Genomic DNA, 57,671 nt, shown 5'->3' with positions numbered 1-57,671 from the left:
CACGACGCGAGCCAGGCATATTTTCTTCATCGCGGCGATAGGCACAGACGACTTGCTCTGCACCTTGACGGATACTGGTCCGATTACAGTCCATAGCCGTATCACCGCCGCCCAATACCACCACTTTTTTGCCTTTTAGGTCGATATATTCGTCAGCATCTTTTTCCCAGCCGTTACAACGATTGACATTGGCAATCAGGTAATCTAATGCATCATAGACGCCGTCCAGCTCCTCACCAGCAAAGCCGCCGCGCATATAAGTGTACGTGCCCATACCCATAAATACTGCATCATAATCACTTAACAGCTCATCGATGCTGATATCAACTCCGATTTCTGTCTCGAGGCGAAACTCAATACCCATACCTTCAAAGATGACGCGGCGATTGCGCATGACGTCTTTTTCCATTTTAAATTCTGGAATACCAAAGGTCAGTAAGCCGCCAATCTCAGGACGTTTGTCAAAGACGACTGGTTTGACACCATTTCTCACCAAAATATCTGCGCAACCAAGACCTGCCGGTCCTGCACCGATGATGGCAACTTTTTTATCTGTCCAAACGACATCGGACATATCAGGCCGCCAGCCAAGCGCAAAGGCCGTATCATTAATGTATTTTTCGACATTGCCAATGGTCACAGCGCCAAAGCCATCATTCAGCGTACAAGCGCCTTCACATAGGCGGTCTTGTGGGCAGACACGTCCGCAGACCTCAGGTAAAGTATTGGTACGGTGACACAGCTCTGCTGCCTGAAATATTTGGCCTTCGGTCGCCAGTTTCAGCCAATTAGGAATGTAGTTGTGTACCGGGCATTTCCATTCACAGTAGGGATTGCCGCACTCAAGACAACGATGCGACTGCTGCGCCACCGCCTCACTCTCAAACGGTTTATAAATCTCAACAAACTCTGTCGAGCGCATCGCAATGTCTTTTTTGTTCGGCTCAAGCCGTGGTACTTCTAAAAATTGAAAACTATTATCTAAGCGTTTTGCCATAATGACTTACTCTTCTATATGGGGCTCTTCTATAGTGGGTAATGACAGTTGACGTATGCCGTCTACAGTAGGTCGATAAACCTATTTTTACTGTCACTTACCTGCCTACAATATTAGCGCAGTAAGAGGTAATCTCTTAAATTTTTACTTAAATCTTGGCGAATCAATAAACAGTAAGTTATTGTGGATCAGCCGTTGTAGTCTTAAGCAATGTTGCAATGTTGGCCGCTTTAGGCTTCACCAAATATACCTTACGAACATAATGCTCAAAGTCGGCCAATATTGTCTGACCCCAAGCGCTGCCTGTTTTATCTACATGGGTTTCAATCACTTGTTGCAAGTAAATGCGATGCTCTTCGGTTTGCTCGCTCGAGATACGGTTTAAGTCAATCAGCTCATGGTTACAACGATCAAAGAAGTCGCCATCCATATCAAGTACATAAGCAAAACCGCCCGTCATACCTGCACCGAAGTTAAGTCCCGTGCGTCCAAGAACTGTGATAATACCGCCTGTCATATATTCACAGCAATGATCACCTGTGCCTTCAATGACAGCATGAGCGCCAGAGTTACGTACTCCAAAACGCTCGCCTGCTGTCCCTGCTGCATAGAGCTTGCCACCTGTCGCACCGTACAGACAAGTATTACCGATAATAGCAGTCTCTTGGGCGCTAAAGCTTGAGTCTTTTGGCGGATAAATCACAATCTCACCGCCTGCCATGCCTTTGCCGACGTAATCGTTGGCATCACCTTCAAGCTCAATATGCAAGCCGCCTGCATTCCACACACCCAAGCTTTGTCCTGCAGTGCCTGTTAGGTGCAGCTTAATAGGCATGTCACTCATGCCAAGATTGCCCCATACTTGCGCAATCTCACCGGAGATACGCGCGCCAATAGAGCGATCACAATTACCGACATAGTAGCTATAATCACCGCCGCTACCTTTACGGATACTCAGCAGCATATCACTGATCATCTGCTCAGCCAGTAAGCCTTTATCAAACGGCTCATTACGCTCAACCTGGCAGGTTTGCGCTTTACCGCTACTGGCAGGATGGCTAAATAGTAATGGTGTTAAATCTAAGTGACGCTGCTTATCGGTATTGCCCTCTAATACGTCAAGCAGATCTGTACGCCCGACCAACTCTTCCATACTGCGTACGCCAAGAACGGCAAGCCATTCGCGTGTTTCAGTCGCCACAAATTTGAAGAAATTGATAAGCATCTCAGCTTCACCAATAAAGTGCTCGTCACGTAACTTAGCTTTTTGCGTGGCAACGCCTGTCGGACAGTTATTAAGATGACAAATACGCAAGTATTTACAACCAACCGCAATCATCGGTGTGGTACCAAAACCAAAGCTTTCGGCTCCAAGAATAGCGGCTTTTACCACATCAAGGCCCGTTTTGAGACCGCCATCAGTTTGCACGCGCACTTTATCGCGTAGACCATTAACGCGTAGCGACTGATGCGTCTCAGCCAGACCCAGCTCCCACGGCGAGCCTGCATGATGAATAGAGGACAGTGGTGAGGCTGCGGTACCACCGTCATAACCTGAGATGGTAATCAAATCAGCGTAAGCTTTTGCCACGCCCGTCGCGATAGTACCAACGCCTGGACGCGAGACCAATTTGACTGATACCAAGGCATCTGGATTAACTTGTTTTAAATCAAAAATAAGCTGGGCAAGATCTTCAATAGAGTAAATATCGTGATGCGGCGGCGGTGAGATGAGTGTCACCCCAGGCACAGAGTAACGCAGGCGGGCAATCAAGGCATTGACTTTTCCGCCTGGCAGCTGACCACCTTCGCCCGGTTTGGCACCTTGCGCGACTTTGATCTGCATGACTTCTGCTGAGCGCAAGTATGCAGGCGTAACGCCAAAACGCCCAGAAGCCACTTGCTTGATTTTTGAGTTGCGCAGCGTGCCATAACGTACTGGATCTTCACCGCCCTCCCCTGAGTTTGAACGGCCACCGATAGTATTCATCGCCATGGCAATTGATTCATGCGCTTCAGGCGATAGTGCGCCAAGCGACATTCCAGCCGAGTCAAAACGCGTCAAAATCTTTGCAGTATCTTCAACCTCATTAATATCGATGCTGTTATCCGTCTTTAGTTGCAACAAATCACGTAAGGTTGCAACCGGACGACTATTGACCAGGTCAGCATACTGACGATAATTGTCGTAGTCACCAGTACGCACTGCTGTATGTAAGCTGTTGATTACGTCAGGATTAAAGGCGTGGTACTCTTTATTAAAGACGAATTTGAGCAAACCGCCTTGATCAAGTGGCGCACGACGTTTAAAGGCATTGGCCGCTAACTGCGCTTGGTCCGCTGCCAGATCGGCAAAGGTAGCGCCTTTAATGCGACTTTGCACGCCTTTAAAGCATAAGCTCACTACCTCTTCTGAGAGCCCAACGGCTTCAAATAATTGTGCACCGCGATACGAAACGATGGTTGAGATACCCATTTTTGATAGGATTTTAAGTAAGCCTTTATCCAAGCCTTTACGAAAATTTACCCGTGCTTGAATCGGATCGCCAAGCAGCTCACCAGTTGCGACCAAATCATCAATGACGTCATAAGCTAAGTATGGATAAATGCAGGTCGCACCAAAGCCAATTAATACCGCCACTTGATGCGAATCACGTGCCAGACCGGTCTCGACGATTAAGTTGGCATCAGTACGGATACCTTGGGCAATCAGATAATGATGCACCGCACCTGTCACCATGATGGCATTGGCAGGTACCTTGTCGGCGACGATATTTTTATCCGACAACACAATCAATGTATGACCAGCACGGATAGCGCGTGCCACTTCTTCACAAATAGCGTTGATAGCCCCAGACAGCTCTAACGTACGATCATAGTTTAGATCAATACGTGCCATTTTAAACGCTGGATCATCTAAGGTTTCAAGCTGCTGCATTTTGCTGGCTGATAATACTGGCGACGATAAGATAATACGATGCGCGTCTTTTTCTGATGGTGCAAATACGTTGGTTTGAGCACCGAGACAAGTTTGCAGCGACATGACGATTGACTCACGCAAAGGATCAATCGGCGGGTTGGTCACCTGCGCGAACTGCTGACGAAAAAAGTCCCCAACGTGGCGAATTTGCTGCGACAGTACAGCCATTGGCGTATCATCACCCATCGAACCCACAGGCTCCTGACCATTTTCGGCATTGGGACGAATGATTTCAGTACGCTCTTCATTGGTAATGTGATACATCTTTTGCAGTGCTTTTAATGTATCACCGCGACACGCCTGCGCTGCTATCTCTTCTTCTAAGCGCTCATCATCACGAATACGTGTTGCTTCTTCACGCAGCCATTTGCGGTATGGATGCGCTTTTTTGAGTAAAGTGGCAATGGCTTTAGTATCTAAAATTTGACCAGTTAACGTATCAATAACCAGCATCTGACCAGGACCTACGCGACCTTTTGCTAGCACATCTTTGGGATCATAGTCCCAAACACCCACTTCAGAGGCAACCGTGATATAGCCGTTTTTGGTCGTGACCCAGCGTGACGGGCGCAAACCATTACGATCAAGCATACATACCGCGTAGCGTCCGTCTTGGATCACCAGACCCGCTGGCCCATCCCATGCTTCCATATGCTGCGAATAAAACTCATAAAACGCGCGCAAATCCATGTCCATGCTATCGACATTTTGCCAAGCAGGTGGCACAAGTATCGACATGGCATGAAACAGACTCATACCGCCAGACATCAACACCTCAAGCATATTGTCCAAGCTCGATGAGTCTGAGCCTGTGCGATTGACCAATGGCGCTAACTCATTTAAGTCTGGCAATTTTTCTGATTTTAACTTTGGTGTACGTGCCTCTGACCAGTTGCGGTTACCTGTAATGGTATTAAGCTCACCATTGTGAGCCAAATAGCGGAATGGCTGCGCAAGTGGCCAGCGCGGTAAGGTATTGGTTGAAAAACGCTGGTGGAATACCACGATATGGGACGCCAAACGCTCATCTTGTAAGTCCAAAAAGAACGCTGGCAAATCTGATGGCATCACCAACCCTTTATAGATAATCGTCTGAGAGCTCAATGAGCACACATAAAATAGCTCATCGTCCACCAGACGTTGCTCCGCTTTTTTGCGCGCCACAAACAGCTTACGATTAAAGTCATCTGCCGCCAAATCATCAGGCGCATTGACAAACACTTGCTTAAAATCAGGTAAGGTCTCACGGCCAATCTCACCGACGATACTTAAATCAAGTGGCACATTACGCCAGCCAGCAACATCTAAGCCTTGTGCAGTAATCTCTTCAGAAAGTATTTGCTGGCTATGCTGAGCTTTATCATTATCTACATTGACAAAGACCATGCCGACAGCAAAATTGTCACTGAGCACAAGCTGCTGCTCGGTGGCGATCTTTTGAAAGAACTCAGTGGGCGTTGCTAATAGTAGACCGCAACCGTCACCAGTTCTACCATCGGCAGCAACACCGCCGCGATGGGTCATACAACTTAAGCTATGAATAGCGGTCTTGACCAGATCATGGCTGGCTTGACCCTCAATATGAGCTATCAAACCAAAACCACAGTTATCAGAGAAATCATCTGGCGTGGCCAAATGCGTATGGGAGGAAATCATTGACATGGCTAGTCCTTTTGTGTGAACGGGCAGCATATGTATCCAATGCAGAACATAGGCTAAATACCGTAGGCAGAACGGGTTAATGATAAATACTCATATTTCCGGATAAATAAATGATGCGATTAACAATGGGTTTTAGCGCTTTGAAAGTGACAAAATACTCATCACTGTCACATTTATTTAAATACAGGCTATTAAATAGACGGCTGCTAAGCATTAATAGGAGCAAGATAAGAGCGTCGATAAAATGCTAAGCGTTAAAGTATTAGCACGTTGTTCTTTGCTTTGCAGCTATTTATAGCTTTTAGTTATAAGCATCAATATGACACATATATCGATCAACAACTGACTGGTTGAAAGCCTGATGACACGGTTTTCAATTGAGTTTGAATATCAGACACTTTACATTCAAGCGCCTTAACAACCCTAGGAAGGAGGAGGATAAGAGAAGTTGTACTACCATTTTTTATAAACTTAATACAAATGGTCAGCCACTACGCTTGAAGCAACGACATTACCATAACAGCTTGCTACAACGGCATAAAATAGAAGCTAACCAAAATAGATGCTTTACAGTAACTCTACAGAGCGTCACCCATATTCATATTAGTTAATGATTATAGAAAAATCTAGTCTTTTTTATTAATTAATTTAATTATGGTATTAAGAGTCATTTCAAACTTTTAGTATTGAAGCACATAACCAGTCATATTAAAAAACTTATAAATTACTGCTGAGTTATTTTTTATCCGCTATACATTTTTGCTATCTTAAAATGAATTATATCCATTATTGGTCTATTATTGATAATTAATATCTAAAACGCAGCGACTTACCAAGCCGACCAATAAATCGTTTATCAAATCGCCATAAAAAAGCCTGCAAAACTTGCGTCTTGCAGACATATCGAATGGTGATAAAAGCACCATGGATCATCTTATAAAGTGCTAGTCAGTTTTCTCTTCTATCAGCTCTTTAATACTATCATTGTTGTTTTTAGCGGCTCCCGCGTTGTTATTCTTAGCTGGTTCAACATTAGGGCTTTTAACGGTTTCGTTATTGACGCTCTTATTACCAGATCCTGAACTGGTATTGTTTTTCTCACTGCTATTTGCCGCACTTGGTGGTTTTGGCGTAGGAACCACTGGTAAGCTTTTGGTTTCTGATTCAGGGTTACGTGTATCGTCTTCGTTTTTAGGAGCAGGTGTTGAATTACCCCCCCCACCTTCGGTAATCACGGTACGCTCTTCGTTAACTGCCAAAGTTGCAGAAGTATCCTCTGATTGACGAATACTTTCAGCCGTACTGTTATTGGTCGCCTGACTCCCAGCTCCGTTGCTGCCTGAGTTTTCATCCGTCTCTCTAACCGGTACTTCACGTTCAGTTGGCTGCAACCTAACAGATCTTGAACGTCTCGTGCTCAGATCTTTAATAGGTCCAGGACGCTCATAATTATCGACGATACCGACATAGCGGCTGATTTCTTCTGGCAAGACACGTACATCAGCTGGCAAACCAAAATCAACCAACTTAGCCGCTCCTACTGCTTCTTGCGGACTACTCATCAGTCCATAAATCAACATATAGCGCAGTTGATTGTTGTCATCGCGGTAACGAAAGTACGAGAACTTTTTACGATCATCACGACCTTCTAGATAACTGGTAACAACTTCGTTTTCTGCCACATTCATGACTTGTACGGTCCATTTGCCTTTATTAGCTAACAAATACCGCTTGTCTTTAAACTCATCGGGATAGTTGCGCAAATCACGAATGGTATCTTCAAAGTTAATCGGTTGTACGTCGTTGTCAAGCTCATGCAACGCTTCAACAGATAAGGGTTGTTTGAGCTCAGTGCTGAGTGTTTCTTGCGCGGCTATGGGCGCGTTTTCAATTTTGGCACCGATCGCAGGAGTTTGACTGAACATCCAAAGCAGTGCTGTCAAGACCCCTAAAAGCAAAGTCATCATCAGCCATATCAAAGCCTGCCTGCGATATGACGTGTTTTTTGGACGAGTCTTTGAGCTCGATGAGACCATGGGTGTTTCCTTGGAAAAATAGGATAAAGCATGTTGATAAAACTATATTGACTCAGATACTTAACAACTTACGCTATAGTGATAAGTGTAGTCTACGACAAGACATCGTTAAGTAGCTGCGTATCAAAATCATCTGTTAACACAGCTTGTCCTATTGATTTTAACAAAATTAGACGAATTTGTCCGCCTTTCACCTTTTTGTCATGGCCCATAAGCTCTAAAGCAGTATCAACATTGATAGGTGGAGGGGCAATTGGTAAGTTAGCAAGCATCAATACGCGCTTGATCCGCGCCACATCAGCTTCACTTAGCCAGCCCATCATTTGTGATAGTTGAGCCGCTTGTACCATGCCCGCAGCAACCGCCTCACCATGGAGCCAACTACCGTAACCTTCGTGAGTCTCAATCACATGGCCAAAAGTATGCCCAAAATTGAGCAACGCTCGCATACCAGCCTCTCTTTCATCTTGCGCTACTACGGCCGCTTTGTACTCACAACAGCGCTTTACAGCCGCTCCAAGTACTGCCAGATCCAGCTTCATCATGGCGGGTAGATTTACCTCAAGCCATTCTAAAAACTCGATATCCATAATTAACGCATATTTGATGACTTCAGCGAGCCCTGCCGATAGCTCTCGCGCAGGCAAAGTTTTGAGAGTACTCATATCAGCCAGCACCATTTGTGGCTGCCAAAAAGCCCCAATCATGTTTTTACCTTGCGCATGATTGATACCAGTTTTGCCGCCAACGCTTGAGTCTACTTGCGACAATAAGGTGGTCGGGATTTGAATAAAATCCACGCCGCGCATAAAACTTGCCGCTGCAAACCCAGTCATATCACCGATGACGCCGCCCCCAAGAGCAACTAAGGTTACATCACGATTAAAATGCTGAGCCATCAAGACATCATAAATTTGATTGATACTATCTTGGTTTTTATACTGCTCACCATCAGGAAGTATGCAAACTGCGACGGTAAACGATACCGCTAACTGTTCTTGTAACTGCTGCAAATATAAAGGCGCAACGGTATCATTAGTCACAATCAATACTTGCTGACCACTAATATAAGGCGCAATGCTTGTGGCTATATCGCACTGCTCGGTAATAGCTATCGGATAATCATGGCTTTGAGTATGAACTATCAATTCTGCGTTAAATAGTGGCGCTGCCATAAAAGTTCCTGTATTTAATATGTCCATTTTCAGCTCATTACCAGATGGTATAAAGCACTCCTAACCTATAGGCGGCTTTGCCAATGAAGCCGTCTATACTTTGGTCTCTGCTTGGCTGCCAGCTGTTACCTACTCTTTTGGTGTTGTTGACTCTAAATCTGTACTTACAGACACCAAAAAAGCCTTCAGTTGCTGTAACAACTGATTGACCATATGACGGGGATAAGTATGACCAGTAGGCAATACAATATGTGCCACTTGTCGATATAATGGATCGCGAATGCTATATAAATCTTGTAGTATTTTTCTGGGGTTGGGTTGTTGTAATAATGGACGCGACTTATCTTTAGCAGTGCGTGCCATTTGTACATCTACAGGCGCATTTAGATAAACCACAATGCCGCGCTGATGCAAAAACTTTCGATTGTCAGCGCCCATGACCGCACCGCCACCTGTTGCAAGAACGATATGCTGACGCTGAGTCAACTCATCGATCGCTCGTGTCTCACGCGTCCGAAATCCTACTTCGCCTTCTTTGGCAAATATCCAAGCAATATCAGCACCTGTTTGTGACTCGATATACCAGTCACTGTCCACAAACTCTCGTCCTAGCTGCTTAGCTAGCAACCGGCCAATAGTGGTTTTCCCCGCTCCCATCGGCCCAACTAAGAATACCGATGGCAATTCCTCCAACATAGCACTCACTCAGATAAATCAACCATCATACAACGTCATCGTTATTCTGGCTAGTAATGAGCTGGGTTTATTATCAGTAAAATTAGATTTTATTAAATTATAGACCATAAAAAAGCAAGCACTTAGGCTTGCTCTTTATAGCTTATGATTTGTAAACAAAATAACCTTAATCCAAACGGCTAATACCATCATTGATAAGCTTTGGAGTGACAAAAATAAGCAGCTCTTCTTTTGCGTTGCTACGGACGTCTTTACGGAATGCGCGACCAATATAAGGCAAGTCTCCTAAGAATGGAACTTTATCCACGCCATTAGAGACACGGTTTTTAAAGACACCACCAAGTACGACGGTTTGTCCATCTTCTACAATCACATTAGTAGAGATAGAGTCTTCTGCAATAGCAACCTGATTATTGATGATCGTTGGCGTGCCATTAGTAATCATTAACTGTAAGCCAATCTTACCATCAGGCGTAATATTTGGCGTAGCTTCTAAGCTCAGCGCTGCTTCTTTAAAGCTGGTAGATGTTGCCCCACTAGCTGACGCTTCTTGATAAGGGATTTGGGTACCAGATGAAACCTTGGCGGTTTGTTTATCAGCAGTTAAGATTTTAGGAGTAGAAATAACCTCACCGCGGTTATCTGCTTGCAATGCTGATAGCTCTAAATCTAGCATAACATCGGACATAGCCAGTAAGCCAAAAGCAATACTTCCTGCAGGATTTGCCACCCCCAAATCAACGTTTAGATTATCAGGGCGACTGATATCATATGAAGGGTAAGAGACGGTCTGACCATTGACTGTCGTTGTCTCAACATCAAAGTCTTTAAGATCCCATAAAGTTTGGTTGCTACCACCGACCAGTAGGTTACGGTTATTGGCTGCACCATTAGATAAAATCCCCCAACGTACACCAATCTCTTTACTAAAGCTATCAGAGGCGCTAACAATGCGCGCTTCAATCATAACTTGACGTACCGGAATATCAATTTTACTAATAAGTCGGTGAATATTTTCAATACTATCAGCTACATCTTTGACGATTAATGTATTGGTACGTTCATCAATCGTTACCGTACCGCGATTAGACAGCAGACTATTGCTATCTTCTACGCGACTACTGGTTGTGCTACTGTTAGACGGACCGCTTCCTTGAGAGATAAGGTTGAACACATCTTGCGCTTTGGCGTAGCTTAAACGTATATACTCAGTGCGTAACGGTGCATAAGATTCGACAGCTTGTTGAGCTTCAAGCTCTTGTGCCTCTTGCGCTGCCAGTTCAATAGACGGCGCGATTAATATGACATTACCATTCTCACGCTTATCTAAATTTTTACTTTTTAGAATAATATCGAGGGCTTGATCCCAAGGTACGTTGATGAGACGAAGTGTAATACTGCCACTAACTGAGTCACTAGCAACAATATTCATATCAGTAAACTGCGCTAGAATATCTAGTACGCTACGGATTTCTACGTCTTGAAACTCCATAGATAGTGCTTCGCCACTATAGACCTTTTCTTCAAGCGTTGGTTCACGCAATAACTCAGGTTTGCTAATACTGGTATTTAGCTGATTCCCTGATTGATACGCTTGATACTCATAATCACCAGTCATGTTAATCGTAATAACGCCACTTTGCCCTTGGTTTTTGGTATCAACGCTATCTACAAGACCACTATTGATGTTTAAACGACGCAATAAATTCCGAGGTACTGTGCTACCAGTCATACGTACCACCAACTTGTTACCTTGGCGCTGTACATCAACTGGTATGGCTTCATTAGCAAGCACAATACTAACGTTACCACCACCACTACTGCCTGCCTCAAAATTCAATGCACTCAGACCATCATAACTATATTGCTTGCTAACTTGTGATGAAGCCAGCCTCGGGTCTAATAGTGGGTTGACACGAACAACCATAGTATCAGTAGGCGCTTGTACCTTAATGGCGTCTGAGCCGGTAACTACAGGGGTGATTCCAGCACTACTGGTTTCGACAATAGGTGTCACAATCGCTGTCGTGGCAAGCGCATTGTCATCAACCATGGTAGTATTTGGTTTTGTTAAAGCTTGAGAGGCTGTAGCAATAGGTACAGTAGCTATAGTTGGATTATTGGGCACTACACGATTTGGATCAGTAATAGTAAGGAGTAAGTCATTGCCATCAACAGCAGTCGTATAGTCGCCGCTCTGCTTTAATCCCACAATCAAACGTGTGGTACTATCATTGCTCAACGTTGTGACATCATTGACCATACCAATATTGTAATTGCTAAATCTGCTGGCTAGACCATTTTGCACCTGTTCGAAGTCTAAAACTAAGCGACTAGGATCATCAAGCTGATAAGCTGCAGGCAGTACTGGCGCACCGTTGAATCCTAGACGCAGTTGAGTTACCGCAGGTGCCGTCTGTACCACAGAGACGTTGTTGATACGCTCCACTGCATAAGCTGTACTACTAATGGCAATCATACTGATTGCCAACGCAGGTATTGCAAAGGCAGAAGACATACGGTTACTCATCGCCATTACCCTATTATTGCGTACTGTCATTACTTATTCCTCAAAAAATCTGCCAACTTAATTTATAGGTGAGACCAACGACTGAGGTCTTTCAATGAACCCGGCGCGGCTATCTGGCACAATTTCAATCAAATTAATCTGGGTCGGCGTGATTTCAACAATACGACCGTCGTTTAGTCCAAGATAGTCACCTACTTTAACGTTAGCAACCGAACCATCTGGACGTTGGACCAATGCATACTGTTGACCTTCAGGAGATATCAATACACCACGAAAGGTAAGCTGCGCAATGTCGTACTGTTCAAGTGGCTGTTTGATTCGCGTAATATCAGGGCGCACACCATCCGTCGGCATGTTTGGTCCTTGTACATTAATGAGACTTGGTGGCAGGAACGGGCTACGCACTAAGCTTGCACTATATACAAAATCTTCTACTAGCTCTGCTTTTGGTGGTGGCTCGATTGGCTGCGAAGGTGAGTTACGAATCTCACTCATCGCCTGCCCCGCCATTCCGATACGATCAGTACAGCCAGTCATCCATATAGCTGCAATACTTAATGTAAACAGGGCTGGGATTTTTCTAATATCCATACTAGTTGGCCCCCGCAGTATTGTCAGTAGCTGGCGTTGTTACTTCATCTACCACTTCTTTTGAGCGATAAGTTTTGGTTTGTAGCACTAAATTTAGCTCAGGTATGGCCTCTAGTGTCGGCTGCGGATTACTGACTTCAAAATCGTGCATGGTAATAATGCGTGGCAAAGCTGCAAGACCGCTAATAAAGCTACCAAACTGATGGTATTCACCCAAAGCTGCAATGCGAATCGGCTGCTCAATAAAAAACTCGTTTTCTATTTCAGGCTCTACAGAAATATCTTGAAAGCGTATATTGCTACCGACACCCGTCATATTGATACCTTCTACCAGCTCCGACACACGGGTATCTTTGGGTAACTGGTCGAGTAAAGTATTGAATTCAGTTTCCATCTGAATTACTTGAGCTTTGTAAGCTTCTAAATGGCGTGCACGTGACTCTTTTTGACGATAGCTGTCAAGCAATGTTTGTTGCTCACTTTCAGCAGCAGTGATCTCATCGATTTTGCTACTGATAGGCAGCGCCCAAGCTAGGGCTGCAATAAAAGCAACGATAAATACCAGTACCGTCACCTTAACGGGTATTGGCCAACTGCCATAGTTTTCTGTATCTAAAGACTCAAAGCTACGACGAAAGTCATTAAAATTAAATTGCTTCTTGCTGCTTACTGCCGTTTTTTTAGTCTTGATTAGTGTTTTTTTACGGATAAGCTTCACAACTCACCTCCAGACTCTGCGCCCTCATCATTGTTGGTGCTTTCTGACTGAACTTGCGTTGTAACAACAAACTGCACATAGCTGTCTTCGGGGTATATAGGACGAGGTCTCTCACCAGAGTTGTCAGTTTCGTTTAATGCAATCGCTGGCTGATAGGCAGTAATATTTTGCTGAATATTGCGTACAGCAGAGTTATCCATCCACTCACTGCCATCTAGATTACGAATCAAGCTTGATACCACATTTGGATTGTCTGCCAGTCCCGTTAAAGTAAGAAGCTCCCCTTCGCGTTTTAAGTTATTTAAGTACAGAGCAGAAGGTATGGCCTTGGCGATATCATCCCATAAACGAACTGGTACTGGACGTCGCCCTTGTAAGTCTTGAATCACTTGCATACGTGAAATAATATCTTCTCGGCGCTGCTCCAAGCTGTCGATTTCGGTTAATACCGTATCCAAACGTGCATTCTCTTGTTCTATAAGAGTATTGGCATCACGTTGTTCTTCAAGCTCGTTATTAAAATAACTCCAAGCTGCAAATGCAGACAGTAATGCTAGCAAAGTCACTGCGACTACTAAGGTAATAAACTCTTTGTTACTACGTTCGCGTTCTTCTTGCCGCCATGGCAATAGATTGATACGAGCCATTAGTCAAAGCTCCTTAACGCAAGGCCACAGGCAGCTAGCAAGCTTGGGGCATCAGCCTCTAATTGCTCATTGTCTATATAGGGATCTATGGTCATATTGATAAAAGGATTGGCAACAGTCACTGGCACATCAAGCTTTTGCTGTACCATGCTCCATAAACCTGGAATAGAGCTGCTACCGCCTGCAAGTACTACATGATCAATACTATTGTATTGGCTAGAAGAAAAATAAAACTGTAAAGAGCGTGTGATTTGCTGGATAGTACTTTCTATAAAAGGCGTCAGAATTTCTGAATAATAATCATCAGGTAGAGCACGCTCACGTTTGTTAACTGTGGCTTCTTCAAACGACAAACCGTAGCGATCTTGAATGGCTTCTGTTAATTGTGACCCGCCAAACAATTGCTCACGGCTATAGACAAACTCACCATTTTTTGCGATGTATAAGGTAGTCTGATTATGTCCGATATCGACCAATGCGACCAATTCTGGCATATTGGGTAAGTTATCTGCCATCAATCCAAACGCCCGCTCTATCGCGTGCGACTCAATATCCATAATATTGGTTTTTAGACCGCCGAAGGTTAGCGCATCAACACGTTGATCAACGTTTTCTGATCGCGACGCAGCAAGTAGAACTTGTACCAAGTTGTCGTCAACCAATGAAGGACCTAGTACTTCAAAGTCTAGATTGACTTCTTCTAGTGGGTAAGGAATATATTGATCAGCGTCCAAACGTATTTGAGCTTCACGTTCGATATCGCTCAGCCCCCTATCCATATCAATAATCTTGGTAATAACTGCCGAGCCTGTAACAGCGGTAGCCCCACTGCTACCTGTTATCTGACAACGTTTTACCAAGCGAGCAATAGCATCACCAACCGCCTCAGTATCTACAATAAGCTTATCAACGACTGTGCCGGGTAACAGCCCCTCAATTCCATATGACTTAAGGTGAAATATTCCTTGCTGACGCCGTATATCAACTAGCTTTACGGAGGTGGCACAGATATCTATTCCGACTAAATGTCGTTTTTTAGAAGTAAGTAGCCTCACAGACGCTTTACCTTATATATAGTTACGTTCTGATAGTTATCAGTAATAATTTACTACAATACTTTACTTAACAGACATATTCAAGTATTTAAAGATTCAGTTTGGATAAATTACACTTTTAGGATGACCTGTCTGTTTTGTTCACTGTATAATGGGATATTTGTTGCAAATTTTATTTGATAAGCCTAATTATGACCAAAAGAAACGCTACTGCTCGCCTCGTTCATTTTTTGGTGGGGATTGTTATTGCCTGTCTAGCACTTGCAGTTATCCTTGCATTAACTGTGCCAATTGGCTTCTACGGTATGGCTATGTATTTGTCGCCAACCTTACCCAGCACACAAGAAATAAAAACAGCCAGCCTTGAGATGCCCCTGCAGATATATAGCAGCGACGACAAGCTTATTGGCCAATACGGCAATCGCTTATCATTGCCAGTTACCTTTAAAGAAATTCCTAAAGATTTGACCAATGCATTCTTAGCTGCAGAAGACTCTTCGTTCTTTCAACATAGTGGTATTAGTATTAAGGGTCTTGGTCGCGCTGTTACCGAAGCGGTCACTGATGATGAAGGTCAGACAGGTGGATCTACTATTACCATGCAGGTCGCCAAAAATTATTTTTTGAGTCCTGAGCGTACTTTAAACAGAAAATTAACCGAACTGTTTTTAGCGCGTAAAATGGAAGATGAGCTGAGTAAAAACGATATTTTGACACTATATGTCAACAAGATTTATCTTGGAGAAGGGGCTTACGGTATTCGTGCAGCAGCCAAAAAATACTATAGCAAGTCGCTAGAAAACCTGACCATTGCTGAAATGGCTATGCTAGCAGGCCTACCTAAAGCACCCTCAAAGTATAACCCGGTTGCCAACCCTGACCGTGCACTTACCCGCCGTAACTGGATCATTGGGCGCATGCATGAGCTTGGTTATATCAGTGATGCTGAGCATAGTGAAGCAATAAACGCCCCTATTGGTCTAAAACTTTATCAAGAAAAGCTTGATGTCAATATGCCTTACTTGGCAGAGATGACTCGGTATGCTTTAGTTAATCGTTATGGTGAACAAGTTATTAATGGAGGTTGGCGCGTTCGCCTTACTGTTGATAGTAAATCACAGCAAGCGGCTGAAGCAGCTGTATCAAAAGGTCTAATAGCCTATGATCATCGCCATGGCTGGCGCGGCGCAGAAGCGAATGATGAACCTTTAGAGGACTTTCGACGTTATGGCGGAATGTACCCAGCTAAAGTCACCAAAGTTAACTCACGTAGCTTTGAAGCATTAATGCCATCTGGTGAAAACGTTACGGTCAACTGGTCGGGCATGAGCTGGGCACGTAAATATTTTTCAGCGGATCGTTTTGGTTATTACCCAAGTAACGCTCAACAAATTGTAAATAAAAATGATATTATTCGCCTCATGCCAACCAATAGCGGTGGTTGGAAACTGGCACAAATACCAGAAGTACAAGGCAGTTTGGTTTCATTAAATCCTGATACAGGAGCTGTTGAAGCTTTAGTTGGCGGTTTTGATTTTAATCACAGTAAGTTTAATCGTGCACTGCAGGGCTGGCGTCAACCAGGTTCAACGATTAAGCCATTGGTCTATACAGCTGCTCTAGAAAAAGGCTATCGCTCAGATAGTATTGTCTCAGATCGTCCTATCCAAGTAGGTGAATGGAAACCAAAAAACTCTGACCAACGTTTTTTAGGTGACATTACTTTACGCCGAGGTCTATATCTATCACGCAACTTAGTCTCTATTCGTTTGCTACAAGCTATTGGCATCTCGGATGCGCGTAATTTGCTAGATCAGTTTGGACTGGACAAAGAAAAGCTACCAACCACCCTATCACTAGCGCTTGGTACTGGACAGGCGACACCGTTACAAATGGCCACTGCGTATGCCACTTTCGCCAATGGCGGCCATCGTATTCAACCTTATTTTATTGAACAAATCTACAATTATGACAATAAGTTATTGTTTCAAGCAAATCCGCAACAAGCTTGCGCACTGTGCTTTAATGCACAAGTTGAAAGTCTTAATGCCAAACTGATTGAAGAGTATAACCAGTCAACTGAAGATGAAAATACGGAGATTGAATCTAGCGATGAATCAATAACTGGTGAGGATTTGGAAGAAGAAACCAAACAAGCAGACGATGCTAATAACTTAAGTGTCTATGACGCCAGTCCTCAAGCAGATCGTCTAAAGGCACCTGCAGTACAATACTTACATGCAAGCCAAGCTCCACGCATCTTAAAGCCAAGGGTTGCTTTTGAGATGGCTGATATTTTGCGCGATGTCGTACAACGCGGTACAGCGGTACGTGCAAAAGCTCTAGGTCGTAGCGATATCGGTGGTAAAACTGGTACTACTAATGAAGCCAAAGATGCCTGGTTTGCAGGTTTTCATCCAACCAGTGCGACTGTGGTTTGGATAGGCTTTGATCAACCATCCACACTTGGGCGCCGTGAATATGGAGGCGTAGCAGCGTTACCAGTATGGATGGACTTTATGAGAGAGCAATTAAAAGACCAGCCGTATCAATGGGTTTCGGTTAATAACCGTGCAAAATCAAAAAAGCAGCAACAGCGTATCTTAGAGATGACTGATAGTGGCATCGTCGATCCTGATGAAGAAAACGATTACGTTAGTAATATTGCCAAACCAGTGACACCTAAGCCGCAGCAGCGTAAAGCTCCCGAACCTAATGAGGAAAACAACGAGGATAATGACAGCGTTCCCCAAAACCCACTGTCAGTAACGCCAGCAGAGCGCATGCCCCCTATGCCAGAATAAATTGGTTGTACTTCTCGCTAATAACGACAGCACTAAAGAGCTTGTCCAACATCTGTTGAACAAGCTCTTTAGAATTAAAAATCTAAATATTAAACCCTTTTAGAAAGCCTGCCAATAGTTCAACTTGCAAAGGCTTATTATCTTAGTTTTGATAATATACGCTAAAACTCTACCATACCTGCACGCAGTTGCTCGATCAGTTCTAAAAACTGTTGCCGCCATTCACGTATAGTTGCCTCATCGGGTAGCCACTGATTCGATAATGTGACTACATTCACTATGAGATCACTTGGCTGTCGCTGCGAGTCATTGGCGTCTTTGATAGTAACTTGATCAGGTAATACTGCATACAAGCAACGTTGATAAGCGCGCTCTACATTTGCCAAAAACCCTTGCTGCTGCAATTGCTTTAGACGCTGTACCTCTGGTGATATTTGAGTGCGCTCTTTGAGTGCTTGTTCAATACTTTCTAGAGTTGGTGCTGTCATATCCAAACTATAAAATTGTGCAAGCTCTTGCATAAATGCTAAAAACGTACCGTATAAGTGAAAAATAGCAGTCTCACAATGGGCTTGATACAACTGTTTGTCACTGCTATCGCCCGCTGCCTGACAAGCTAGACGACAAAAATACAGCTTTTGATTGGTTCGATCAGCTTGGTATTTGGCAACGCGCCCTTTACCTGCCATAAGATTATCCTCATAAATAATAAAATAGAAGCGCCTCACAAAGTCGCTTTTAGCAGTGTACTATTTTATTGGTTAATACCACTATTAGTTTTTATTTTTTGCCCATAAAAAAGCCAGCAACATGGCTGGCTTTTTTACGTTGATTATAAAGATATATCAAGCATTTATAATTAAGATTGGCTATCTTGATTAAGCTCTTGTGCAAAGGCTTCGTCAAAACTAGCAAAGTCTTTACTATCACTAACAGGCATATCAAATGCGGCATTGATATCATTGTCCTGCAGCGCTTGTTCTGCTTTCTCTTTACGTGTTTTATGATACGCAAGACCCGTACCTGCAGGAATCAGACGACCAACAACCACGTTTTCTTTTAGACCACGTAACTCATCTACTTTACCAGTGACGGCAGCAGCAGTTAGTACACGAGTGGTCTCCTGGAACGACGCCGCTGAGATGAAGCTTTCAGTCGCAAGACTTGCTTTAGTAATACCAAGCAGTTGGCGCTCATACTGTACTGGGAATTTACCTTCAGTTTCTAGCTTCGCGTTCAACGCTATAAGATCCGCGTATTCAGCTTGATCACCTTTGAAGTGGCTTGAATCCCCGCCATCAGTAATCTCAACTTTACGTAGCATTTGGCGAATAATAACTTCGATATGCTTATCGTTAATCTTCACACCTTGCAAGCGGTAAACATCTTGTACTTCGTTAACGATATAGTTAGCAAGAGCCGTTTGGCCTTTTAAACGTAAGATATCGTGTGGGTTTTGTGGACCGTCAGCGATGATCTCACCACGTGCTACTGTCTCATTTTCAAAGACGTTGATTTGACGCCATTTAGGGATAAGCTCTTCATGTACCTCACCGTCTTCATTGGTAATAATAAAACGGTTTTTACCTTTGGTCTCTTTACCAAAGCTAACCACACCTGTCATCTCTGCCATGATGGCATGATCTTTCGGACGGCGAGCTTCAAACAAGTCAGCCACACGAGGTAGACCACCGGTAATATCTTTGGTACCTGAAGTCGCTTGTGGTACGCGACCTAAGATCGAACCCGCTGCAACTTTTTCACCATCGCTGACACGGATAATGGTTTCAGCAGGTAAGAAGTAAACCACTTCTTTACCTTCATCAGTATTCAAAATGATGGCAGGACGTAAATCTTTTGCCGTACTTGAACGATCACGAGTAGCTAGAATCTCAAAAGAGCTCATACCTGTGGCATCATCGATTTTTACTGTCGCTGTACTGCCATCAATGATGTCACTGAAGCGTGCTGTACCCGCAAATTCTGTAATAATTGGATGCGTATGTGGATCCCATTTAGCGATCGTCTGACCACCTTCAACTTGCTCTTCGTTTTTAACCAATACGCTTGAGCCATAAGGTACTTTATAACGCTCACGCTCACGACCTAAGTCATCAGTAATAGCGATTTCAGCTGAACGAGATACGATAACTAAGTGACCGTCAGTATGTTCAACGGTTTTCATGTTTACGAAATGCGCTTGACCAGCATTACGTACAGAGATGCTGTTATCTACCGATGCTGAACTTGCGGCCCCACCCACGTGGAAAGTACGCATAGTCAACTGAGTACCAGGCTCACCGATAGACTGCGCTGCCATGACACCCACTGACTCACCGATATTAACTTTATGACCGCGAGCAAGATCACGACCATAACACTGCGAACAAACACCATGAGCGACATCACAAGTAATTACTGAGCGTACCCAAATATCGTCAATTGCGTTTTCGTCAAGAATATTGACCCACTGCTCATCGATCAAAGTACCAGCTGGAACCAATACTTTTGTTTCATCATTGTTATACGTAACATCACGTGCTGTCACACGACCTAATACGAGATCGCCAAGTTTTTCGATGATCTCACCACCTTGAATATGTGGGGTCATGAGCAGACCTTGCTCAGTACCACAGTCATCAGTAGTAATAACCAAATCCTGCGCAACATCGACCAAACGACGAGTCAGATAACCTGAGTTAGCTGTTTTTAGTGCAGTATCTGCTAGACCCTTACGCGCACCATGCGTTGAGATAAAGTACTGAAGTACGGTCAAGCCTTCACGGAAGTTTGCTTTAATTGGCGTCTCGATGATTGAACCATCTGGTTTTGCCATCAAACCACGCATACCAGCAAGCTGACGAATCTGGGCTGCACTACCACGAGCACCTGAATCTGACATGATGTAGATTGAGTTGAAAGATTTTTGCTCTTCTTCCTCGCCCTGAGCATTCATGACTTTATCAGTGGCTAGGTTATCCATCATCGCTTTGGCGACTTTGTCATTAGTACGTGACCAAATATCAACCACTTTGTTATAACGCTCACCAGCAGTCACAAAGCCTTGCTCAAACTGATCTTCAATCTCGCGTACTTCTGCCTCAGCTGTTTCAATGATCTGCTTTTTACTTGGTGGAATGACCATATCATCCAAACCAATCGATACGCCAGATAGGGTCGCTTGCGCAAAACCTAAATACATTAATTGGTCAGCGAACATAACGCTGTCTTTTACACCCATCTTACGATAGCAAGAGTTAATCAGACGCGAGATGTTTTTCTTAGTCATCTCCTGATTGCACTCTTCAAATGTCATACCTTTTGGCATGATATTCCAAATCAGCAAACGACCAGCAACTGTGTCCTTTAAGCTTGTCTCTTTAGTATGATTACCTTCTTCATCAACATGCGTTTCAGTCACACGCACTTTGATTTTTGCGTTCACGTGCAAGTCGTTTGAACCAATCGCACGTAAGGCTTCATTGACAGTGGCAAAAACCATGCCTTCGCCTTTGGCGTTCACTGACGAGCGACTGATGTAATATAAACCAAGTACTACGTCTTGCGACGGTACAATGATAGGATCACCGTTTGCAGGTGACAAGATGTTGTTGGTCGACATCATTAGCGCACGTGATTCAAGCTGTGCTTCTAGCGTTAATGGCACGTGTACTGCCATTTGATCACCATCAAAGTCAGCGTTAAACGCGGTACAGACTAGCGGGTGCAGCTGAATAGCTTTACCTTCAATAAGTACCGGCTCGAACGCTTGTAGACCCAAACGGTGAAGCGTTGGCGCACGGTTTAGTAGTACTGGATGCTCACGGATTACCATGGCCAGCATATCCCAAACTTGTGGCTCTTCACGCTCGACCATCTTTTTGGCTGCTTTAATCGTGGTCGCCATGCCGTGTGACAATAATTTTGAGTAAGTAAATGGCTTGAATAGCTCAAGTGCCATTTTCTTAGGCAAACCACACTGATGCAGACGTAACGTTGGACCTACTACGATAACCGAACGACCAGAGTAATCGACACGCTTACCTAGCAAGTTTTGACGGAAACGACCTTGCTTACCTTTGATCATATCAGCCAAAGATTTTAATGGACGCTTATTACTACCAGTAATAGCACGACCGCGGCGACCGTTATCAAGTAGTGCATCAACTGACTCTTGTAGCATACGCTTTTCGTTACGTACGATAATATCAGGTGCACTTAACTCTAACAGACGCTTTAGACGGTTATTACGGTTAATAACGCGGCGATACAAATCATTTAGATCTGAAGTCGCAAAACGTCCACCTTCTAGTGGTACTAGCGGGCGCAAATCTGGTGGTAGTACTGGTAAGATATTCATTACCATCCACTCAGGCTTGTTATTAGAATCACGGAATGCTTCTAATAATTTAAGACGTTTAGACATCTTTTTAAGTTTAGTCTCAGAGCCTGTCTGTGGAATAGCTTCACGTAGCTCATCAATCTCTAGATCTAGATCAATGTCTTTTAACAAGTCTTGTACTGCTTCAGCACCCATCTTGGCGACAAACTCATCACCAAACTCTTCCAAGGCTTTATAGTAGTCTTCATCATCAAGCAGCTGATATTTCTCTAAGCTAGTTAGACCAGGCTCGGTTACGATGTAGCTTTCAAAATACAATACGCGCTCGATGTCACGTAGCGTCATGTCTAATAATAGACCAATACGGCTTGGTAATGATTTTAAGAACCAAATATGCGCGACTGGACTCGCTAGGTCAATATGACCCATACGATCACGACGGACTTTAGCAGTAGTGACTTCAACACCACATTTCTCACAGATAACGCCTTGGAACTTACGACGTTTGTACTTACCACATAGGCATTCAAAATCTTTTACTGGACCAAAAATTTTGGCACAGAACAGACCGTCACGCTCAGGCTTAAACGTACGATAGTTAATGGTTTCAGGCTTTTTAACTTCACCATGCGACCATGATTTAATAACATCAGGCGACGCTAAGGTAATTTGAATACTATCAAACTCACGATTACCGCTAGCGGTAGGGCTTTGCATAATATCGAGTAAATCTTTCAAGTTGCTTCTCCGTTATCTTTATAATCATCTAGCCGCGTTATACAACGTAAGGCGGATAAGATGAATGAAGGCAATGAATAGGGTTGAGATAAATGACTAAAAGCAGCAACAATGTGACGCGCTGCTTTTAGTGTGACACCTAAGGTTAAAATCGATAAAGCTTTTAAACTTAGTGGGTCTCTTTTAACTCAATATTAAGACCTAGTGATTTGATTTCTTTGGTTAGTACGTTAAACGATTCAGGCATACCTGGATCCATATACTGTTCACCATCAACGATGTTTTTATACATGCGTGTACGGCCTTCAACATCATCTGACTTCACTGTTAGCATCTCTTGTAGCGTATAAGTCGCGCCATATGCTTCTAGTGCCCATACTTCCATCTCACCGAAGCGCTGACCACCAAACTGAGCTTTACCACCTAATGGCTGCTGAGTCACTAGTGAGTAAGAACCCGTTGAACGCGCATGCATTTTGTCGTCAACCAAGTGGTTAAGTTTGAGCATATACATATAACCGACTGTCACTTTACGATCAAACTTCTGACCAGTACGACCATCATATAGCGTTTGCTGACCATCTCTTGACAAACCAGCAAGCTCAAGTAAATCTTTGACTTGATGCTCGTGTGCACCGTCAAATACTGCTGTACCCATCGGTACACCTTCACGCAAATTACCTGCTAGTGTCATGATATCTTCATCAGATAAGCTATCAAGATCAACACCTTCGCCACCGACCTTATTATAGATTTGGTCTAAGAAATCACGTAACTCAGCTATGGCTGCTTGTGCTTTAAGCATACCGTCGATTTTATCACCTAAGCCTTTCGCTGCCATACCTAAGTGTGTTTCTAGTACCTGGCCGATGTTCATACGCGATGGTACACCAAGTGGGTTCAAGACGATATCAACGGTATTGCCGTGCTCATCATAAGGCATATCTTCAACTGGCATGATGCGCGATACCACACCTTTGTTACCATGACGACCAGCCATCTTATCACCAGGCTGAATACGGCGTTTAACTGCTAAATATACTTTAACAATTTTCTGTACGCCATGTTGTAGATCATCACCTGCAGTTAGTTTGCGTTTTTTCTCTGCAAACTTCACATCGATGTCTTTTTGCTTATCAACTAAGTAATCAGCAATTTGTGTTAAGCGCTCAGAGATTTCTTCTTCAACTGGCTGAATATCAAGCAAAGTCTCAAGGCTCATATCTTTCATATCAGCCAATGCCATCACCGTACCAGCCTTTAGACCAGCACCGCCGCTGACTTTTTGGCCATCTAATAGATTACCAATACGACCACGAGCGGCTTCTTCAAAAATACGCAGCTCTTCTTTTAAATCTTTACGGTAGCTATCTAGCTGCGATTTTTCAATTGCTCTTGCACGGGCATCTTTTTCAACGCCATCGCGGGTAAAGACCTGGACATCGATGACAGTCCCTTTGCTTGATGTTGGGACACGTAGTGACGTGTCTTTTACATCAGCTGCTTTTTCACCAAAAATGGCCCGTAGTAGCTTTTCTTCTGGTGTGAGCTGCGTCTCGCCTTTTGGCGTGACTTTACCAACTAGGATGTCGCCTGCGTCAACTTCAGCACCGATATAGACAATACCTGCTTCATCCAAACTTGATAAAGCGGCCTCACCTACGTTTGGAATATCAGCAGTAATCTCTTCTGTTCCAAGCTTGGTATCACGTGCCACACAAGTCAATTCTTGAATATGAATGGTGGTGAAACGATCTTCTTTTACCACTTTTTCAGATAGTAAGATTGAATCCTCAAAGTTATAACCATTCCACGGCATAAAGGCGATACGGATGTTTTGGCCCAAGGCCAACTCACCAAGATCTGTTGACGGACCATCAGCCAAGATATCACCCAAAGCGATCTCATCGCCTTGATTGACAATGATGCGCTGGTTGATACAAGTGTTTTGGTTTGAGCGCGTGTATTTGATTAAGTTATAGATATCGATACCCGCTTCACCAGCGACCATTTCATCTTCATTGACACGTACTACGATACGCGAAGCATCCACATCTTCGATTACACCGCCACGCTTAGCAATAACACAAACACCAGAATCACGTGCAACATGACGCTCCATACCAGTACCAACGAGTGGTTTATCAGCACGTAGCGTAGGTACCGCCTGACGCTGCATGTTTGACCCCATCAAAGCACGGTTGGCATCATCATGTTCTAGGAACGGAATCAAACCAGCAGCGACCGATACGACCTGACTTGGCGACACATCCATATGCGTCACTTTTTCTGGCGGCATACGCACAAATTCGCCATAGCTACGTACACTGACCATCTCATCAGACAATGCACCATCTTCAGTCATTGGCGAGTCAGCTTGAGCAATCACTGTACCGACTTCTTCGATAGCTGATAGGTATTCAATTTGATCGGTTACCTTACCATCTACCACACGGCGATAAGGCGTCTCTAAGAAGCCAAAGCTATTGGTTTTAGCAAAAGTTGCTAATGAGTTGATCAAACCAATGTTTGGACCCTCTGGTGTCTCAATCGGACAAACACGACCATAATGCGTATCATGTACGTCACGTACTTCAAACCCTGCGCGCTCACGGGTCAGACCACCTGGACCTAATGCTGATACACGGCGTTTATGAGTCACTTCCGACAATGGATTGTTTTGATCCATAAACTGTGATAACTGGCTTGAACCGAAGAACTCTTTAACCGCAGCTGCTACAGGTTTTGAGTTGATCAAATCTTGTGGTGACAAGTTATCAGACTCAGCTGAGCTCAAACGCTCTTTAACTGCACGCTCAACACGAACCAAACCAACACGGAATTGGTTCTCTGCCATCTCGCCCACTGAGCGAATACGGCGGTTACCTAAATGGTCGATATCATCAACTTCACCGCGACCATTACGGATCTCAATCAGCTCTTTTAGAACGTTTACGATATCATCGTTGGTTAAAACACTACGAGCGCGCTGAGTGTCAGCATCGTCAGTATCTTCAAACTCCAACCCAAGGCGGCGGTTAAACTTCATACGACCGACGTTTGATAGGTCATAACGATCAGCATTAAAGAACATGCTCTCAAACAGTTTTTCAGCAGTCTCAACTGTTGGTGGCTCACCTGGACGCATCACTTTATAGATCTCGATAAGTGCTTCTTCACGAGTCGAGGTACTATCAGCACGTAGGGTATCTGCGATATAGCTGCCTTGATCGATATCATTGGTAAACAAGATACTGATTTCTTTAACATCAGTAGCGCTCAATTTAACCAATAATTCATGATCGATTGGTGTGTTAGCATGAGCAATCACTTCATCATCAATGATAATATCTTCAGCTAAGATACGCTCATACAAGTATTCATCAGGTACAGCAATTTTGGTCATACCCGCTTCTTCAAGTTGACGAATACGGCGAGCGTTAATGCGTTTACCCTGCTCTACTAGCACATCACCTTCAGGCGATACAATATCGAACTGTGCCATTTCACCGCGTAGGCGATCAGCAACCAGATCAATCTCGAACTGATCTTCACCTTTATAGACTTTTACTTTTTCAAAGAATATATCTAAGATTTCACTCGTACTTAAGCCTAATGCACGTAGAATAATAGAAGCGAGTAGCTTACGACGACGATCAATACGTGCGTAAACTAAATCTTTTGCATCGAACTCAAAGTCAAGCCACGAACCACGATAAGGAATAATACGGGCGTTATAGAGTACTTTACCACTTGAATGTGACTTACCTTTATCATGGTCGAAGAATACACCAGGTGAACGATGTAACTGAGATACGATAACTCGTTCAGTACCGTTAATAATAAAAGTACCATTGTCTGTCATTAAAGGCATCTCGCCCATATAGACGCTTTGCTCACGAATATCTTTGATAGCCGCTTTGCTATCTTTATCTTTGCTGTCTTTATCCTTGATGATTAGACGGATCTTGACACGCATTGGTGCTGCGAAGGTTGAACCACGTAAAATACATTCACGCTCATCAAACTCAGGCGTACCTAAGTAATACTCAACGAATTGTAACTCTGCATTACCAGAGTGACTTTCGATAGGGAAAATAGAGGAAAACGCAGCTTGCAAACCTGTATTCTCACGAGCTTTTGGCTTTTTATGCTCTTGCAAAAATTGCTCGTAAGAATCTACTTGGATAGACAGTAAGTATGGAATGTCCATCACAGTGGGCAATTCAGCAAAACTTTTGCGAATACGCTTTTTTTCAGTATAAGAATATGCCATCGAGAGTCCTTACAGTAGACGTGAAAACAAATGAAAAGCGAGGCCAACTTGCATAAATACTATGCAGACTTAGCGACGTAAACAATAATAAAATAAAACTCTTACTAAAACTGTTCTCTATAGATTGATACTTCTAACAGAGCAGTTGTTTAACCTAATTAAAACATAGCTATTATGACGAAAAATAATGTAATAGATTCAACACATTAACACGAGTATGTGGGCGCTTTTACATAAGATTTCAATAGCTAATCTTATAGATATGCCAGCATTTATCTTTAAGCTATATTGAACATATATGACATGAAACGTCTCGTCGTTACTACTTACCGTCTACAAGCCACCTACCGGTAGTAAACCATGCTAGACTATTTAGAATTAAAATTAGGATTAATATAAATACTAGTGATAAAAGGAAAGTATACATGCACAAAAAAATGCCAAACGTCCAACGACATTTAGCTTACGTTAACTAACTTCAAAAACTGGCGTGTTTGCGTACATGTATATCGTGTGTCCTTTTGATAGGTATCCACCGCATTAATGCGTACGTATATTGGCAGACACAAAAGGTCAAGCTACGAATTATAATAAAAAAAAGCTGATGATGCAAGGCATCACCAGCTTTTTTTCGTAACGCATTGAACTTATTTTAGTTCAACAGTAGCGCCAGCTTCTTCAAGTTTCTTTTTCAACTCTTCAGCTTCATCTTTAGATGCGCCTTCTTTAATTGGAGCTGGAGCACTCTCAACCAAATCTTTCGCTTCTTTTAGACCAAGGCCAGTCGCTTCGCGAACGGCTTTAATTACGCCAACTTTCTTCTCGCCAAAGCTAGCAAGAACAACGTCAAATTCGTCTTTTTCTTCAGCAGCAGCGCCACCTTCAGCAGCAGCAGCAGGTGCAGCAGCAGCTACAGCAGCAGTTACGCCGAATTTTTCTTCCATGTCGCTGATCAATTCAACGATATCCATTACTGACATTTCAGCGATTGCGTTTAACACATCTTCTTTAGATAGTGCCATGAGAACTCTCCGTTATCTGATAAAAATTAATTGATTTTAATATCGATCTGACTGTCTGCCAAATTTCAAAATAGGAATGGCAATAAAATACAATCAGCGATGTCAAAGTTACGTTAAAACAAGCAATTAAGCAGCTTCTTTTGCGTCTTTGATTGCCGCTACAGTGCGAACGAACTTGCCAGGAACAGCGTTCATAGTCTGGACAAGCTTGGTCACTGGTGCGTTCATAGTAGCCATCAAGATAGAGATTGCTTCGTCGCGAGTTGGTAGCTTCGATACGCGCTCTAGCTCTTCTGGACCATAAACCTCACCACCGACTGATACCAATTTGGTCTCTAAAGCTTTGTTTTCTTTGCTAAAGTCGAAAACGACTCTGGCAGCAGAACCCAAGTCTTCCATAGAGAAAGCCAAAAGTAGTGGACCAGTCATACGGTCTGACATGCTCTCAAACTTAGTGCCTTCAAACGCACGTTTTGCTAGGGTATTTTTTACCACTTTTAAAACGACGCCTTTTTCACGAGCTTGTTCACGTAGCTGAGTAAGCTTCGCAACACCAATACCGTGATATTCGGCAGCTACTGCTGAGTAAGCATTAGCAGCAACTTCAGACACTTCAGCCACAACTTGTTGTTTTTGTTCTAGCGTTAATGCCATAAGTTGACTCCTTTAATCTTATCAATCCGCTCATCTTTTAGTTAAAAACGATCAGCTAAGACTGACTTGATACGACACGTTATTCATAACTTCTAAAAATAGAGTTTATTCATAACGACTGATTACGGCACCGTTATCAGAATGACATCAAGTAATAGGTTGCCCTATCGGCTCTTATCAACAACTGGGTGGGTCACCGTCTGCGTAGGACAACTAAGATTTTCATCTGTCGTCGATTAACAAAAACAGCTTATCAGTTACAATAATGATTTAAAAATCAGTAATGAGTACTTTTAAACTGCTCTCTACCTACGGTCTTAGACAGCATAGCAACTGCTACGCTGACCTAATTCTTTAAAATAATTGATACTAATTATTCAAACTTATGAAATAGTACTTATTTAGCAACGCGGTAAGGAACAGGGTCAATCGTAAGCCCTGGGCCCATAGTGCTAGATAAAGTAATTTTCTTAATGAAAGTACCTTTAGATGTAGCAGGTTTAGCACGTTTTAGATCAGATAGTAAAGCTTGAGCATTTTGAATAACTTGCTCAGCAGTAAAACCAACCTGACCAATAGTCGTATGGATAATACCTGCTTTATCAACACGGTACTGTGCTTGACCTGCTTTCGCGTTTGTCACTGCTTCAGCAACGTTTGGCGTTACCGTACCGACTTTTGGGTTAGGCATCAGACCACGTGGACCTAGAATAGTACCTAATTGACCAACAACACGCATAGCATCTGGAGCAGCGATAACAACATCAAAATCCATGTTACCGGCTTTAATGTCTTCTGCTAGGTCTTCAAACCCTACAACGTCTGCACCCGCTTCTTTGGCAGCTTCAGCAGCAGCGCCTTGAGCAAATACGGCAACGCGTTTGGTTTTACCAGTACCTGCAGGTAGGTTAGTCGCACCACGTACCACTTGATCAGATTTACGAGGATCAACGCCTAGGTTTACTGCGATATCAATAGATTCTTTGAATTTTAGCGCTGGCAAATCATTCAAGATTTGTACCGCTTCTTCGATAGTATATTGTTTTTCGTTATCGATACGGCTTTGAATTTCTTTTTGACGTTTGGTTAACTTAGACATTATACACCCTCCACGGTAATACCCATTGAACGAGCGGTACCAGCAATGGTACGAACCGCAGCGTCAAGTCCAGCAGCAGTCAAGTCTGCATTTTTAGTCTTAACGATCTCTTCTAGCTGCGCGCGATCAACTTTACCGACTTTAGCAGTATTAGGTGTACCTGAGCCTTTAGCAATACCAGCAGCTTTACGTAGTAAAAACGCAGCTGGTGGTGACTTCATAATGAAAGTAAAAGACTTGTCGTTGTATACTGTAATTTCAGTTGGAATCGGCAAACCTGGCTCTTGGTTTGAGGTTGCCGCGTTAAACTCTTTACAGAACGCCATGATGTTCACACCTTTTTGACCCAGAGCTGGACCAATTGGTGGTGAAGGATTTGCTTTACCTGCAGGCACTTGCAGTTTGATGTAACCATCAATCTTCTTAGCCATGTTTCTCTCCTAAATGGGTAATAGCGCTCAATCAATACCAAGTATTATGAAAGTAACGAGATAGTGATTAAAGCTCCCCGGTTTGTTTATGTTTAGTCTAGTTTTTCAACTTTACTAAACTCAAGCTCAACCTGAGTGGGTCGATTAAATACGTTTACTGTTAGCTGTAACTTAGACTTTTCGTAATCTACTTTTTCTACCAAGCCTTTGAAATCAGTAAATGGTCCGTCGATGACCAATAACTCTTCACCTGGCTCAAATAAAGTTTTTGGACGTGGATTGGTTTCAGTTTGGTTCAAACGATTCAAAATACGATCGGCTTCTACTTGCGTAATCGGTGCAGGCGTCTCAGGCGTACCACCAACAAAGCCCATAATACGTGGACATTCTTTGACGATATGCCAAGTATTGTCATTCATTTCCATTTGAATCAGTACATATCCTGGAAAAAACTTACGCTCACTTTTGCGTTTTTTTCCATCTTTCATCTCGACGACTTCTTCGGTAGGAACCAATACGTCACCGAAGTTCTCTGCGAAATCACTACGATTGATACGCTCGATTAATGAGCGTTGTACTTGTTTTTCATATCCTGAAAACGCTTGGACAATATACCAACGCATATCACGCTCCTAATCGCTATGAGTAAAAGTTTGGGTCAAAAGAAACTAATACGCTCTTATTAACCGATAAAAATACCAACAAACCAATTGAAAAAGTTATCCAATAACCAAATAAAAAACCCAACAATCGCAATCACGACAATCACTTGCCATGTGTATTGAAAGGTCTCGTCTTTACCTGGCCATGTGACACGGCGCAATTCAACTACCGCATCTTTTAACAGTATTTTAAATGCACGTCCCTGATGAGTTAATATCAAACATACTAACGCAAATACGACAAGCGCGACAATAATTCCAATACGGACCCAAACGTCATTAGCAGGCTGCCAATAACCAGGTAAGTATTGGTTGACTAAAGTCGCACCAATTAATGCTGCTGCAGCAAGAAGCCACAAAATCAAATCTTTGACAGAGCCTGTCTTAGCAACTTCAACAGCTGTTGTTTTATTACCTGCTGAAACATGCTTACCTTTAGTCAGCATTCCGCTAGCCGTCGCCTTGGCATCAGATAACTTAGTCTCGAGGTTATCTTGATTGTTGCTCATAAAGAACTCGCTTCGGAGATGGTGAGGTATAACAAAGATGTGATAAGAAGATGGCAGGCGATGTAGGACTCGAACCTACAACCCTCGGTTTTGGAGACCGATGCTCTACCAATTGAGCCAATCGCCTATGGGTGTTAAGGCTGATAATTATACAAGATTTTTATTAGAATGCAAGTTCTAAGATGAATTTTTATTATTTTAATTCAAGAAATAAGCACTTATCTATAAAACAGCTGTATAAAATATTGAAATCAAGACCTTATAACGAAATAAATTTATTAATTTACTATGAATTAAATTGTTTTTTAATATTGATAGGAACCATTCAGTGATTATCTTTCTATTATTGGGTGTAACAACTATAACAATACAGGATTTAATAATAAAAAAGCCACCCTATAAAGGATGGCTTTTCACTACTCAACACTCTGTGTCAGCTTGCGCTGAGATCAGTAGCGCTTAGTTTTTAACGTTAGCGACCACACCCGCACCTACTGTACGGCCACCTTCACGGATAGCGAAACGTAGGCCTTTGTCCATAGCGATTGGGTGGATAAGCTCAACACTCATCTCAACGTTGTCACCAGGCATAACCATCTCAGTACCGTCTTGTAATTGGATTGCGCCAGTTACGTCAGTGGTACGGAAGTAGAACTGTGGACGATAGCCGTTTAGGAATGGTGTGTGACGACCACCCTCTTCTTTTGACAGTACGTATACTTCAGCGTCAAAGTTGGTGTGCGGGGTGATTGAACCTGGCTTGGCTAGTACTTGGCCACGTTGTACGTCTTCACGCTTGGTACCACGTAGTAGTACGCCACAGTTTTCACCAGCACGACCTTCGTCTAGTAGTTTGCGGAACATCTCAACACCAGTACAGGTGGTTTTTTGTGTGTCACGAATACCAACGATTTCGATCTCGTCACCAACTTTTACGATGCCTGATTCGACACGGCCAGTTACGACGGTACCACGACCTGAGATTGAGAATACGTCTTCGATTGGCATTAGGAATGCTTTGTCGACGTCACGCTCAGGCTCAGGGATGTAGGTGTCTAGGGTTTCTAGTAGTTCTACAACTGCTGGTTCGCCGTATTTGCCGTCGTCGCCTTTTAGGGCTTGGGTGGCACTACCTTTCATAATTGGGGTGTCGTCACCTGGGAAGTCGTAGTCGTTTAGTAGTTCACGTACTTCCATTTCAACAAGCTCTAGTAGCTCTTCGTCGTCAACAAGGTCGCATTTGTTCATGAATACGATGATGTACGGTACGCCAACCTGACGTGATAGCAAGATGTGCTCACGAGTCTGTGGCATTGGGCCGTCAGTGGCTGATACAACTAGGATTGCGCCGTCCATTTGAGCGGCACCAGTGATCATGTTTTTAACGTAATCAGCGTGACCTGGGCAATCAACGTGGGCGTAGTGACGAGTTTCGGTGTCATATTCTACGTGTGAGGTGTTGATGGTAATGCCACGTGCTTTTTCTTCTGGCGCTGAGTCAATGGCTGCGTAGTCTTTGGCTTCGCCGCCTGAGGTTTTTGCTGCTACGGTTGCGATAGCGGCAGTTAGGGTTGTTTTACCATGGTCAACGTGTCCGATGGTGCCGACGTTGACGTGTGGCTTGTTGCGTTCAAACTTGGCCTTTGCCATGGGTATTTCCTCTTTATTTGGGCTTAATTACTTTACTAAAGTATTTAAATAGTATTAATACAGTAGTTAAATAATACTAAGCACATTAAGATAAATGTTAAAAGGTTGCACATTCAATGTGCAGATATTATAAGAAAATTACAACCAATAACAAGTCTTTTAACAAGTTATTGGCATATTCTCTACTGGCAATACAAAGATTCGCTTTATATTGCCATATTTGATGGCTTTTTACTTACTCGTCGTCATCTTTAGAGTTGAATTTAGAGATGATTTCAGTAGCCACTGATTTTGGAATTTCAGCATATTTTTGGAATTCCATTGAGTACGTAGCACGGCCTTGCGACATTGAACGCATCTGAGTGGCGTAGCCAAACATTTCTGCTAATGGTACTTCAGCACGAATTTGTTTAGTACCACCAGGTAAGTCTTCCATACCTTGTACCATACCACGACGACGGTTAAGATCGCCCATGATATCGCCCATATAATCTTCAGGCGTCTCAACTTCAACTTTCATGACTGGCTCTAGTAGCGCAGGATTTGCCGCCATAAAGCCTTTTCTAAAGGCCATTGAACCTGCCATCTTGAATGATAACTCATCCGAGTCAACGTCATGGTAAGAACCGTCATACAAAGTTGCTTTTACGCCAACTACTGGGTAACCAGCAAGTACGCCATTTTTCATACGTTCTTGGATACCTTTATCGACAGCACCATGATACTCTTTTGGTACCACACCACCGACTACTTCTTCAGCAAATTCGTATTCAACTTCACCTGCTGGATCAAGTGGCTCAAGACGTAACCAAACGTGACCAAACTTACCGCGACCACCTGTCTGACGTACAAACTTGCCTTCTTGTTCGACAGTTTCACGAATCGTTTCGCGATAAGCAACTTGCGGTGCACCAATGTTGGCTTCAACATTGAATTCACGCTTCATACGGTCGACCAAGATCTCTAAGTGAAGCTCACCCATACCACTGATGATAGTCTGACCAGACTCTTCGTCAGTATGTACACGGAATGACGGATCTTCTTTTGCCAGGCGGCCTAGAGCGATTGACATTTTCTCTTGGTCAGCTTTAGTCTTTGGCTCAACAGCTAGAGAGATAACTGGATCTGGGAATTCCATACGTTCAAGCGTAATAACGTTTTGCTCATCACATAATGTGTCACCGGTACCGACGTCTTTCATACCGACTAGAGCGGCGATATCACCAGAGCGGATCTCTTGTAGCTCTTCTTGCGAGTTGGCATGCATCTCAACGATACGGCCGATACGCTCACGCTTCATCTTAACTGGGTTATAAACACTGCTACCCTGCTGCATAACGCCAGAATAAACACGAACGAAAGTTAAGTTACCAACGAACTTATCATTCATGATCTTAAACGCTAGCGCAGCAAACGGCTGATCATCAGACGCTTCACGGAAGCCTTCAGATTCTTCTTTGTCATCAAGAATACCGCGGATTGCTGGTACATCATGCGGCGCTGGCATATAGCGAATAACCGCGTCTAGCATTTTTTGGACGCCTTTGTTTTTAAAGGCAGTACCACAAAGCATTGGGATGATTTCGTTAGCGATAGTACGCTCACGAATAGCGTTGTGAATCTCATCTTCAGACAGCTCACCGTCTTCTAGGTATTTATTCATAAGTTCTTCAGAAGCTTCAGCGGCAGTCTCAACCAACATCTCGCGATATTCTTCTGCTTTAGCTTGCAGCTCGCTTGGAATCTCACGCTCTTCAAACTTCATACCTTGAGATGCGACATCCCAATAGATAGCTTTCATAGTGATAAGATCGATAACACCTTCAAAATCTTCTTCTTTACCGATTGGAATAACGACCGGTACTGGGTTACCACCAAGACGAGTTTTCACTTGTTCTACAGCACGATAAAAATCAGCACCAACACGGTCCATCTTATTGACGAACGCTAGACGTGGTACTTTGTACTTGTTTGCCTGACGCCATACAGTTTCAGACTGTGGCTGAACGCCGCCTACTGCACAGTAAACCATGCAAGCGCCATCAAGAACACGCATAGAACGCTCAACTTCGATAGTGAAGTCAACGTGACCTGGGGTGTCAATGATGTTGATACGGTGTTCATCAAACTGGTTGTCCATACCCTTCCAGAAACAAGTCGTTGCAGCCGAGGTAATAGTGATACCACGCTCCTGCTCTTGCTCCATCCAGTCCATCGTTGCGCCGCCATCATGTACTTCGCCGAGTTGATGGTTTCTACCAGTATAAAATAAAATACGCTCAGTAGTGGTGGTCTTACCAGCATCAATGTGCGCTGAGATACCAATATTGCGATAGCGCTTTAGGGGAGTTTTACGAGCCATAGTATTTTCCTAGGAAAAGTCGTGTATGTATTAATATAGGGTGGTGCTCTACCTCAGAAGTTCAATGAAAACAGTCTCTTAACAGAAATAATCGGCTTTCATGCAGTTCACTTTTATATCGTGCTCAAAGCGATGTCAATTCTATGTAGATAAAAGAGATCATGTGACAAACAAAAGGGTATTAAATTTGAAATACTAGATCTTAAGGATTAACTCTCATTTAGTATCAAAAGATAGCCGCCATCTGGATGGTTATATCTTAACTGCGTTGTGAAAGGCAGTTAAGTACATCACTATAGTGATGGCGGTAATCAATAGAATAAACAAAGTAAAAACGAATACTTAACCACTATAAATGGTTGAAAAAGCATCAACAACTTAGAAGCGGTAGTGTGAGAACGCTTTGTTGGCATCAGCCATACGGTGAACTTCATCACGCTTCTTCATAGCATTGCCTTTACCTTCTGAGGCATCGCTTAGCTCACCGGCAAGGCGTAAAGCCATAGATTTTTCAGAACGCTTAGCAGCGGCTTCCGCTAACCAACGCATAGCCAAGGCAGTACGACGGGAGGGGCGTACTTCCATTGGTACTTGGTAGGTTGCACCACCAACACGGCGAGCTTTTACTTCGACCATTGGGCGAACGTTTTCTAGCACTTCTTCGAAGAAAGATACTGGATCTTCGATGTTACGCTTTTCGCTTACCGTCTCAAGAGCACCATATACGATACGCTCAGCAGTAGATTTTTTACCATCGTTCATCACGTGGTTGATGAATTTGGCGATAGTTTGGCTACCAAACTTAGGATCCGGTAGGATCTCACGGGTAGCTACGACGCGACGTCTTGGCATAATAAATTTCCTTGTCTTCAGGAGTGTCTGACATTCACAACATGGCACCATTCAATATTATAGGTGGTATATTAAGTTGTCAGTCAGCCTTACTGCATGGCGGTATGTTATGACATTCTATTATTAGTTTTACTAATAAAGCGGTTAACACCAAGCCCATGCACAGTTAATGGGTGATACGATTAAGCGCAGCTAATATTAAGCTTTAGGCTTCTTCGCACCGTATTTAGAACGACCTTGCTTACGGTCTTTAACGCCTGCACAGTCTAATGCACCGCGAACAGTGTGATAACGTACACCTGGCAGATCTTTTACACGACCACCACGGATAAGTACAACACTATGCTCTTGTAAGTTGTGACCTTCACCACCGATATAGCTTGATACTTCATAACCTGAAGTCAAACGTACACGGCAAACTTTACGCATTGCTGAGTTAGGTTTTTTTGGCGTAGTAGTATATACACGAGTACATACACCACGGCGTTGTGGGCACGCTTGTAACGCAGGAACTTTTGATTTTTCCTTGATGGTTTTGCGACCCTTACGAATCAATTGGTTAGTTGTTGCCATAAGGCATCCTTCTCCCGTTTGGTATAAAACAAAAAAATGGGCAAACCCGCCATCCTTTCCATAAACATGAAAAATCTGGGGCACCCATTTTTAGGACAGTGTATTATAAAGATATGTTACTGCTATTTCAACTACTTATAGGTAAATCTACTTTACAATATCTAAAATATATGTATCAAGTATACTCTAATGTTAGTTAAATAATTCACACAGCACCATATACATAAATAAAAAGCTTACTACCTACTCCTAAAAGAGTATTAAGGGTTGGCTTGTTATCGTGTATATGGTGTTACTAACTCACTTTTCAAGATAGCTCTTAGTATATTTATTATATCTTGCTTGGCATAATACCAGTCAATGTTATGCTCATCTACTTAGTATCTGCTTTGTTCTCATCGTTAACAGCTTTAACATCTGCTTTTTTATCGTTTTTAGTCGACTCATCGGACTCTTCTTGTACAGAATCATTACTAGACTCTTCTGACTTACTTTCTTTATCTGAGTCTTCATCTTGATCGCTTGCCATTTGTTTGACTTTTTCTTCACTACTGCTATCGTCAGTAATAGAGCGATTGGCAAGTTTTGGTTCTGGAGCAAAAGTCGCTTGAGCAACACCAAGCACTTCATCAATCAAACGACTATTGTAATGCATACCAACAGCCACTGCCGACACTGGTAACAAACGACGTATCCATGTTAAATCAACTTGATCTAAATCAAACCCTACTTGTCCAGCGATATTATCTATTTGCTCTGCATAAAAATTGACATTTTGATTTTTGAGTCCAAGGTTTTGTAGTTCGCTATGTAAACCACGACTTTGAGCATTATCAAGTAGCCCTTTTCCTACTCCGATACCTGCTAATAGAGCTTGTTTTTCTTGCATTTTACTCAAATCTGCACTGGCAAGTAGCTCGTAAGCCATTTTTATACCTTGCTTGCCAGTTAGCGGTTGGTCATACACAGCGGCCAACTGATAGACAGAGCGTAATGACACTAATAATAACCATAAGGTATCAGCCAATAATCCTGGTAATCCTGCCAGACCCGTTAGACCACCCAAAGTCGCCAACGCTCTATTTTGATTGGCAATATCAGTCGCTAGCGCATAACGCTCTTCGTTATCTAATGTATTGATATCAGCAAAACGATGTTCATTAGGCAGATCTAATTGACTCCAGCTAGCTGCTAGCTTTGCGACCTGAACGAAAGAGTTGTCTAATGCAGATTTAAACAAACTGTTGGGAATAACTTTCTTGGCATACTTACCATATGTGGCAAAACGTGCACCTAGTAATTGCTGTGTCGTTTTTAGAGTTTGCTCCCGAAACAGATCTTGTTGGTAGTCTTCATCTCCTAGATTTACAGCCTTATATTGACGAGGTTTACTTGTTTTAGCATTAGCACTATCAATGAGTGATCCCATACGTTCAAGATTATTACGAGTAAAATGACCAATAGTGTTGATACCTTGAGAGAGAGTGCTACGCTTTGCCATTGTTATGTCCTTAATATGGTAATTAAACAACCTAAAAATTGATTCGGTATATCTATACTATATGTAGCTATATATTAAATATATTAACATACTAATAATTGTCGATAAAAATAACAACGATACGTATTTGTATCAGTGCTTAGGACGTCATTTTATCTATATATAAGATTCTATGTCAGTGTGAACAATGTTATTAATATCGCAAAGTTTGTATCTAGAAGTGTGGTTTATTTATATACACATTCGTCATCTAGAATACATATAAGTAGGTTTTTAGCTCATCTACCGCTTCTGAGAATGCTATAATAAAGCATATTGTGTCTATAGCCTTGCCTTAAAGGCTTTCTTGCATTGACTGTAAAAACGAGCAGTGTTTACTGCTATTTTGTACCTAAGTAAAGTTTTTGCGTCGCTGATACGTTATTATAATATTAACGTATTAACCTGCAAATATAGATATGGTTCAATCGTAGTTATAGATATTAATTAGTCATTTTTAGATATATATCGATAATAATTCATTATTATAAGGAATGGAATATGCGCCGAGTTGTGATTACTGGAGCAGGGATTGTCTCTTGTATCGGACATGATTTAGACGCCGTCACATCTGCTCTTAGACAAGGACAATCTGGCATTACGTTTGATGAAACTTACGCTGAACATGGCTTTAAGTCACAAGTCAGTGGTAGCATCGATAAGACTGCATTAGATACTTCTGGTATTGATCGTAAGTTAAAACGCTTTTTTAGCGATGCAAGCCTTTATGCGTATGTAAGCGCATTAGCGGCAATCAAACAGTCTGGCTTATCCCTTGAGACCATCAACCATAATCCGCGTGTTGGTGTGGTCGCAGGCTCGGGCGGTGCATCGACAGGAGACGTCGTCAGTGCTGTAGACTCTATGCGTGACAAAGGTCTACGCGGGGTCGGAGCAATGGCTGTACCGAAGACTATGAGTAGTTCGGTATCAGCTGCGCTTGCAACTGGACTAAAAATCCAAGGCATTTCTTACTCTATCTCTTCTGCTTGTGCGACGTCGACTCACTGTATCGGACATGCAGCCGAGCTTATTCAATTGGGTAAGGCAGACGTAATACTCGCTGGTGGTAGTGAGGCTGAAGACTGGACCCAGTCCTGTATGTTTGATGCAATGGGTGCAATGAGCACTCAGTATAATGACACACCCAAACAATCTTCACGTGCTTACGATAAAGATCGTGATGGCTTTGTGATCGCTGGCGGCGGTGCAATGGTAGTGGTTGAGAGTCTTGAACATGCGCAAGCGCGCGGTGCAAATATTTTGGCTGAGATCGTCGGCTATGGTGCCAGCTCTGATGGGGCAGAAATGGTTGCTCCAAGTGGTGAGGGCGCGGTACGTTGTATGCAGCAAGCGTTGGATCAAGCAGAATTAGAGCGTGTTGACTATATCAATACCCACGGGACCAGCACACCGCTAGGTGATATTACTGAGCTAAAAGCCATCGCTAAAGTATTTGGCTCTGATGCTGACTCTACCACTCAAGACTCTGTCCCCCCTATCAGCTCAACCAAATCAATGACAGGTCATAGCCTAGGAGCAGTTGGCGCGCAAGAGTTGATCTATTGCCTGCTTATGCTACAAGAAGGCTTCATCGCGCCAAGTATCAACGTCGAAAATATCGATGAGGCAGCAGCTCCGTTTGATATTGTCACTGAGCTACGTGAAACCCAGCTAAATACCATAATGAGCAATAGCTTTGGGTTTGGCGGTACTAACGCGACCTTAATTATTAAAAGGTTTGACGCTTAAAACATGCTTGCACCGAACGCTTTTCAAGATAAGAACAAACAGACTAGCCTTGTACAAACGCCAGCTATCAAAAATAGCTGGCGTTTTGGCGAGTTGTCGGCCACAGAGCTGCTACCAAAACTACAGCAGCATTTGCTTGCACAAGATAGCAATGCAAACTGGCAATTAGTCTGGCTAAATAATGATGGTCACCCTGTGATTGGCTTACTACCTAAAGTAAGCTGGTCAGTATACGCTACTCATAATCAAATCTCTCCTACACAGCTGCCTACCTATAAAGTAATAAAACACTGCCGTAACGATGAGAATGCTGTTACGACAGCCTATATGAACTATATCAAGTGGCAAGACGAATTGATTGCTTATAGTCAAGATCATGAGACTAATAACGCTGCCTCAAAATCTCTAAACATATCCTATGAGAAGCCAAATTATCACCACGGTTTAATAGGTTTTATTGGTTATGATATAGCTGCTCATGAGCTGAGTCCAGCGGCTAAAATCGAGCTGGCAGCGCAGCCTGGAGCAGTACTAGGTCACTACGATATATATTTAACTCAATCTGTTACAGACAAAGCGGGCTGGACGTTAAAGACTATCACGTCAGATGTTGATAACCCATCAACAAACTTGGCAGTAGCTAAGCTTATATCCTACTTAAATACTTTAGATCTGGAACTATCTAGTACAAAAAGAGCAGCTCATAATATTGAATGTCTACTAACGCCCTTAGTATTAAGCGCACAGTGGCATAAGAGTGACTATCATAACGCTTTTAGAAAAACCCAAGACTATCTACAACAAGGCGACTGTTACCAAATTAATCTAACGCAAGCATGGCAAGGTCGTCTTCATAAGTTAGATAGCTCATATGACAATAACAGCTCTATGACGTCTCTTATTGATTACTTGCCGACTCTATATCAAAACACCCAAGCGCCATTTGCAGGCTACCTAGGAGCTTACCATCATTTAGAGAATGGAAAACCTGATCGTTTGGTAGCTAATAACCATACCAAAGACGTTAAGAAGTTTAACAGTTCACCCTTAAGCTTTGAGTTATTGAGCTGTTCACCTGAGCTGTTTTTTACTTTTATAAAAGATACTGATAATGGCTCCCATCACATTATTACAAAGCCTATCAAAGGCACTCGTCCTAGAGGTAGTAGTGATAAGCAAGATTTGGCTTTAAAACAGCAGTTAATGGGCAGTGATAAAGATCGAGCTGAGAATGTCATGATTGTTGACTTACTGCGTAATGACTTAGGTAAATATGCCAAAACTGGCAGTGTGAAAGTGCCACATTTATTTGCCATCGAAAGCTTTAGCAATGTCCATCACATGGTAAGTACCATCACCGCTGAGCTAAAACCAGAGGCTCATCCATTAGCCGTATTGTTTGGTAGTCTGCCTGCAGGCTCAATCACTGGTACGCCCAAAAAACGCGCCGTCGAGATTATATCCGAATTAGAAACAGCGCCGCGTGGCGCCTACTGTGGCACCATGGGCTATATGAATTTTGATGGAAGTGGACAGTGGAATGTACTCATTCGTACGTTGCAGGCTAATAGCTTAGCAAATGCCGAGACAGAGGTCAGCTTATGGGCAGGCGGCGGTATTACTGTCGCCTCCAATTCTAAAGAAGAATATCAAGAGTGTCTCGATAAAGTGGGCAATCTATTAAACGTATTAAACCAACCAGATATCATGTAAAGGTTTTCCCGATACTTTAGTATACAAAACTCATATAGCGGAACACTTTATTGTCAATTGGCCGTTTAACATTGCCCAAATAAAAAATTAGCCCATATTTGAGATAGACTCCTTATCTGTACTATTTGTTTGCATAGCGGTCAATGCATCAATCAAGCGCTCATGCTGCGCTTGGGTACCGACAGTAATACGAAGATACTCTTGGATACGCGGCTTGTCAAAATGACGCACGATGATACCTTGCTCGCGTAATTTAGCGGCCACTGCGCTTGCGTCTCCATCTTTAGGGCGGGCAAACACAAAATTGGCATGCGACGGCAGTACTTGATAGCCAAGCGCTGTTAGCTGAGTCGTCAACGACTTGCGCAAATCGATGACTTGCTGACGTGTTTGTTCAAAATAATCATTATCCAAAACGCTAGCAGTTGCTCCAGCTTGCGCCAATTTATCTAATGGATAGCTATTAAAGCTGTTTTTCATACGTGTCAACGCTTCGATCAATGATGCATTACCAAAAGCCATTCCGACACGCAAACCTGCTAATGATCGAGACTTTGAAAAGGTTTGAGTCACCAATATATTGTCGAACTCGTTGATTAAGCTCACTGCTGAAACTTGAGTGCTAGAGTTGGTCTCATCTATATAAGCAAAATCAATATAAGCTTCATCAATGACTATCACCGAGTTAGAGTGCTCGCTGGCAAGCTTACGAATATCGGCAAGCGATAACAATAGACCTGTTGGTGCATTAGGGTTGGCAATAATAATACCGCTACAAGGCTGGCGATAAGCATCGGGATCGATACTAAAATCATCCTCTAATGCAATCTGTACCAGCTCTACACCGAAAGTCTGCGCATAGACAGGATAAAAACTATAACTGATATCTGGCGCTAATACAGGACGTTCTTTTAAAAAGAAACTGGCAAATACTAAAGCGAGCACCTCGTCTGAGCCATTACCGACAAATACCTCGTTTATATCAAGACTATATAACTTGGCTAGTGCCGCACGCAGATCATCAGATTCAGGGGCTGGATACAGACGTAGGTCATAAGCCTGCTGCTCTAAGACGTTAGCGATAGCCTCCCCTACTTTCGGTGATGGCGGAAATGGGTTTTCGTTGGTGTTTAGTTTACACAAATTAGCATGCTGAGGCTGCTCACCAGGGACGTAAGGTGACAAGTTACGTGCTTTGGACGACCAAAGTCTGGTATCAACTTTTTGTTCACTCATAAGTTATCCTACTAATAGCTAAAAGGGTTGCAGACAAGGTCTAAAATGACAGTAATAATCACGCTTTGACGACGTCTTATTAAAGTCTATACAGTCCCTGTTATAACGACTATGTATTTCTGATAAAGGGTTCTTTATATCCGTTATACTGTTTATGTAGTCTTATATAAGCAGCTTACTATAAAATAAATGCAGTGCTACTGATAACGATAACGAGCTGAGCGCGCATGAGCTTCTAAATCTTCGCGCTGCGCTAGAATATCAGCGGTCTCAGCCAATGGCTTGCTGCCGTCTTCACTACAATAAATGATTGACGATTTCTTTTGAAAGTCATACACACCTAGTGGTGAAGAAAAACGTGCAGTCCCTGAGGTTGGTAGCACATGATTGGGCCCCGCGCAGTAGTCACCGATTGCCTCAGGCGTATGACGTCCCATAAAGATAGCACCCGCATGACGAATATCGCTAAGTAGTGCATCAGGGTCATCAACAGACAGCTCTAAATGCTCAGGTGCAATGCGATTGATTAAAGCCATACCCTCGCTTCTATCTTTGACTAGGATAAGGGCGCCACGATTTTGTAATGAGTCGCGGGCGATATCTGCTTTTGGTAATTTTGCTAAAGCGTTTTCAATCTCTGTAGCTACTTTGGCTAACTGCTCGCTACTTGTCGTCACAAAAATCGCTTGAGCAATACGGTCATGCTCAGCTTGGGACAACAAGTCCATAGCTAACCAATCAGCGCGGTCTTGGGCTTGCCCTTCTGCATACACCAGCACTTCAGATGGACCAGCTATCATATCGATACCTACTTGCCCAAATACTGCTCGTTTGGCGGCTGCCACATACTTATTGCCAGGACCAGTGATTTTGTCTACCGCTGGAATAGTTTCGGTACCATATGCTAACGCTGCAACGGCCTGAGCGCCGCCAATCGTAAACACGCGGTCGACTTGTGCCAGATGCGCAGCTGCCAATACCAAAGGATTTAACACGCCATTGGGGGCGGGTACAACCATGATAACTTCCGTGACACCAGCGACTTTTGCAGGAATGGCATTCATCAATACAGAAGATGGATAAGAAGCCAACCCACCTGGTACATAAATACCCACGCGATCAAGTGGTGTCACTTTTTGTCCTAGGCGATTGCCCAACTCATCCTCATATTGCCATGTTTCTTGTATTTGGCGTTTATGAAACGTCTGCACACGCGTCGCCGCTGTAGTCAATGCCGTCTTTACTTTTTCATCTAAATTGTCAAAAGCTTCAGCGAGTGATTGTTTAGACAATTCTAACTCTTGTATCGTCGTTGCTGGATGCTGATCAAACTTTTGGGTCAATGCTAGCACGACGTTATCACCATCATGACGTACCTGAGCAATAATATCATCGACAGTCTTTAACAAATCAACATCATTGACTGTCTCAAAGGCCAGCAGATCCTTCAATTGCTGTTCAAAATCGGTATCTTGGGTGCTTAACTGGCGCATGATTTAATCCTGTGTTTAAGCCAAAAGACGGCTGAGAAAATAAAAATAATGAAAACAATCAAACCATAATAATAGCTTTTACTAAATGAACTATTGTTATCTTCAATAAATGACAATGGGGTTTTGTAGTAATTACCTACTAAAAAACCAGTTTAGCACGCTATATCTAACATAGAACGCCAAACTGGTTTTAAAACTCACATAACACCCTTTTACATTATTAATAATAGATATAATCTACGTTCGATATTTATCAACCATATGATAATTAAGAAGCAGCAGCAATACTGTTTTTAAAGCTCTCAAGAATAGGCTCAAGTAGCGCAAACTTGCGCTTATAGCTGACTTGATTGACAATCAAACGAGATGATACATCACAGATATGATCACGTGGCTCTAGACCGTTAGCTCGTAGAGTATTGCCAGTGTCGACCACATCAACGATTAAGTCACCCAAACCAACTAATGGCGCAAGCTCCATAGAACCATAAAGCTTGATCACGTCCACTTGCTGGCCTTGACTGGCAAAGTAGGCGCGGGCCACATTGACGTATTTGGTCGCAATACGCAAACGACGGTTGGGCAATGCTGCATCTTTCACACCTGCCGTCATAAGCTTACATTGAGCGATTTTTAAGTCTAACAACTCATAGACATGGTTGGCCCCATATTCAAGAAGTACGTCTTTGCCTGCTACTCCAAAATCAGCAGCGCCATGTTCTACATAGGTTGGCACATCACTAGCGCGTAGAATAAGTACGCGCACGTTTGGGTTTGAGGTAGGGAAGATAAGCTTACGTGATGCATCAGGGTCTTCTAGTAAATCAACGCCAGCAGCCTGTAGTAGCGGCATTGTCTCTTCTAAAATACGTCCTTTTGATAATGCTAAAGTGAGGCCATTAAATTCGTTATCTACTTCATTTAATAAGTCGTTAGTCTGTAAGCGTTCAGTTTGCTCAGTCATAATGACAAGGTGTCCATGTAAAATTGATGTCCCTAGAGACTAGGGAATGTGTATGTTATGCCGCTAATAGTGGTGAGTGCCCTACGCCAGATATAATGAGTCTAGTCGTTGGTATTGATACGTTCAATATTAACCCCTAAAGCGCGGAGTTTGTTTTCGACATCTTCGTAACCGCGATCTATATGATAAATACGGTCAATCAAGCTCTCACCTTCAGCAGCAGAAGCTGCCATCACTAGCGACATCGAGGCACGCAAATCAGTCGCCATTACTGGTGCTGCAGTAAAGTGCTCGACACCTTTGACCACCGCTGTATGGCCATCTACCTGAATAGAGGCACCCAAACGATTAAGCTCAGGTACATGCATATAGCGATTTTCGAAGATGTTTTCGATAATAGTACTTGTCCCATCTGCCAGACAACAAATTGCCATTAACTGGGCTTGCATGTCTGTGGGAAACCCTGGATGTGGCTGGGTACGAATATCAACAGGATGTGGACGCACTGTCATTTGTGCTCGTATCCAGTCCTCACCTGTTGTAATCGTCGCACCCATTGCCTCAAACTTTTCAAGCACAGGATACAATAGTGCTGCGTTGGTTTTTTTGGCCAATACATCTCCGCGAGTCATCAAGGCACCCGCTAGATATGAACCCGTTTCAATGCGATCAGGGACGACTGAGTACTCACAGCCTTGCAGACGCTCTACGCCTTCAATCGTCATGGTTGCTGTGCCAATACCGCTAATCTTAGCGCCCATCGCAACCAGCATATTGGCCAAATCGACCACTTCTGGCTCAAGCGCGCAGTTACCTAACACAGTCGTGCCTTTAGCTAATGCCGCCGCCATAATGACGTTTTCGGTACCACCAACGGTGATCATATCAAAAGAGAAGTTACAACCAATCAGCCTGCCACCTTTAGGAGCTTGGGCTTTAACGTAACCGTTCTCTACAGTGATGTGAGCGCCCATTGCCTCAAAGGCCTTTAGATGTTGATCAACGGGACGCGAGCCTATCGCACAGCCACCCGGTAGTGAAACTTCTGCTTCACCAAAACGCGCCAGTAGCGGCCCTAATACCAAAATCGATGCACGCATCGTCTTGACTAGATCATAAGGTGCATAAAAATTATCGATACTTTTGGTATCACAAGTGACGGTGTCGCCCTGCTTTTGAATATCGATACCCATGCCAGCAATCAGTCTAATCAACGTACGCACATCTTGTAATGATGGCACGTTATGTAAGGTGGTGGGCGTCTCAGCTAATATCATAGCTGCAAGCAAAGGCAAAGCGGCATTTTTGGCGCCAGAGATAGTAACTTCCCCTGCGATACGACTACTACCGGTGATTAAAAACTGATCCATAAAAGTGACAACCTAGCTATATATGTGAAGAAAAAAGCCATGAATAAAAATCAAAAACTTGCACTATAAAAATAAGAACCGTTTAACCTTGGGACTGTGCTTCCCACTCAGCAGGCGTTAATGCTTGGATATTGAGCGCGTGGATGTCACCGCTGGCAATCTTATCATTTACCAATCCATAAATAGCCTGTTGACGCTGTACCGCACGTTTGCCCTCAAAACTGGCATCGACGACACGTACATCAAACTTATTGCCTTGATTGGCAGCTTGAATAAAAGCATCCGGAAAATGCTGCTGTAAAAATGCAATCAAATCATCAGCGTTCATGCTCATAAAAAATCCTATTATTATATTAAAAATAACGTTTGTATGGTCTATATAAGAAAGCTATATCTCATCTAAAGGCGACATTATAACAAGAGTTTCACCATCTTACAGTATTCTCTACTCATAAGCATAAGTGGTAACTCTACAGTTATTAGCACACTTACTTCAAAGTTTTGTCTAGATACGTTAATACTTGCGCCCGTACATTATTGACCCAGCGTAATGGTGGTGCCATCGCTCCGATACTCGTGGCATGACTGGCGCCTTTAATCTGACCATTTTCAACCTTGGCACCATGGTCATGTAATGCTTGAGTCATTTTGATGGTGTTTATATCGTGCACGGTCTCGTCTTTTTCGGCAGTCAATAATAAATACGGCGGCTGTATTCCCTTAATCTGGCGATCAGGCATCACGTCATCTGGCGTGTCATCTGCGCTAAAAGCAGTCGCACTGGCAAACTTACGAAAGTCATAGCTATAGGGACCGGCAATACCGATAACGGCAGCGATATCGTTTGGTTTTATACCGTAAGGTGTCAAAAAATCTTCATTAGAAACGGCAGCTACCGCATTGAACGCGCCAGCAGAATGACCAATGACAGCGACGCGCTTAGGGTCAACGTGGATACTTGATGCATTGTTAATACTCCATGCCACTGCTTGCGCAGTGTCTTTAACGTAATCAGGATACACATGTTCGGGGGCTTTTCGATAGTTGATGACTGCGGTAACGTAACCCGCTTGTGCTAAGCTTTGGCCGATGAACGCATATTCCTCTTTACTACCGCTCTCCCATGAGCCACCATGTACGAACACAACCATTGGATAAGTATCAATGATAGTGTCCCCTACCTTCATAGCCTGTGCCAACGGCTTTGGGTAGTAAATATCTAAGTCTTGTAATGGCTCATCACCATATAATATGTCTTTACTGACACCCACGCCTCCATTTGCCGTGATACCGTTTACCACAGCCAGCGCTGACAACGCTTGAGCTTGTTGGGTGGCAAACGTAATAGCGCCTACTGCTACTATACTAGCACCTACAAGTTTTAGCTTATTTTTGGATGGTTTGCGCGCAGACATATCATTGGCGGACTGCGTCGTATCCATCGCTTGTTGTGCATGACCAAAATTTGAACCCTTCATTTTTGTTATCCTTGTTATTGCCAGTCTACAGTGACCAATGAGTTAGCTGACATTATGTTTGATCCAAAGTTGTGACTAGTCCATAGCTCTGTTTGACGCGCTAGGCAGTTTATGGATTTTGGTATAAATCAACATAAGAGCTAGAAGATTGTTGTTCAGCCGGGTTATCCGCTTCTAATGCATTGCCGTCCGCTACTGAGGGAGCAGATGCTACATTGCTTACGAAGTTTGTTGGTTCAACTTCTCTGATAATCGGTTTTGCGCCAGTTGCTTGTACTGTAGTAGCGTTTTTAGGATCACTTTCTGACATAATATCTGCCTCATTAATAGGCAAACCTCTATTGTCTACGACTGTCGTTAGTAAGACCAATTCAGTAATACCAGCAGTACTGTTGGCGATATCGATTAGATGGCTTTGCTGTGTGGGTGTCACTCTACCCATAATATAGACCACACCATCATTAGTCACTGCTTTTAATTGTGACGCTTTGACTGCATTATTAGCCGCAGCTTTGGCCATCAATTTTGATGTGATATAACCATCATGTACGGTTGAGCTATAACCTCTAGCGACACTGACATTTAGCTCGTTATAGACACGGCGTACATCAGGCATAGAGCCGACTACTTTTTCAATTTGGGTCTTTAACGCCTCTGTTGGCACCTCGCCAGTAAGCAGGACTTCACTATAAAAGCTATCAATGCTTATCCGGCTATTGGTTTGTAGATCTTCTTGTAAACCATAGATATTAATCTTTGCTGTGTGCTCAATACTACGATCGAGCAAGCGTTGAGGGATAGTACGTTCCGTTACAGGCACTCCATAAGTCCCTTCCGTGCTATTGGTCAAGTAATTGGTCGTACAGCCTGTACTAACCATGCTAGCCATTAAAATAGCGCCTATCATCGCACGATTGATAGTGACACGTGGTGTTTTATAAACGGATTTGAATGTATACAACCTTGTCATTATCTTCCTCATCAAACACAGTCAGTATTTAAAATTTAGTATAGGACTTAATAGCATTTGGCAAAATTTGTGTCGCCAAAATAAAGTAAACATTATAATGATTTTATGGGCAATATTGTTTGTTATATCAGTCTTGTTGCATACAAAATCGCAATCATAATGAAGCATAACAAAGATAGATATGTTCTACCTTGCTCTGAGCACTGTGCCAAATACTTTACTTAATTTTTACAATTGGCGGTTAGGTTTTTGGTAACGGTAACTTGTTGGATAGCTACTTTTAGTACTTTTAGATAGCTGCCTTATAGATGTTTCTAAATACAGGCTTTATTAGATATAGATTTTACTAAGGACTGTTTTTAATAGTTTCTAAATCCAAATAGTGTCTAAATTCAATACGCTACCATGCCGTCGCTATAAATGCACCTAAAAGCCACTCTGGTTGATACCCTGCTGTTGAATGCTCAGTCGGATAGTCTTTACGGTTGTTTTCGTTATGGTTGTTCTCATTATAGTTATCATGCTTAGCCGTCCTGCTCATAGAGCGCTCAATGTCATAAGCAATCACATCGAAGCGGCACTCAAAATGCGCATATTCAGGATATTGCTGCAAAAAGTATTTGGCAGTTTTGATAATCTTGCGCTGCTTAGCTTTGGTTACACTAAGTGCGGCATCACCAAAGCTTGAACGTAACCGCTGACGCACCTCAATAAATACTAACGTCGACCACGCTTGTCCTGTTTCTAACATCACCAGATCAAGCTCACCTATTTTTGGTTGTTGCCAATTTTGAGCGATAAGCTCTAAACCCTGCTGCTGCAAAAATTGACATGCTTGCTGCTCAAACACACTCCCTTGTCGCTGCTTAGGAGACGTCAAAGTCAGCGGCCGATGTCCGTTAGTTGGCTTAGCCATCACGTGTACTCTCTTCATTTTTTTATAAACAGAACCTGTAAAATCATTTGTATTAAATTTAGCTCGACGCGCTACAAGTAACCATAAAACAGTCAATTCGGATTTATCATAGCACAACATGATAAACTAACTACTTTTTAGCACTTAACATCATATTCACGAGGTTTTCATGTCTACCCCTACTGCGATGCCAGCCTGTCTGTATATCGTCGCTACTCCGATTGGTAATTTGAGCGATATGACACCGCGTGCAATTGAAACCTTAAAACACGTTGCCATTATTGCCTGTGAAGATACTCGTACCTCAGGGAAGCTACTGGCGCATTTTGGTATTGAGACCAAAAGCGACAATACTAATGATAAGCCCGTTAATAAAATTGACAACAACGATGCTGAGGCAGACAATAAAACTCGCGGACACAATAAGCTATGGGCATATCACGAGCACAACAGTGCTATCCAAACGCCCAAGATTATCGAGATGATTCAACAAGGCCATTCGGTTGCTTTGATTAGCGATGCAGGCACGCCACTGGTGAGTGATCCAGGCTATCAATTGGTGCAAGCCGCGCATGCAGCTGATGTCAAAGTATCGCCTATTGTCGGAGCCTCAGCTGCGATTGCCGCGCTGTCAGTCGCCGGACTACCTTCTGATCGCTTTAGCTTTATTGGCTTTTTGCCTGCAAAGACGCATGGTCGCCAAAAACAGCTATCAGCGTTGAAGTCACGTCCTGAGACACTCATATTTTATGAAGCACCGCATCGCATTGTGGCGAGTTTAGAAGATATGGCAGACGTATTCGGTACTGATCGCGAGGTAACTTACTGTCGTGAGCTGACCAAAACCTTTGAGACCGTATATAAAACGACCCTTGGAGATCTTATTGATTTCGTTAAAGCCGATGACAATCAGCGACGTGGCGAGATGGTTGTGGTCGTCGCGGGGGTTAGCGTAGCGCAGGATAATGATATCAGTGATCATGACAAATTATTGCAGCGTTTATTAGAGGATATGTCCGTCAAAAAAGCAGCGTCTTTGGCTGCTGATATTACGGGTGTCAAAAAGAACGCCTTATATCAGCGTCTTCTTGAGCTGCAAGCTTAGCAATCGATTGAAACGCTATTTTATTTTAATATTAAAGAGGGAGAGATAATACATGTATGATGTGATGGCGGTAGGTAATGCCTTGGTTGACTATGAGTTTGTGCTTAGCGATGCTGCACTAGAAGAAACCGAATTAACCAAAGGCAATATGACTCTAGCAGGTCTTGATGAACAGCAGCAAGTGTTGGCATTTTTGAAACTGGCGAACATCAAGCTATCAAAGCAAGCAGGTGGTGGCTCGGCTGCAAACGCTATGTTTACTTTCGCAAGCCTAGGCGGTAAACCCTTTTATGCTTGCCGTATAGGTGATGATGCACAAGGCACATTTTATTTAAAAGACTTAAATCAAGCAGGCGTTGCCACCTCAGCCAAGTCGATACATGAAGGCGGTGTGACCGGCTCTTGTGTGGTCGCTGTCACCCATGACGGTGAGCGTACGATGCAAACCTACCTTGGTACATCCAGTGATATCACTGCTGACAATATTGACTTTGAAGCGTTAACACAATCAGACTGGCTATATTTCGAAGGCTACTTGGCAATGTCTGAGAGCATTCAACCAGCTATGACCCAGCTCCGCCAACAAGCAGGGATTCATAATGCCAAAATTGCGGTTAGCTTTGCCGATCCAGCGGTAGTAAAGTTTGCAAAAGAAGGTTTACTTAATATGCTGGGTAATAAAGTTGCCGTGATTTTCTGTAATAGTGAAGAAGCCCGACTGTTTACTGGAAAAAAACAACTCAAAGCCTCAGCACGTGCACTGCTTGAATACTGTCAGACTGCTGTGGTCACTGATGGCGCTAACGGTGCAATCATCGCTCATAAGTCTGAAGAAAACACCAGTGACATTACTATTCATGAAATACCGACGCCCAAAGTCGCCAATGTAATCGATACAAATGGCGCGGGCGACAACTATGCAGGTGCATTTTTATACGCTCTATCACAGCAATATAGCTTGCCAGAATGTGGTCGTCTTGCCAGCGAAGTCGCCAGTCAAGTCATTCAACAGTTTGGTCCGCGACTCGACTCTCAAGACTACAAAGACATTGCTTGCCGAGTGCTGGTCGCCTAGATAAGCGTTTTTGACATTGTTAGTCCACTATAGAACCCATACCGTTAGATCAATAAAAAAGCCCATATCATCATGATATGGGCTTTTTGGGTGGCAAACTGTCTTTAAACAGAAGCTGACGCTAATGCCTGAGCCAAATCTGCTTTTATATCCTCAATGTGTTCGATACCGATAGACAAACGTACCATATCATCGCTAACGCCCGCTTGCTCCAGCTCTTGACCATTTAATTGGCGGTGCGTCGTCGTCGCTGGGTGACAGGCTAAAGACTTCGCATCACCGATATTGACCAAGCGCGTAATCAGCTGTAACGCATCAATAAAGCGTGCCCCTGCTTCAAGACCCCCTTTTACTCCAAAGGTTAAAATAGCAGATGGTGTGCCTTTCATATACTTTTTAGCAAGCTTATGCTCAGGATGCTCAGGCAAGCCTGCATATTTCACCCAAGCAACCTCATCATGGTCACGCAGATACTCAGCAACGGCTTGTGCATTTTGTACGTGACGCTCCATACGTAAACTTAACGTCTCCATACCTTGCAAGATACTAAAAGCATTGAGGGGACTTAAGGCTGCACCAGTATTGCGTAGCGGTGCAACGCGAGCACGAGCTATAAAAGCTGCTGCGCCCACATCTTTTACAAAGTTTACACCGTGGTAACTGTCATCTGGTGTGTTTAATAATGGAAAGCGCTCAGGGTAATCGCCCCAAGCGAAGCTCCCACCATCAACGATAGCGCCGCCAATTGAAGTACCTGTACCGCTCATATATTTGGTCAATGAATGAATCACGATATCAGCACCGAACTCAAACGGACGGCAGAGTGCTGGCGTCGCCACGGTATTATCAATCACCACTGGCACACCATACTCGTGGGCGATATCACTGACCGCTTGAATATCGATGATATTGCCCAGCGGATTACCGATACTCTCAGCAAAGACCATCTTGGTTTTGTCATCGATCAAATGATGGATAGCCTCAGGGTCTTTGTGGTCAAAGAAGCGAACTTCGATACCTTGGCGCGGTAACGCATGAGCGAACAGATTATAAGTCCCACCATATAGGGTCGATACTGCAACGATATTGTCGCCCGCCTCGCAGATGGTTTGAATGGCATAAGTGATGGCAGCCATACCAGAGGCAACCGCAAGTGCGCCAATACCGCCTTCAAGCGCTGCTACGCGCTCCTCTAGTACCGCATTGGTCGGATTCATAATACGGGTGTAGATATTCCCTGCAACCTTAAGGTCAAATAAATCTGCCCCGTGCTGCGTATTATCAAAAGCATAGGAGCTGGTATGATAAATAGGCACTGCCACTGACTTGGTCGTTGGCTCAACAGTATAACCAGCATGAATGGCAAGCGTCTCTAAGTGCGCGGTATTCTTTAGGGTGTTGTCGGTATTATTCTCTGGTTGTCCATCACTCATCACATACTCCTTAGTATTAATTGAAAACGTATTGAATAAAAAATCATCTTTAAACAAGCTATTTATCAAATCATAGCAATAAAAAAAGCTGAGTTCATCATAACCCAGCTTCTTTATTAAAAGAATAGCCATTTATTCAGTGTTTAACGACAAATATTCATAAGTAATATAATCAACATGCTTTATACATGCTGTTTTAACGATTATGAAGCATTGTCAGCACCACGTTTATTGCCAGCACTGCTCTTATTTGTAGTAGGCGTTTTCAGTATGAGTATGGTCTGTCTCATCGACTACTTGAGTCAGCTCTGGTATTTGCTGCTTAAGCTGTACTTCAACCCCTTGGCGCAAAGTCATATCGACGGCCGAACAACCTTGACAACCCCCACCAAATTTTAGGACTGCAGTTAAGCCAACGCCATCTTCTTCGATTAGCTCTAGCAGATCTACCATACCACCATGTGCAGCAAGGCCTGGGTTTATCTCTGATTGCAAAATATAGTTGATGCGCTCTTCAACACTGGCATCAGCACCGACTTTTGGCACTTTTGAGTTTGGCGCACGGAAGGTTAGCTGACCGCCAAAACGATCTTTATTATAATCGATGACCGCATCCTCTAGATAAGGAACTGATGCCCCTTCAATAAAGGCCGAAAAATCTTCGTAATCGAACCGCAAATCAGCGCTGTCTTCTTCGCCTGGCTGATTGTATGCCATACAGCATTCTGCCCGCGGTGTACCCGGATGCTCAACGAATATACGTACACCGATGCCATCAGTATCTTGCTTTGAAAGCAGCTCAGCCAAATACCCTTGCGCTGACTCGGTAATCGTAATATTGCTCTTAATCTCAGCTTGTTCAGTGTCTAATGCTGACTCAAAGTCTGTAGACTGATCTAATTGACCAGCAGTTTGGTTGTGCTCACTCATAAGGTTTCCTATGCGTTATGACACAAATGCTATGTCTGTCATAGTTGCTGTGTCGTGAATTTTATAAATAAAATAGGTGGATTATTAAACACTGCAGTGTATCGTTGTATGAGCTTGGTTTGACTACAGTTTTAATAAAGTTATAACGACTATTATAGCGCATTCAGATGATAATTCCGACTGCGCCACTATGATTTAACTATGACCGTCACAAATGGTTGCGATTGGTTTTTTGAATAATCGAATTTAAAAACTAGACGTCGTTAAGCCTTAGTGATAATACAAAAAAATATAGTATGCGTTATAGCCTATATTAAGACTGTGCTGTTAATTATCAAGCGTTGGTAGCTTCTTATGATATACAAAATAAAATACGCAAAACCCTAATAAGCGCAAGATTCCAATTTTTGATACTTTATTAAACTATCTCAACGATGTTTACTTATTAGTTATATCTTTTAAGAGTCCTTAGTGCCTGTTTATTAGTACCTATGTAGCATCTATGCCAAAAGATTTGAATGAGAACAACTTTATGATGACACAAACGCTACATTTAGTGACGACTAAAGACGGTGAGCAAATTGCAGTTTGGCAAGTTATCGATAGTGTAAAGGACAACAATGCGACTAATGGCAATATTGCCACTGCCCACGCTGTAGCTAAAGCACAAAATATATTGCTGACCCATGGTACGTTTTCAGACAAACACACCTGCCTAAAAATTGCTGAGTATCTAGCTGGTCTTGGTCATCACTGCTACATTATGGAATGGCGCGGACATGGACATAGCTCGATACCAAAAAATAAATTTAACTTTGAAACCGTCGCGACTTATGATTTTGAAGCGACTTTTGATTATTTATTTGATGAATTGGCATTGGATAACTTGCACTGCGTCACTCATAGCGGTGGCGGCGTGGGCTTAACCATGTTTTTAATCCAACATCCACGCTATATTGATAAAATCAATAGTATCACTATGTTTGCCTGCCAAGCGTTCGGGGCGGTCGTGAATGTTAAAAACCACCTCAAAATATTAGCAGCCAAATTATTCACACGGCTGTTTGGTTACATCCCTGCAAAAACGCTCAAAATGGGTCCTGTTAACGAAAGTTATTATACGATGAATCAATGGTTTGATTGGAACCTACAAAAGAACTTTAACAGCAGCTTTATTAAACAAAGTAATATTCAACAAGATGTGTTTGCAAAAAACATTATTGATAAAAGTACTGTGAATAAAGGTACTGAGAATGAAGTGACAAATGCTGATGACAGCTTTGATTATCGTCATTATATGCCAATGATTACCACACCGATTTATGCTATTAGTGCTAGAGGCGATAAATTTATTTCACCAACTGGCGGCTGTAAATTGTTTTTTGATGCTTTTAACAGTCCTACTAACGTGTTTCGTGAATACTCAATCAGCCATGGGGATTTAGACGATTATACACATAGCCGCATTATGATTAGCCGCAATGCTGCCAAAGAGATATGGCCCACGGTTGTCGCATGGATTGAGAAGCATGCGAAGTAATTGTTTATTTGTTGCCCCTATTACATCTAATCAAATTAACTTCACATAAGATAACTGAATAAGCCTATATGATTGATTAATCTTATTTTATTAATAAGACGATATAGATAAACAATTATAAAGAAATACATAAAGGAGTATTTTATGAAGTTATATGTGATCCCAGGTACCTGTGCAGTGGTTCCACATACAGCGCTTGAATGGACAGATGCTGATTACGATCTTGAAATATTAGATCATGATTCAGTCAAATCAGAAGAATATTTGCGTATCAATCCACAAGGTGTGGTCCCTTCGATCGTTGATGGCGAGACAATCGTTACTCAAAACATCGCTACCCAAGCCTATATTGATGCCACATATCCTGATGCCGATATTTTCGGTAAAAACGAGTCGCCTGCTGACCAAGCGCAGATTATGCATTGGTTAGGGTTTTTGAATGCTGATCTACACAAAGCATTTGCCCCACTGTTTGGGCCTGATGGTTTCATCGAAGATGAGTCAGCACAAGAGAAGCTAAAAGCCAAAGCAAAAGAGAACATTGCTCATCTGCTAAGACTGCCCAATGAGCAACTTGGTAAACGAGATTATCTGACTGGCACTAAGAGTACTGCTGATATTTATTTGTATGTGACTTTGACATGGGCGAAAAAGTTTGACATTGATATGTCTGATTATAAAAACCTTGACGACTTTGTTAAACGTATCGAAGCAGATGATGGGTTAACAGCGGTGATCGAACAGCAAGGCTTAGAGAAAATCGGCTCGCTATAGTTTTTTGTAGCTATTAACTTTTAAAAAAGCCCTTCTAATCTTTTAGAAGGGCTTTTCTTTTGTCATTGCAAAATAATAATATGGCTACGCTAAAATCGCTCATCACTCGTCCTTAAACATCTTTATACTTGTCAGCAACTCCTATGCTGTGTCAGTATTGGCATCATTAAATTGTTTTCAATCAAAAAAAATAAGTAGTAGGAAGTCGGTGTCTATGAGTGATTTATCAGAGCAACATTTAGATCAGCAAGATAGCAAACATTACCGCTATCTGGTATTTATTGGCCGCTTTCAGCCGTTCCACCGTGGGCATAAAGCCGT

At 43.0% G+C, this 57,671-nt stretch carries 42 protein-coding genes and 1 tRNA gene (2 of these 43 cut by a window edge); 8 read left to right on the top strand and 35 right to left on the bottom strand.

The window, feature by feature from the left end; all coding sequences use genetic code 11:
• The 10 genes from Q0895_RS11265 to Q0895_RS11220 all read right to left on the bottom strand — a co-directional run.
• A protein-coding gene (locus tag Q0895_RS11265; protein WP_299188950.1) for an FAD-dependent oxidoreductase crosses the window boundary here: on the bottom strand, positions 1 to 997 show its 5' portion. 425 nt of this gene lie to the left of the window's left edge; 997 of the gene's 1,422 nt are visible here — the first part of the coding sequence; it begins with the start codon at positions 995 to 997; the stop codon falls past the left edge of the window.
• A gap of 178 nt (positions 998 to 1,175) precedes the next feature.
• On the bottom strand, positions 1,176 to 5,639 hold the full coding sequence (gene gltB, locus Q0895_RS11260) for a glutamate synthase large subunit (protein ID WP_299188949.1): 4,464 nt from the start codon (positions 5,637 to 5,639) through the stop codon (positions 1,176 to 1,178).
• A gap of 944 nt (positions 5,640 to 6,583) precedes the next feature.
• The gene (locus tag Q0895_RS11255; RefSeq protein ID WP_299188948.1) at positions 6,584 to 7,675 is read right to left on the bottom strand and encodes a hypothetical protein; all 1,092 of its coding nucleotides are present in this window, start codon (positions 7,673 to 7,675) and stop codon (positions 6,584 to 6,586) included.
• Positions 7,676 to 7,767: 92 nt separating this feature from the next.
• Positions 7,768 to 8,850: a 3-dehydroquinate synthase gene (aroB, locus tag Q0895_RS11250; protein ID WP_299189023.1), complete on the bottom strand. Its 1,083-nt coding sequence runs from the start codon at positions 8,848 to 8,850 to the stop codon at positions 7,768 to 7,770.
• A 129-nt stretch (positions 8,851 to 8,979) separates the two neighbouring features.
• Positions 8,980 to 9,546: a shikimate kinase AroK gene (gene aroK / locus Q0895_RS11245; protein WP_299189020.1), complete on the bottom strand. Its 567-nt coding sequence runs from the start codon at positions 9,544 to 9,546 to the stop codon at positions 8,980 to 8,982.
• A gap of 166 nt (positions 9,547 to 9,712) precedes the next feature.
• Positions 9,713 to 12,106: a type IV pilus secretin PilQ gene (pilQ, locus tag Q0895_RS11240; RefSeq protein ID WP_299188947.1), complete on the bottom strand. Its 2,394-nt coding sequence runs from the start codon at positions 12,104 to 12,106 to the stop codon at positions 9,713 to 9,715.
• Between the two features lie 27 nt (positions 12,107 to 12,133).
• Positions 12,134 to 12,667: a pilus assembly protein PilP gene (locus Q0895_RS11235; protein ID WP_299188946.1), complete on the bottom strand. Its 534-nt coding sequence runs from the start codon at positions 12,665 to 12,667 to the stop codon at positions 12,134 to 12,136.
• Position 12,668: 1 nt separating this feature from the next.
• Positions 12,669 to 13,385 carry a type 4a pilus biogenesis protein PilO gene (gene pilO / locus Q0895_RS11230; RefSeq protein ID WP_299188945.1) on the bottom strand — a complete coding sequence of 239 codons (717 nt, stop codon included), beginning with the start codon at positions 13,383 to 13,385 and terminating at the stop codon, positions 12,669 to 12,671.
• On the bottom strand, positions 13,382 to 14,032 hold the full coding sequence (locus tag Q0895_RS11225; protein WP_299188944.1) for a PilN domain-containing protein: 651 nt from the start codon (positions 14,030 to 14,032) through the stop codon (positions 13,382 to 13,384). Before Q0895_RS11225 ends, pilO begins: the two co-directional genes overlap by 4 nt.
• Positions 14,032 to 15,087, bottom strand: coding sequence for a pilus assembly protein PilM (locus Q0895_RS11220; RefSeq protein ID WP_299188941.1), 1,056 nt, complete (start codon positions 15,085 to 15,087; stop codon positions 14,032 to 14,034). Before Q0895_RS11220 ends, Q0895_RS11225 begins: the two co-directional genes overlap by 1 nt.
• 191 nt (positions 15,088 to 15,278) lie before the next feature.
• On the opposite strand from Q0895_RS11220, the gene Q0895_RS11215 reads away from it, so the two are divergent.
• Entirely contained in the window at positions 15,279 to 17,891 is a 2,613-nt protein-coding gene (locus Q0895_RS11215) for a transglycosylase domain-containing protein (protein WP_299188938.1), read from the top strand.
• A gap of 161 nt (positions 17,892 to 18,052) precedes the next feature.
• On the opposite strand, the gene Q0895_RS11210 is transcribed toward Q0895_RS11215, so the two are convergent.
• From Q0895_RS11210 to Q0895_RS11140, 15 genes are all read right to left on the bottom strand, one after another.
• On the bottom strand, positions 18,053 to 18,580 hold the full coding sequence (locus Q0895_RS11210; protein WP_058369529.1) for a DUF6586 family protein: 528 nt from the start codon (positions 18,578 to 18,580) through the stop codon (positions 18,053 to 18,055).
• A gap of 170 nt (positions 18,581 to 18,750) precedes the next feature.
• On the bottom strand, positions 18,751 to 22,971 hold the full coding sequence (gene rpoC / locus Q0895_RS11205) for a DNA-directed RNA polymerase subunit beta' (RefSeq protein WP_299188933.1): 4,221 nt from the start codon (positions 22,969 to 22,971) through the stop codon (positions 18,751 to 18,753).
• A gap of 169 nt (positions 22,972 to 23,140) precedes the next feature.
• Entirely contained in the window at positions 23,141 to 27,247 is a 4,107-nt protein-coding gene (gene rpoB, locus Q0895_RS11200; protein ID WP_299188932.1) for a DNA-directed RNA polymerase subunit beta, read from the bottom strand.
• A 647-nt stretch (positions 27,248 to 27,894) separates the two neighbouring features.
• Entirely contained in the window at positions 27,895 to 28,269 is a 375-nt protein-coding gene (gene rplL, locus Q0895_RS11195) for a 50S ribosomal protein L7/L12 (protein ID WP_058369532.1), read from the bottom strand.
• A gap of 126 nt (positions 28,270 to 28,395) precedes the next feature.
• Positions 28,396 to 28,923 (bottom strand): 50S ribosomal protein L10, encoded by a 528-nt coding sequence (gene rplJ, locus Q0895_RS11190; RefSeq protein WP_299188931.1) that lies wholly within the window; start codon positions 28,921 to 28,923, stop codon positions 28,396 to 28,398.
• Between the two features lie 397 nt (positions 28,924 to 29,320).
• On the bottom strand, positions 29,321 to 30,022 hold the full coding sequence (rplA, locus tag Q0895_RS11185; RefSeq protein ID WP_299188929.1) for a 50S ribosomal protein L1: 702 nt from the start codon (positions 30,020 to 30,022) through the stop codon (positions 29,321 to 29,323).
• Positions 30,022 to 30,453: a 50S ribosomal protein L11 gene (rplK, locus tag Q0895_RS11180; protein ID WP_299188928.1), complete on the bottom strand. Its 432-nt coding sequence runs from the start codon at positions 30,451 to 30,453 to the stop codon at positions 30,022 to 30,024. Before rplK ends, rplA begins: the two co-directional genes overlap by 1 nt.
• A gap of 92 nt (positions 30,454 to 30,545) precedes the next feature.
• Positions 30,546 to 31,076, bottom strand: coding sequence for a transcription termination/antitermination protein NusG (nusG, locus tag Q0895_RS11175; RefSeq protein WP_075102695.1), 531 nt, complete (start codon positions 31,074 to 31,076; stop codon positions 30,546 to 30,548).
• A gap of 59 nt (positions 31,077 to 31,135) precedes the next feature.
• Positions 31,136 to 31,624: a preprotein translocase subunit SecE gene (gene secE / locus Q0895_RS11170; protein ID WP_299188925.1), complete on the bottom strand. Its 489-nt coding sequence runs from the start codon at positions 31,622 to 31,624 to the stop codon at positions 31,136 to 31,138.
• Between the two features lie 51 nt (positions 31,625 to 31,675).
• Positions 31,676 to 31,751, bottom strand: a tRNA-Trp gene (locus Q0895_RS11165).
• 332 nt (positions 31,752 to 32,083) lie between these two features.
• A complete protein-coding gene (tuf, locus tag Q0895_RS11160; protein WP_299185514.1) occupies positions 32,084 to 33,274 on the bottom strand; it encodes an elongation factor Tu in 1,191 nt (396 codons plus the stop codon).
• A 235-nt stretch (positions 33,275 to 33,509) separates the two neighbouring features.
• The gene (gene fusA / locus Q0895_RS11155; RefSeq protein ID WP_299188923.1) at positions 33,510 to 35,636 is read right to left on the bottom strand and encodes an elongation factor G; all 2,127 of its coding nucleotides are present in this window, start codon (positions 35,634 to 35,636) and stop codon (positions 33,510 to 33,512) included.
• A gap of 378 nt (positions 35,637 to 36,014) precedes the next feature.
• Positions 36,015 to 36,488: a 30S ribosomal protein S7 gene (gene rpsG / locus Q0895_RS11150; RefSeq protein ID WP_025646354.1), complete on the bottom strand. Its 474-nt coding sequence runs from the start codon at positions 36,486 to 36,488 to the stop codon at positions 36,015 to 36,017.
• A 198-nt stretch (positions 36,489 to 36,686) separates the two neighbouring features.
• The gene (gene rpsL / locus Q0895_RS11145) at positions 36,687 to 37,061 is read right to left on the bottom strand and encodes a 30S ribosomal protein S12 (protein ID WP_025646352.1); all 375 of its coding nucleotides are present in this window, start codon (positions 37,059 to 37,061) and stop codon (positions 36,687 to 36,689) included.
• Positions 37,062 to 37,434: 373 nt separating this feature from the next.
• On the bottom strand, positions 37,435 to 38,562 hold the full coding sequence (locus Q0895_RS11140) for an EcsC family protein (protein ID WP_299188921.1): 1,128 nt from the start codon (positions 38,560 to 38,562) through the stop codon (positions 37,435 to 37,437).
• Positions 38,563 to 39,102: 540 nt separating this feature from the next.
• On the opposite strand from Q0895_RS11140, the gene Q0895_RS11135 reads away from it, so the two are divergent.
• On the top strand, positions 39,103 to 40,353 hold the full coding sequence (locus Q0895_RS11135) for a beta-ketoacyl synthase N-terminal-like domain-containing protein (protein ID WP_299188920.1): 1,251 nt from the start codon (positions 39,103 to 39,105) through the stop codon (positions 40,351 to 40,353).
• 3 nt (positions 40,354 to 40,356) lie between these two features.
• Complete coding sequence (locus Q0895_RS11130) at positions 40,357 to 42,066, top strand: anthranilate synthase component I family protein (protein WP_299188918.1); 1,710 nt, start codon at positions 40,357 to 40,359, stop codon at positions 42,064 to 42,066.
• An 87-nt stretch (positions 42,067 to 42,153) separates the two neighbouring features.
• Here Q0895_RS11130 and hisC read toward each other — a convergent pair whose 3' ends face one another.
• The 8 genes from hisC to Q0895_RS11090 all read right to left on the bottom strand — a co-directional run bounded on the left by hisC (position 42,154) and on the right by Q0895_RS11090 (position 50,493).
• Positions 42,154 to 43,302 (bottom strand): histidinol-phosphate transaminase, encoded by a 1,149-nt coding sequence (gene hisC / locus Q0895_RS11125; protein ID WP_299188916.1) that lies wholly within the window; start codon positions 43,300 to 43,302, stop codon positions 42,154 to 42,156.
• A gap of 197 nt (positions 43,303 to 43,499) precedes the next feature.
• Positions 43,500 to 44,795, bottom strand: coding sequence for a histidinol dehydrogenase (gene hisD, locus Q0895_RS11120; protein ID WP_299188914.1), 1,296 nt, complete (start codon positions 44,793 to 44,795; stop codon positions 43,500 to 43,502).
• A 268-nt stretch (positions 44,796 to 45,063) separates the two neighbouring features.
• Positions 45,064 to 45,759 (bottom strand): ATP phosphoribosyltransferase, encoded by a 696-nt coding sequence (gene hisG, locus Q0895_RS11115; protein ID WP_299188912.1) that lies wholly within the window; start codon positions 45,757 to 45,759, stop codon positions 45,064 to 45,066.
• 101 nt (positions 45,760 to 45,860) lie between these two features.
• Complete coding sequence (gene murA, locus Q0895_RS11110) at positions 45,861 to 47,129, bottom strand: UDP-N-acetylglucosamine 1-carboxyvinyltransferase (protein WP_299188911.1); 1,269 nt, start codon at positions 47,127 to 47,129, stop codon at positions 45,861 to 45,863.
• Positions 47,130 to 47,211: 82 nt separating this feature from the next.
• Positions 47,212 to 47,463 (bottom strand): BolA/IbaG family iron-sulfur metabolism protein, encoded by a 252-nt coding sequence (locus Q0895_RS11105; RefSeq protein WP_299188909.1) that lies wholly within the window; start codon positions 47,461 to 47,463, stop codon positions 47,212 to 47,214.
• Between the two features lie 154 nt (positions 47,464 to 47,617).
• Positions 47,618 to 48,607, bottom strand: a complete 990-nt coding sequence (locus Q0895_RS11100) for an alpha/beta hydrolase (RefSeq protein WP_299188906.1) — start codon at positions 48,605 to 48,607, stop codon at positions 47,618 to 47,620.
• A gap of 109 nt (positions 48,608 to 48,716) precedes the next feature.
• Positions 48,717 to 49,577 (bottom strand): BON domain-containing protein, encoded by an 861-nt coding sequence (locus tag Q0895_RS11095; RefSeq protein ID WP_299188905.1) that lies wholly within the window; start codon positions 49,575 to 49,577, stop codon positions 48,717 to 48,719.
• Between the two features lie 400 nt (positions 49,578 to 49,977).
• The gene (locus tag Q0895_RS11090; RefSeq protein ID WP_299188904.1) at positions 49,978 to 50,493 is read right to left on the bottom strand and encodes a YraN family protein; all 516 of its coding nucleotides are present in this window, start codon (positions 50,491 to 50,493) and stop codon (positions 49,978 to 49,980) included.
• A gap of 169 nt (positions 50,494 to 50,662) precedes the next feature.
• Between Q0895_RS11090 and rsmI the strand changes: the two genes are divergently transcribed.
• Positions 50,663 to 51,598 (top strand): 16S rRNA (cytidine(1402)-2'-O)-methyltransferase, encoded by a 936-nt coding sequence (gene rsmI, locus Q0895_RS11085; protein ID WP_299188902.1) that lies wholly within the window; start codon positions 50,663 to 50,665, stop codon positions 51,596 to 51,598.
• Positions 51,599 to 51,650: 52 nt separating this feature from the next.
• Complete coding sequence (locus Q0895_RS11080; protein WP_299188900.1) at positions 51,651 to 52,673, top strand: adenosine kinase; 1,023 nt, start codon at positions 51,651 to 51,653, stop codon at positions 52,671 to 52,673.
• Positions 52,674 to 52,777: 104 nt separating this feature from the next.
• Here the strand turns inward: Q0895_RS11080 and Q0895_RS11075 are convergent, their stop codons facing one another.
• The gene (locus Q0895_RS11075; RefSeq protein ID WP_299188899.1) at positions 52,778 to 54,106 is read right to left on the bottom strand and encodes an aminotransferase class I/II-fold pyridoxal phosphate-dependent enzyme; all 1,329 of its coding nucleotides are present in this window, start codon (positions 54,104 to 54,106) and stop codon (positions 52,778 to 52,780) included.
• A gap of 246 nt (positions 54,107 to 54,352) precedes the next feature.
• Positions 54,353 to 55,036: a Fe-S biogenesis protein NfuA gene (gene nfuA / locus Q0895_RS11070; RefSeq protein ID WP_299188898.1), complete on the bottom strand. Its 684-nt coding sequence runs from the start codon at positions 55,034 to 55,036 to the stop codon at positions 54,353 to 54,355.
• Between the two features lie 532 nt (positions 55,037 to 55,568).
• On the opposite strand from nfuA, the gene Q0895_RS11065 reads away from it, so the two are divergent.
• The 3 genes from Q0895_RS11065 to Q0895_RS11055 form a co-directional block, all read left to right on the top strand.
• Positions 55,569 to 56,576: an alpha/beta fold hydrolase gene (locus tag Q0895_RS11065; RefSeq protein WP_299188896.1), complete on the top strand. Its 1,008-nt coding sequence runs from the start codon at positions 55,569 to 55,571 to the stop codon at positions 56,574 to 56,576.
• Between the two features lie 144 nt (positions 56,577 to 56,720).
• Positions 56,721 to 57,350, top strand: coding sequence for a glutathione S-transferase (locus Q0895_RS11060; RefSeq protein WP_299188894.1), 630 nt, complete (start codon positions 56,721 to 56,723; stop codon positions 57,348 to 57,350).
• 214 nt (positions 57,351 to 57,564) lie between these two features.
• On the top strand, positions 57,565 to 57,671 hold the 5' end (the start) of the coding sequence (locus Q0895_RS11055; RefSeq protein ID WP_299188892.1) for a bifunctional nicotinamide-nucleotide adenylyltransferase/Nudix hydroxylase. 946 nt of this gene lie beyond the right edge of the window; 107 of the gene's 1,053 nt are visible here — the first part of the coding sequence; its start codon is at positions 57,565 to 57,567; its stop codon lies beyond the right edge, outside the window.

The sequence above is a fragment of the uncultured Psychrobacter sp. genome, assembly GCF_947495825.1.
Lineage (GTDB): Bacteria > Pseudomonadota > Gammaproteobacteria > Pseudomonadales > Moraxellaceae > Psychrobacter.
The sequence above is the reverse complement of the archived record's forward strand: the minus strand, read 5'-3'. Positions and strand labels throughout refer to the sequence as shown.

Excerpts from the sequence above, each read along its gene's own strand:
- nusG (WP_075102695.1), bottom strand. The coding sequence starts at position 31,076 with ATGCGTTGGTATATTGTCCAAGCGTTTTCAGGATATGAAAAACAAGTA.
- Q0895_RS11140 (WP_299188921.1), bottom strand. The coding sequence starts at position 38,562 with ATGGCAAAGCGTAGCACTCTCTCTCAAGGTATCAACACTATTGGTCAT.
- hisG (WP_299188912.1), bottom strand. The coding sequence starts at position 45,759 with ATGACTGAGCAAACTGAACGCTTACAGACTAACGACTTATTAAATGAA.
- rpsL (WP_025646352.1), bottom strand. The coding sequence starts at position 37,061 with ATGGCAACAACTAACCAATTGATTCGTAAGGGTCGCAAAACCATCAAG.
- rpoB (WP_299188932.1), bottom strand. The coding sequence starts at position 27,247 with ATGGCATATTCTTATACTGAAAAAAAGCGTATTCGCAAAAGTTTTGCT.
- Q0895_RS11135 (WP_299188920.1), top strand. The coding sequence starts at position 39,103 with ATGCGCCGAGTTGTGATTACTGGAGCAGGGATTGTCTCTTGTATCGGA.
- rplJ (WP_299188931.1), bottom strand. The coding sequence starts at position 28,923 with ATGGCATTAACGCTAGAACAAAAACAACAAGTTGTGGCTGAAGTGTCT.
- nfuA (WP_299188898.1), bottom strand. The coding sequence starts at position 55,036 with ATGAGTGAGCACAACCAAACTGCTGGTCAATTAGATCAGTCTACAGAC.
- Q0895_RS11080 (WP_299188900.1), top strand. The coding sequence starts at position 51,651 with ATGTATGATGTGATGGCGGTAGGTAATGCCTTGGTTGACTATGAGTTT.
- hisD (WP_299188914.1), bottom strand. The coding sequence starts at position 44,795 with ATGCGCCAGTTAAGCACCCAAGATACCGATTTTGAACAGCAATTGAAG.
- Q0895_RS11210 (WP_058369529.1), bottom strand. The coding sequence starts at position 18,580 with ATGGCAGGTAAAGGGCGCGTTGCCAAATACCAAGCTGATCGAACCAAT.
- murA (WP_299188911.1), bottom strand. The coding sequence starts at position 47,129 with ATGGATCAGTTTTTAATCACCGGTAGTAGTCGTATCGCAGGGGAAGTT.
- Q0895_RS11090 (WP_299188904.1), bottom strand. The coding sequence starts at position 50,493 with ATGGCTAAGCCAACTAACGGACATCGGCCGCTGACTTTGACGTCTCCT.
- secE (WP_299188925.1), bottom strand. The coding sequence starts at position 31,624 with ATGAGCAACAATCAAGATAACCTCGAGACTAAGTTATCTGATGCCAAG.
- Q0895_RS11060 (WP_299188894.1), top strand. The coding sequence starts at position 56,721 with ATGAAGTTATATGTGATCCCAGGTACCTGTGCAGTGGTTCCACATACA.
- Q0895_RS11105 (WP_299188909.1), bottom strand. The coding sequence starts at position 47,463 with ATGAGCATGAACGCTGATGATTTGATTGCATTTTTACAGCAGCATTTT.
- Q0895_RS11075 (WP_299188899.1), bottom strand. The coding sequence starts at position 54,106 with ATGAGTGATGGACAACCAGAGAATAATACCGACAACACCCTAAAGAAT.
- Q0895_RS11065 (WP_299188896.1), top strand. The coding sequence starts at position 55,569 with ATGATGACACAAACGCTACATTTAGTGACGACTAAAGACGGTGAGCAA.
- Q0895_RS11130 (WP_299188918.1), top strand. The coding sequence starts at position 40,357 with ATGCTTGCACCGAACGCTTTTCAAGATAAGAACAAACAGACTAGCCTT.
- Q0895_RS11225 (WP_299188944.1), bottom strand. The coding sequence starts at position 14,032 with ATGGCTCGTATCAATCTATTGCCATGGCGGCAAGAAGAACGCGAACGT.
- Q0895_RS11100 (WP_299188906.1), bottom strand. The coding sequence starts at position 48,607 with ATGAAGGGTTCAAATTTTGGTCATGCACAACAAGCGATGGATACGACG.
- rpsG (WP_025646354.1), bottom strand. The coding sequence starts at position 36,488 with ATGCCAAGACGTCGCGTCGTAGCTACCCGTGAGATCCTACCGGATCCT.
- aroK (WP_299189020.1), bottom strand. The coding sequence starts at position 9,546 with ATGTTGGAGGAATTGCCATCGGTATTCTTAGTTGGGCCGATGGGAGCG.
- fusA (WP_299188923.1), bottom strand. The coding sequence starts at position 35,636 with ATGGCTCGTAAAACTCCCCTAAAGCGCTATCGCAATATTGGTATCTCA.
- Q0895_RS11235 (WP_299188946.1), bottom strand. The coding sequence starts at position 12,667 with ATGGATATTAGAAAAATCCCAGCCCTGTTTACATTAAGTATTGCAGCT.
- gltB (WP_299188949.1), bottom strand. The coding sequence starts at position 5,639 with ATGTCAATGATTTCCTCCCATACGCATTTGGCCACGCCAGATGATTTC.
- Q0895_RS11215 (WP_299188938.1), top strand. The coding sequence starts at position 15,279 with ATGACCAAAAGAAACGCTACTGCTCGCCTCGTTCATTTTTTGGTGGGG.
- rplL (WP_058369532.1), bottom strand. The coding sequence starts at position 28,269 with ATGGCACTATCTAAAGAAGATGTGTTAAACGCAATCGCTGAAATGTCA.
- rplA (WP_299188929.1), bottom strand. The coding sequence starts at position 30,022 with ATGTCTAAGTTAACCAAACGTCAAAAAGAAATTCAAAGCCGTATCGAT.
- rplK (WP_299188928.1), bottom strand. The coding sequence starts at position 30,453 with ATGGCTAAGAAGATTGATGGTTACATCAAACTGCAAGTGCCTGCAGGT.
- tuf (WP_299185514.1), bottom strand. The coding sequence starts at position 33,274 with ATGGCAAAGGCCAAGTTTGAACGCAACAAGCCACACGTCAACGTCGGC.
- Q0895_RS11255 (WP_299188948.1), bottom strand. The coding sequence starts at position 7,675 with ATGGTCTCATCGAGCTCAAAGACTCGTCCAAAAAACACGTCATATCGC.
- Q0895_RS11095 (WP_299188905.1), bottom strand. The coding sequence starts at position 49,577 with ATGACAAGGTTGTATACATTCAAATCCGTTTATAAAACACCACGTGTC.
- pilQ (WP_299188947.1), bottom strand. The coding sequence starts at position 12,106 with ATGACAGTACGCAATAATAGGGTAATGGCGATGAGTAACCGTATGTCT.
- aroB (WP_299189023.1), bottom strand. The coding sequence starts at position 8,850 with ATGGCAGCGCCACTATTTAACGCAGAATTGATAGTTCATACTCAAAGC.
- hisC (WP_299188916.1), bottom strand. The coding sequence starts at position 43,302 with ATGAGTGAACAAAAAGTTGATACCAGACTTTGGTCGTCCAAAGCACGT.
- rsmI (WP_299188902.1), top strand. The coding sequence starts at position 50,663 with ATGTCTACCCCTACTGCGATGCCAGCCTGTCTGTATATCGTCGCTACT.